At 38.9% G+C, this 48,440-nt stretch carries 36 protein-coding genes, 1 other RNA gene and 1 pseudogene; 6 read left to right on the top strand and 32 right to left on the bottom strand.

The annotated features are described in order from the left end of the window. Window positions 1-73: 73 nt before the first annotated feature. On the top strand, window positions 74-268 hold the full coding sequence (locus BM097_RS12600) for a hypothetical protein (RefSeq protein WP_090550540.1): 195 nt from the start codon (window positions 74-76) through the stop codon (window positions 266-268). A gap of 115 nt (window positions 269-383) precedes the next feature. Here BM097_RS12600 and ftsZ read toward each other — a convergent pair whose 3' ends face one another. From ftsZ to pckA, 16 genes are all read right to left on the bottom strand, one after another. Then, window positions 384-1,598, bottom strand: coding sequence for a cell division protein FtsZ (gene ftsZ / locus BM097_RS12595; RefSeq protein WP_090550536.1), 1,215 nt, complete (start codon window positions 1,596-1,598; stop codon window positions 384-386). A gap of 140 nt (window positions 1,599-1,738) precedes the next feature. After that, on the bottom strand, window positions 1,739-2,500 hold the full coding sequence (locus tag BM097_RS12590; RefSeq protein ID WP_090550532.1) for a cell division protein FtsQ/DivIB: 762 nt from the start codon (window positions 2,498-2,500) through the stop codon (window positions 1,739-1,741). Next, the gene (locus BM097_RS12585; protein WP_177197461.1) at window positions 2,493-3,653 is read right to left on the bottom strand and encodes an FtsW/RodA/SpoVE family cell cycle protein; all 1,161 of its coding nucleotides are present in this window, start codon (window positions 3,651-3,653) and stop codon (window positions 2,493-2,495) included. The genes BM097_RS12590 and BM097_RS12585 overlap by 8 nt, the downstream gene beginning before the upstream one ends. Window positions 3,654-3,671: 18 nt before the next feature. Then, window positions 3,672-4,619: a phospho-N-acetylmuramoyl-pentapeptide-transferase gene (gene mraY / locus BM097_RS12580; protein WP_330389654.1), complete on the bottom strand. Its 948-nt coding sequence runs from the start codon at window positions 4,617-4,619 to the stop codon at window positions 3,672-3,674. A 46-nt stretch (window positions 4,620-4,665) separates the two neighbouring features. Then, window positions 4,666-6,606 (bottom strand): peptidoglycan D,D-transpeptidase FtsI family protein, encoded by a 1,941-nt coding sequence (locus BM097_RS12575; RefSeq protein WP_242944712.1) that lies wholly within the window; start codon window positions 6,604-6,606, stop codon window positions 4,666-4,668. A 138-nt stretch (window positions 6,607-6,744) separates the two neighbouring features. Continuing rightward, the gene (locus BM097_RS12570) at window positions 6,745-7,233 is read right to left on the bottom strand and encodes a hypothetical protein (RefSeq protein WP_090550523.1); all 489 of its coding nucleotides are present in this window, start codon (window positions 7,231-7,233) and stop codon (window positions 6,745-6,747) included. A gap of 84 nt (window positions 7,234-7,317) precedes the next feature. Continuing rightward, window positions 7,318-8,256 (bottom strand): 16S rRNA (cytosine(1402)-N(4))-methyltransferase RsmH, encoded by a 939-nt coding sequence (gene rsmH, locus BM097_RS12565; protein WP_090550518.1) that lies wholly within the window; start codon window positions 8,254-8,256, stop codon window positions 7,318-7,320. Next, window positions 8,256-8,687 (bottom strand): division/cell wall cluster transcriptional repressor MraZ, encoded by a 432-nt coding sequence (gene mraZ / locus BM097_RS12560; RefSeq protein ID WP_090550513.1) that lies wholly within the window; start codon window positions 8,685-8,687, stop codon window positions 8,256-8,258. The genes rsmH and mraZ overlap by 1 nt, the downstream gene beginning before the upstream one ends. 240 nt (window positions 8,688-8,927) lie before the next feature. Next, window positions 8,928-9,806: a prolipoprotein diacylglyceryl transferase gene (gene lgt, locus BM097_RS12555; RefSeq protein WP_090550509.1), complete on the bottom strand. Its 879-nt coding sequence runs from the start codon at window positions 9,804-9,806 to the stop codon at window positions 8,928-8,930. A gap of 24 nt (window positions 9,807-9,830) precedes the next feature. Next, a complete protein-coding gene (locus BM097_RS12550) occupies window positions 9,831-10,178 on the bottom strand; it encodes a PilZ domain-containing protein (RefSeq protein WP_090550505.1) in 348 nt (115 codons plus the stop codon). A gap of 28 nt (window positions 10,179-10,206) precedes the next feature. Next, complete coding sequence (pheT, locus tag BM097_RS12545) at window positions 10,207-12,567, bottom strand: phenylalanine--tRNA ligase subunit beta (RefSeq protein WP_090550502.1); 2,361 nt, start codon at window positions 12,565-12,567, stop codon at window positions 10,207-10,209. A 15-nt stretch (window positions 12,568-12,582) separates the two neighbouring features. Beyond that, window positions 12,583-13,638, bottom strand: coding sequence for a phenylalanine--tRNA ligase subunit alpha (pheS, locus tag BM097_RS12540; protein ID WP_090550497.1), 1,056 nt, complete (start codon window positions 13,636-13,638; stop codon window positions 12,583-12,585). Between the two features lie 22 nt (window positions 13,639-13,660). After that, a complete protein-coding gene (gene queA, locus BM097_RS12535; RefSeq protein ID WP_090550493.1) occupies window positions 13,661-14,692 on the bottom strand; it encodes a tRNA preQ1(34) S-adenosylmethionine ribosyltransferase-isomerase QueA in 1,032 nt (343 codons plus the stop codon). A 94-nt stretch (window positions 14,693-14,786) separates the two neighbouring features. After that, the gene (locus tag BM097_RS12530) at window positions 14,787-15,629 is read right to left on the bottom strand and encodes a YihY/virulence factor BrkB family protein (protein WP_090550490.1); all 843 of its coding nucleotides are present in this window, start codon (window positions 15,627-15,629) and stop codon (window positions 14,787-14,789) included. A 79-nt stretch (window positions 15,630-15,708) separates the two neighbouring features. Further along, window positions 15,709-15,892, bottom strand: a non-coding RNA gene (ssrS, locus tag BM097_RS12525) — 6S RNA. A 129-nt stretch (window positions 15,893-16,021) separates the two neighbouring features. Next, window positions 16,022-17,635: a phosphoenolpyruvate carboxykinase (ATP) gene (gene pckA, locus BM097_RS12520; RefSeq protein ID WP_090550485.1), complete on the bottom strand. Its 1,614-nt coding sequence runs from the start codon at window positions 17,633-17,635 to the stop codon at window positions 16,022-16,024. Between the two features lie 235 nt (window positions 17,636-17,870). On the opposite strand from pckA, the gene BM097_RS12515 reads away from it, so the two are divergent. Next, entirely contained in the window at window positions 17,871-19,244 is a 1,374-nt protein-coding gene (locus BM097_RS12515; RefSeq protein ID WP_090550482.1) for a citrate/2-methylcitrate synthase, read from the top strand. A gap of 101 nt (window positions 19,245-19,345) precedes the next feature. Here the strand turns inward: BM097_RS12515 and ltrA are convergent, their stop codons facing one another. After that, window positions 19,346-20,629, bottom strand: a complete 1,284-nt coding sequence (gene ltrA / locus BM097_RS12510; protein WP_090550478.1) for a group II intron reverse transcriptase/maturase — start codon at window positions 20,627-20,629, stop codon at window positions 19,346-19,348. A gap of 670 nt (window positions 20,630-21,299) precedes the next feature. On the opposite strand from ltrA, the gene BM097_RS12505 reads away from it, so the two are divergent. Beyond that, on the top strand, window positions 21,300-22,499 hold the full coding sequence (locus BM097_RS12505) for an IS110 family RNA-guided transposase (protein WP_090550473.1): 1,200 nt from the start codon (window positions 21,300-21,302) through the stop codon (window positions 22,497-22,499). Between the two features lie 316 nt (window positions 22,500-22,815). Next, a complete protein-coding gene (locus BM097_RS12500; protein ID WP_242944711.1) occupies window positions 22,816-24,153 on the top strand; it encodes an IS4 family transposase in 1,338 nt (445 codons plus the stop codon). A 235-nt stretch (window positions 24,154-24,388) separates the two neighbouring features. Here BM097_RS12500 and BM097_RS12495 read toward each other — a convergent pair whose 3' ends face one another. The 9 genes from BM097_RS12495 to BM097_RS12455 all read right to left on the bottom strand — a co-directional run bounded on the left by BM097_RS12495 (window position 24,389) and on the right by BM097_RS12455 (window position 38,852). Next, complete coding sequence (locus tag BM097_RS12495) at window positions 24,389-27,235, bottom strand: hypothetical protein (RefSeq protein WP_090550468.1); 2,847 nt, start codon at window positions 27,233-27,235, stop codon at window positions 24,389-24,391. Window positions 27,236-27,271: 36 nt separating this feature from the next. Continuing rightward, complete coding sequence (locus BM097_RS12490) at window positions 27,272-31,012, bottom strand: leucine-rich repeat protein (RefSeq protein ID WP_090550465.1); 3,741 nt, start codon at window positions 31,010-31,012, stop codon at window positions 27,272-27,274. A 195-nt stretch (window positions 31,013-31,207) separates the two neighbouring features. Next, entirely contained in the window at window positions 31,208-32,569 is a 1,362-nt protein-coding gene (gene gdhA, locus BM097_RS12485; protein WP_090550460.1) for an NADP-specific glutamate dehydrogenase, read from the bottom strand. Window positions 32,570-32,677: 108 nt separating this feature from the next. After that, the gene (locus BM097_RS12480; RefSeq protein ID WP_090550456.1) at window positions 32,678-33,178 is read right to left on the bottom strand and encodes a Gx transporter family protein; all 501 of its coding nucleotides are present in this window, start codon (window positions 33,176-33,178) and stop codon (window positions 32,678-32,680) included. Window positions 33,179-33,192: 14 nt separating this feature from the next. Beyond that, window positions 33,193-33,570 (bottom strand): NusG domain II-containing protein, encoded by a 378-nt coding sequence (locus BM097_RS12475; protein ID WP_090550452.1) that lies wholly within the window; start codon window positions 33,568-33,570, stop codon window positions 33,193-33,195. A gap of 1 nt (window position 33,571) precedes the next feature. Then, entirely contained in the window at window positions 33,572-34,654 is a 1,083-nt protein-coding gene (locus tag BM097_RS12470) for an FAD:protein FMN transferase (protein WP_090550449.1), read from the bottom strand. An 83-nt stretch (window positions 34,655-34,737) separates the two neighbouring features. Then, window positions 34,738-35,829 (bottom strand): hypothetical protein, encoded by a 1,092-nt coding sequence (locus tag BM097_RS12465; RefSeq protein WP_090550443.1) that lies wholly within the window; start codon window positions 35,827-35,829, stop codon window positions 34,738-34,740. 64 nt (window positions 35,830-35,893) lie between these two features. Further along, a complete protein-coding gene (locus tag BM097_RS12460; RefSeq protein WP_090550436.1) occupies window positions 35,894-36,853 on the bottom strand; it encodes a polyprenyl synthetase family protein in 960 nt (319 codons plus the stop codon). Further along, window positions 36,846-38,852 carry an NAD(P)/FAD-dependent oxidoreductase gene (locus BM097_RS12455; protein WP_090550431.1) on the bottom strand — a complete coding sequence of 669 codons (2,007 nt, stop codon included), beginning with the start codon at window positions 38,850-38,852 and terminating at the stop codon, window positions 36,846-36,848. The genes BM097_RS12460 and BM097_RS12455 overlap by 8 nt, the downstream gene beginning before the upstream one ends. Window positions 38,853-39,074: 222 nt before the next feature. Between BM097_RS12455 and BM097_RS12450 the strand changes: the two genes are divergently transcribed. Next, entirely contained in the window at window positions 39,075-39,977 is a 903-nt protein-coding gene (locus BM097_RS12450; protein ID WP_090550427.1) for a UbiA family prenyltransferase, read from the top strand. A gap of 8 nt (window positions 39,978-39,985) precedes the next feature. Here BM097_RS12450 and purB read toward each other — a convergent pair whose 3' ends face one another. The 6 genes from purB to BM097_RS12420 are packed head-to-tail and all read right to left on the bottom strand — an operon-like array spanning window position 39,986 to window position 47,991. Next, window positions 39,986-41,437, bottom strand: a complete 1,452-nt coding sequence (purB, locus tag BM097_RS12445) for an adenylosuccinate lyase (RefSeq protein WP_090550422.1) — start codon at window positions 41,435-41,437, stop codon at window positions 39,986-39,988. A gap of 10 nt (window positions 41,438-41,447) precedes the next feature. After that, window positions 41,448-42,893 carry an amidophosphoribosyltransferase gene (gene purF / locus BM097_RS12440; protein ID WP_177197460.1) on the bottom strand — a complete coding sequence of 482 codons (1,446 nt, stop codon included), beginning with the start codon at window positions 42,891-42,893 and terminating at the stop codon, window positions 41,448-41,450. Between the two features lie 8 nt (window positions 42,894-42,901). Further along, on the bottom strand, window positions 42,902-43,768 hold the full coding sequence (locus BM097_RS12435) for a phosphoribosylaminoimidazolesuccinocarboxamide synthase (RefSeq protein ID WP_090550418.1): 867 nt from the start codon (window positions 43,766-43,768) through the stop codon (window positions 42,902-42,904). A gap of 52 nt (window positions 43,769-43,820) precedes the next feature. After that, window positions 43,821-45,365: a 2,3-bisphosphoglycerate-independent phosphoglycerate mutase gene (gene gpmI / locus BM097_RS12430; protein WP_090550414.1), complete on the bottom strand. Its 1,545-nt coding sequence runs from the start codon at window positions 45,363-45,365 to the stop codon at window positions 43,821-43,823. Window positions 45,366-45,404: 39 nt separating this feature from the next. Then, a complete protein-coding gene (locus tag BM097_RS12425) occupies window positions 45,405-46,784 on the bottom strand; it encodes a CapA family protein (RefSeq protein WP_090550411.1) in 1,380 nt (459 codons plus the stop codon). Continuing rightward, window positions 46,771-47,991, bottom strand: a complete 1,221-nt coding sequence (locus BM097_RS12420) for a tetratricopeptide repeat protein (RefSeq protein WP_090550406.1) — start codon at window positions 47,989-47,991, stop codon at window positions 46,771-46,773. The genes BM097_RS12425 and BM097_RS12420 overlap by 14 nt, the downstream gene beginning before the upstream one ends. Before the next feature lie 284 nt (window positions 47,992-48,275). Here BM097_RS12420 and BM097_RS16730 point away from each other — a divergent pair. Beyond that, window positions 48,276-48,440, top strand: a pseudogene (locus BM097_RS16730) (IS5/IS1182 family transposase); the annotation flags it as partial.

Raw genomic sequence — 48,440 nt, 5'->3', positions numbered from 1 at the left:
AAAGAGCTTGGGCTAAAGCTGGATAGGTTCCTATATCTTTCTCCAAGTGTTAAAATCATTAAAAAGCTTGGAGGTGATTCTTATTAGTAACAACAATCCTGTAGATGAAATAAGAACTAAATATATCCAAAATCCACCTGAAGGAATGACGGCATCTGACATCAAAGCTATGAGCGATGATCATTTATTAGATATGCACTATTTCCTTGAAGATGATGATTTTGATCCAGAAGATGAAGTAGGTGCAGAAGGTTTTTATATCTTCTAAGTAATACTTCTTGTTTTCATGCCCGCCTCCGCGCGGGCCTTTTTAGTTCAAGATTTCTCCGAAGGAGAAATTTCCTATAAAGTAAAAAAAGCCCCATCTACATGGGGCTAAAAATCTATTTCTTAATTGAATTCATAAAATCTGGCATTTTGATATTAAGCTCAGGAACTGTGCTTTCTGTAGGTACTGTAGGTGTCAATGGACGCTGCACTGTGCTCTGTACCACTGTTCTGTTAACAACAGGTGGTGTATTTGTAATGCCTGACTGGCCTGCTGGAGCTGCCACTCTATTCATGCTGCCAAGAATATCTGCGCTAGACTGTCTTGGCTGTGTATTATATACCATACCTGATGTGTTACGGAAGCTGCCTGCTGGAGCTGGATCACCAAGACCTGTAGCAATAACTGTAACAGAAACTTCATCATCCATAGACTCATCAACAGTGATACCAAGAATAATGTTAGCATCTGCACCTGTCATATCCTGTACGTATGATGTAGCCTCGTTAGCATCGTTAAGTCCAACATCACCACAGATATTAACGATGACATCTGTAGCACCCTGGATGCTAGTCTCAAGAAGTGGAGAAGCAACAGCTGCCTTAACAGCCTCAAGAGCCTTCTCATCTCCCTTAGCAGAACCGATACCTACGTGTGCTAAGCCCTTATCCTTCATGACTGTAGTAACATCTGCGAAGTCAAGGTTGATAAGTGAGTTCTTAGTAATAAGATCAGTAATACCCTGAACAGCCTGATGTAAAACACCATCAGCCATTCTAAAGCTCTCACCAATACCCATGCTCTTGTTGCAGATTTCAACAAGCTTCTGGTTAGGGATAACAATCAATGTATCTACATTTTCTTTTAATCTCTCAATACCATTAAGAGCGTTGTTCATACGTGGCTTTCCTTCGAACTGGAAAGGCTTAGTAACAATACCAACTGTAAGGATGCCCTGTTCCTTTGCAATCTTTGCAACAACAGGAGCTGCACCAGTACCTGTACCGCCACCCATTCCGCATGTAATGAATACCATATCAGCACCTTTGATTGCTGATGAGATATCCTCTGCGCTCTCTTCTGCGGACTTTTGACCTACTTCTGGATTGGCGCCAGCACCTTTTCCACCAGTAGTTTTTTCACCTATAGCTAAAAGAGTAGGCGCCTTGCATAAATCAAGTGCCTGCTTATCAGTGTTGATTCCGATGAACTCAACTCCCCCTATTCCCTCTTCAACCATACGCTTTACTGCATTGTTGCCAGCTCCGCCGACACCAACAACAATGATTCTAACAGGAGCCCCTGTCTCGTCAGTCGTAATGTTAATCAAAACTTTATCCTCCTTTTATTAAACCTCTAAGGGAGGTTGCAAAATATCTAATACCAAATGCATACTCGTAAATGTACACTAATAATATTATATTTTTTCACTATATTTCGCAACCGTTTTTTAATAAAAATTCCATTTATTTATTCAACAACATCTTCTTTTTCGAATACAATATCTGTATTTTGGTTCGAATAATTTTCTAGATGTAGTGTACCATATAAACCTTCAATCTGTGGAAGTATCCTAAGCATCCTATCAATCTTCTCCTCTAAGAGGTAGCTGCTTCCCAATGAAATACTGTATGTATCATAGCTTATTGTAATATGATTTTTTGCATCATAAGAAATAACTTTTGGCATCAAACTATTCTTATGAAGTATTTTAATCAGTGATGTCAGATAACCCATTTCATCATCGCCAATAGGAAGTGCCTTGCCAATCTGAGGTTCCTCAAGAGATACACCATCTATTTGCATATACCCTCTATCAACAAAGGTCTCGCTTATTTCTACTATGTTGCCATCATAATCAAAATATATGTATTTACCATCTTCTGTTAATATGTAGCCTAAAATAGCCTTTTCATTACAGGTGATGGTAAGTGAATTAGCTCCTGTTATAGACACATCAAAGGATTCAATGAATTCAGCATCCCCTTTAGGAAAAAGCTTGTTTTTCACGAATGCATAAACGGTATTATGGGAATACTCATCATCGATAATGTAATTGATTATTTCATCCTTTGTGTATAAATCAGTACCTTCAACTTCAATCTTTTTTAACGGGCAGAAAAAGTATGCTGCCCCAAGGCCAATAGCAATTAATATAGCTATTGCCAATATTAATTCGATTAATCCAAGGATAAGACTTCCGATACTTCGTCTTCTACGTCTTCTAGACATAATCGTCCTCCTTGAACTCCATATTTTTAGAAACACTAAGAGCAAAACCTATTTCCGTAAGCAAAATAGCCACTGAAGTTCCACCATAGCTTATGAGAGGCAATGTTACACCTGTATTTGGCATTGAGTTGGTAACTACTGCAACATTCAAAATAACCTGAATAGCAATATGTGCCATAATTCCTATACAAATGAAAGAACCAAACATATCCTTAGCATGATTAGCAATATACAAAAGTCTATAGAGCATCAGAATATACAAAAGTATAACGCAGACCACTCCAAATACACCAAGCTCCTCACATATAATAGAAAAAATCATATCATTCTGTGCTTCTGGAACAATGTATTTTTGCATACTTTCTCCTAAGCCTTTTCCAAACAAGCCCCCGCTACCTATGGCATAAAGGCCTTGAAGAGTCTGATAGCCGGTACTACTAATGTAATCCTCCGGATGTAGCCAAGCCTGGATACGCCCAGCACGGTAACCTACCAATGGAATGGAAGCTATAATTACAAAAACTGCAAAGCCAAAAGCCGCAAAGAAATACCAGCTTTTAGGGGAAGCTACAAACGCCATAACAAAGGCTATTCCCAAAATGATAATAGCTGTCGAAAGATTGTTGTAGGCAACTACCGCAACCAAAGGACATGCATATAATCCTAGTGCCTTAATATTTCCCTTAAGAGAGCGAAAGGCTTTTGGATAGCGATCTATAAGATTGGCAAGTAACAGTATTACCGATATCTTTCCAATTTCAGATGGCTGTACATTTATACCACCAAAGCTGAGCCAACGAGACTGTCCGTTAATAGTTGAACCTACGAAAATAACTGCTATACATAAAAATATAGAAATTACATAAAAAGGAAAGGTCAAATGTGCCCATCTTCTATAATCGATTTTGGTAGTGAAAAACATTCCCATAAAACCGAGGCAAGCAGCAAAGAGCTGTTTCTTTAAATAAAATGAAGATTGGCCTGTTTTTAATGTAGCTGCATAAGCTGATGTGCTGTAAAGCATAACTAACCCGAAGGCTAAAATAAACACAACGATAAGTAATAAGGTATAGTCAAAGTTCAAAAGCTTTTTAATTTTTTTTCGCCGTCGCTCCTCTTTTCTAGAGGCCGCCAGATCCTGCTCTCTTGCCATAAACTCTTCCCCAACTCCTTATACTAAATAATATGCAAATACGCACAAGAAAATAGTAACTGTTGTAAATACTGCCACAACCTTTACTTCTGACCAGCCACCTAATTCGTAATGGTGATGAATAGGCGCCATTCTAAAAATACGTTTTCCGTGAGTAAGCTTAAAATAGCCTACCTGAAGAATAACTGATAAAACTTCTACTAAATAAATAAGTGCAACTAAAATAATGAATACAGGCATTTTTAACATGTAAGCACTTGCTGCAACAAATCCGCCTAAAGCAAGTGAGCCTGTATCACCCATGAAAATTTTAGCTGGATGTACATTAAACATTAAAAATCCAAGAAGCGCACCAACCATGGCAGCAGCTGCTGGAGTGATATCTGAATATAAGGTGATTGAAACTATTCCGAAAAATGCAGCGATAACAAGTGTTACTGATGTTGCAAGTCCGTCTAAGCCGTCTGTAAAGTTGGCACCGTTAACTGTTCCCAAAACTGCAAGATATAAAACTACAACTGCAAGCCAGCCTATATCTATAAAAGCGCCAGTATATGGGATTCTGATTTCCAAGTTTACATCAGAAAATTTAACCATGTATACTGCAAAGCCAGTTGTTACAAGGAGCTGGCCAAGCATCTTCTGCCATGCCTTTAAGCCATCAGAGCTGTGCTTGATTGCCTTTAAAAAATCATCAACGAAACCAATAATACCAAAGCCTAATGTAAGGTAAAGGATTGGGTAAATATGTGGACTAAATCTAGCATAATAAAAACCTACAATAGAAAAAGCAATAAGAATCATAATTCCACCCATTGAAGGTGTGCCGTTCTTTAGCTTGTGTTCTTTAATGTATTCTCTTTCAGTGTTACCCATCTTAAGACGTCTTAAGAGAGGAATACAAATAGGTCCTAGTATTAACACTATAATAAAGCTTACTAACATTGGTAAAAAAACTTCAAACATAATATAACTCCAATCCAAAAATAACTAAAATTGATTAAACAAATAATTATTGACCTGGTACATCCTCAGTGTCTTCTGAAACCTCTGGTGTTTCAGATGGATCTGCTGTGGACTCTGCTCCTTCTGGGGTATCCTCTGTAACACCTTCGTCAGGTGTAGCCTGCGCCTGCTCTGTTAAGGATTGAGCAGCCTGTGCCTGCTCCTCCTCTGTAAGAGAGGATTCAACGCCAAGATATGGCAATATCTGTTCGAAAATATTGTGACATATCTCTTGGGCAAAGCTACTGTGAGCTTGGTTATTTCCAATTGCTCCTACTCCAGGCTCATCTACAATAACATACACCACTACCTGCGGATTATCAACTGGTGCAAAGCCAATAAATGAAACTAAATATTTGTGATTTCCACGAGGAAGCTTTTCGGCAGTACCTGTCTTTCCTCCAATTCGATAGCCATCTACACCGGCAGTTTTACCTGTACCATCAGAAACAACATATTCCAAATAGCTTTTTATTAAGTCTCCAGTTTCCTTAGAGATTGTTCTTTTTTGAACAACAGGCTCTATTTCTGAAACTGTATTTCCATTTGAATCTGTAATCTTTGTAACAAGATGTGGTTCGTATAAATATCCACCATTAATCAAAGAACAAAAACCTGTGCCCAGCTGAATCATAGTAGTATTAAAGTTCTGACCGAAGGAATTTGTAGCTAAGTTGATAGCAGAATTCAAATCTTCCTTACTATATATAAGGCTAGCTGTACTAGCCTCTCCTGTTAAATCGATGCCTGTCTTTTGTCCAAAGCCGAAAATAGACTGATAATCAGAAAAAGTTTCAGGTCCAATCACACGAACCATCTGCATAAGAGCATCATTGCAGGAATTGGAAAGTGCGTCTGCAATGGTCTGAGTACCATGTCCACCCTTATTATGAGCAACACACTTTACTAGCTTAGGGTAGCCAGGAATCATTTCACCACCATCGCAAAAATAGGTTTCATCACCAGTTAAATCTCCGGTTTCAAGCCCCATTGCAACTGTAAATGGCTTAAAGGTAGAACCTGGCTCATAAGTATAGGTAATGCAAAAGTTCTGCCATATTTTGTTAAGCTCATCCATCTTCTGATCCTGATCCATGGCATCAATATCTTCCTGTGAGAAGTATGGTGTCAAATCTCTAGGATTGTTCAAATCGAAATTTGGGTATTGAGCCATGGCATATATTTCACCATTATTTGGGTTCATAACAAGCACCGCTGTATGTTTTGAACCGAAGGTCTCTGGCTCATCCGGATGCTCTGCATTCCAGTTGGCTGCTGTGGTTGCATTCCAATCTGCAACAGCCTTTTCTACGATAGTCTGAATATTAACATCCAGTGATAAAACAATATTATTTCCATTTGTGGCATCAATTGTAGTCTGCTCTAAATTATTATCGGAATTCAGATATCCATAGGTACGACCATTAATACCATTTAGTATTGATGAATATTTATTCTCAAGACCGATAACACCAACATTACCACTACTAGCATAACCTATTGTGGCTGCAGCAAGTGAGCCATAAGGATACTGTCTAATATATTCCTTTTCAAACCAGATGCCAAAAATCTTTCCTTTATTACCCTCTGATGCTTTTTTCTCCTGGAAATCAGCCATCTCCTCATAGGATACTCTCTTTGCTAAAACATAGTACTGACTATTAGCGTTTTTTGAAAGCTGTGTTTTGATTTTATCTGCATCTATCTCATCGAAGCATTCGGTAACAAGATTAATTGTAGCCTGAGTGCTTCCTGGAAATTTTTTATCATTTCCATTTAAAACCTTGCAATCCAAGATAACGTTGTAAACATCAACACTAGTTGCAAGAACTGTACCTCTGGAATCGACTATATTTCCCCTTTGGAATGGGATAATTGTGCTGTCGTAATCCTGCTGGGACAATACAATCTTTTCGTACTTATCACCACTAGTGTGCTGAATGTACATTACTCGACCTATTAGAACAACAAAAAGAATACAAACAATTCCGAAAACTACCCAGAGCTTGCGTTGCATTCTTTTTAATATTTTATTATTCGGTTTTAATCTTCGTCTTTTATTACTAGCCATTGCTGAATCTCTATTCTATGGAATATCCTGATACTGACTCATGTAGTCGGAACCATCTACACTATAATACACTATTTGATTGTTGGTTGCATACACCATTCCTAGTTCATTTATGGCTTTATCTTTAATTTCCGAAAGATTTGTTGTAGTTGCGATTCTGCTTTCTGCAGCCTTGTTATCAGCATTTACAGTTGATAACTCGTTTTGTAAATCTGCAATATGATTCATTCTTGTGGTAACGCTTGTTTGCAAACCAACATATCCAACAAGCATCAGACAAGTAAGCACAACCGCCGCTATCATATAACCTGTTAATAATCTATTTTTTCTAAGAGCCGCCGCTCTTCTTCTATCTGTAATCTTCTGAAGTCTTTTGGCTTCTTCACGCTTTTCTCGTTCTCGTTGTTCTCTAGTAGGCAGACTTCTAGCAGGGCTTAAGACTAATTCTGTCTCTTTCCTAACCGCATTCCCCTGATTGTAATAATAAGTTCTAACTTCTTGCATTTTCTAACTCCTAAACTCTCGCTTGTAAAACTAGCAATAAACTCCCTTTTCAATACATAAAAAGCTGCCTGCTTTTTAATCTCCTTAATCAATTTTTTCAAATACTCTAAGCTTTGCGCTTTTTGATCTTGAATTTTCTTCTAGTTCCTTTTCACTTGGAAGGATTGGTTTTCTGGTAACAACCTTTCCCTTTGATTTCTTGCCACACACACAAACTGGAAAATTCTTTGGGCATGTGCATGGATCTTCATTTCTCTTGAAAGCGACCTTCGTGATTCTATCCTCCAAGGAATGGAAGGTAATAATACATAATCTTCCACCTGGATTTAGAAGGTCAATCATATCATCTATATGGTCTTCTAAGACTGTTAACTCCCTGTTTAATTCTATTCGAAGAGCCTGATAGGTTCTCTTTGAAGGATGTCCCTGGCCCACCTGAGCCTTCTTTGGAATACTTGCTGCTATGATTTCATTAAGCTGTCCTGCTGTAAGGATAGGAGCAACCTCCCTTGCCTTTACAATATTTTTAACTATCTGCTTGGAAAACTTTTCCTCGCCATAGGTAAACAAGACTCTTGTTAAATCTTCTGGAGAATAAGTATTTACAATATCCGCCGCTGTCATTTCCTTGTCCTTGTCCATACGCATGTCCAAAGGTGCATCCTCTACCCTATAGGTGAAGCCTCTGTCTGCTTCATCTAACTGGAAGCTAGACACGCCAAGGTCAAGCATGATTCCGTCAACCTTATCAACTCCGATTTCATCAAGGCGTTCCTTCATAAATTCATAATTGCTATGAATTGTGGTAACCCTATCCTTGAAAGGAGCGAGTCGCTCACCAGCTGCCTTTAATGCGTCCGTGTCCTGATCGAAGCCATAGAGGTGTCCAGTGGTAAGTCGACTAGCGATTTCGTATGAATGTCCGCCACCGCCAAGGGTACCATCAACATAAATCCCGTCTGGTTTAATATTTAAATTGTCGATTGTCTCATTCAAGAGAACTGAATAATGATTAAATTCCATTAGATTCCCAATCCTAACTCAGCCATGTGTTCTGCGATTTCATCCATATCATCGTAGGTGCCTTCATCCTGCCATCTTTCCTTAGACCAGATTTCAACTCTGTTTAAAACACCTACTGAAACTACTTCCTTATCGATGCCAGCATATTCCTTTAATGTAGAAGGGATAAGTACTCTTCCCTGCTTATCCACATCACACTCTGCTGCTCCTGCAAAGAAGAAACGCGAGAATTTTCTAGCATCCTTTGTGGTAAGTGGAATCTCTCTAAACTTTGCTTCGATTGTCTCCCATTCGCTCATAGGATAGACAAACAAGCATCCATCAAGTCCTTTAGTGGCAATGAAATGCTCTCCTAGCTGCTCACGAAACTTAGCTGGCATAATAAGACGATTTTTAGCGTCTAGATTGTGACAGTATTCGCCCATGAACATATCAGCATTTCCTCCTTTCCACCACTTTGTGACACTTTTATTCCACTTTCCTCCACTTTTAACTACATTTTATACCATTAAAGCTTTTGACGCAACCCAAGAACCGTGAAAAATCAATGTTTTCTGGCATATTCTAGATGTGGTAGAAAGTGGTGGGCCAGACCACAAAAAACACAATATCTGATAAAAAAGTGCATAAAAAAAGACATTGGATATCCAATGTCTTTAAAAAAATACAATTTATTTTTCTTTTTTTACTATTTCAGCACCTTGCTTTTTAAAATTATATACAAATAATCCCGTTCCTAGAACCACCAAGACCGCTGCCAACAATTGAGAAACCGGCAGGCCTGTTGCCCACAATTTCAATTGATCTGTACGTAAGCCTTCTATCCAGAAGCGGCCAGCTCCGTAGATTATCAAATACATAAAGAAAACATAGCCGTCAAAAGGCTTTTTCTTTCTGGTGCATATAAGCAATACCAACAAACCTAAATTCCAAAGGGATTCATATAGGAATGTAGGATGAACTGAAATGTAATCCACTCCGTTAACAGTTACGAGGTTTGTAAGCATTTCAGTGGTAACATCATCCATGGAACGTATTGCATCAAGTGGAAGCAGCATCGCAAATAAGCCATCTGTGTACTGCCCAAAGGCCTCTCTATTAAAGAAATTGCCCCATCTTCCACATATTTGGCCGATTATTACGCCAAACATTGCCACATCCATAACCTTAAGGAAATCAAGCTTTTTTATGCGAGATAAAATATATACGCAGGCAATTCCAAAAAGTACACCTCCGTATATAGCCAAGCCTCCTTGCCTTATATTGAAAACGCTGATTGGATTACCCTTGTAATAATCCCAGGCAAAAACAACATAATAGATTCTAGCTCCTAAAACTCCAACTATAATTGTGATAATACAGATGTCTAGGAACTCATCTTCATTAAAGCCTACACGCTTTGCTTCCTTAAGAATAAAACTGACTCCAATAAGCATTCCGATTGCAATAATTACCCCGTAAAATGCAATGAAAAAGGATCCAATATAGAATCCTTTTCCAACATTATCAAGAGTAATATGCAAATTCGGAAAAATTATACTAGTATTCACGTAAATATTCTCCCAATAAATATACTATTGTGCATCATTAAAGAGCTGGTAGATTTCGATTTTCAAAGCATCTGTATCTGTCATTCCAACAAAGATGCATCCATACTCAAAGATACCATTATCCAATTCATTTACACGAACAACCTTAAATACTGTATCGATTGTTTCCTTGGTCCAGATTTGGATTTTAGCATCAAAACATGCACCAACTTCAAATTTGATTTCTGGTACTCTGAAAGCTAAACCTGTTTTTGAAATATTAACTACATCAACCTCCATGTATTTAACAGTGGTGATGTTTTCTTCATCGATTCTCTCGATTTCGACCTTTACGTCAATATCCAATCTTTTGTTTTTTCTCTTCTCTTCCATGCTCATGCCTCCCAACAATTAATAATGATTACCCCTTAAGATTGATGCCCTTATTCTTAAGCTTCTCTACTATATCGTCAACAACCTTCTGAACTTCCTCGTGAGTAAGTGTACGCTCATCATCACCAAAGAGAAGTCTGACTGTAATTGACTTGCTAGAACCATCAGAATATACATCGGCAACTCCTACCTTTTTCAGTATATCTCCAGCTGTTACTTTTATTGTATCATTTATTTCTGAAAATTTCTCGGCAATAAATGATAAATCTACTTCAATTGAAGGATACTTTGAAGGTTCCTCATAAGAAATAGGCTGTTGTTTAATATCTGCAAGTGCCTCGATATCGATTTCTGCAAATACGATAGCTGCCTTCTTATCAATCTTCTTTGAAACTAGTGGATGTGCAACGCCCATCTCACCAATAACAGTATCATCAAGTACTAAGCTGTATAAATTCTTAGGATGCTCATAAGAATGAGTAGCCTCAAGTGTCTTGTAAGAAAGAGCCTTGTGTCTAACATCCTCAATAGTCTCAGCAATCATATCACGAAGCTCAAAATAAAGCTTTTCGAGAGACTTTGTCTTTGAGAATAATGTAATGCAAAGCTTTTTGTGCTCGTCGCAAAGACCATCTTCCTTGAGGCCTTCCACTACACGACCAACCTCAAAGATACCAAAATCAGTAGCATAGCCTGTGTTGTAGTTAACCTGACAAAGCTGTGTAGGAATGATTGAACGACGAAGTGTTTCAATGTTAGGGTTTGTAGAGTTAGCAAGCTTAATGTTGTCCTCTACTTCCATTCCAAGCTTCTTGTATTCATCAGCATACTGCCATACATAAGAATGAACCTCATGAAGTCTAAATCTCTTAACAAGGATATCCTTAATTCTATCTTCAACGTTTTTGTCCTCTGCCATACGAACTGGGTAAAGAGGTGCATTTGTTGTAGAAAGTTCGAAGTTATCATATCCGTAGATACGTGTGATTTCTTCGATGATATCTGCCTTAAGGCTGATATCCTTAGTTGCACGATAAGATGGTACATCTACATGGAAGTTATCCCCATCCTGAGTTACCTTAAAGCCTAAAGCTGTAAGGGTATCCACAATGTGCTCATTTGTAATTTCAATTCCAGTGTACTTATCCACAAAATCCTTGTCAAAATCAAGTGCAACATGTGGATAATGGAATGGATAATCATCAGTAAGCGCGGATACAACCTTGACACCTGGATCAATTTCAGAAAGGAGCTTCATGAAACGAGCGATGGCAACGGTAGTCATTTCTGGATCAAGACTCTTTTCGTAGCGAGCAGATGCATCTGTTCTGTGAGCAAGACGAACTGCGCTCTTTCTGATTGAAGCTGCATTAAATGTAGCTGACTCAAGTGTAAGTGTTGTTGTATCTTCAACGATTTCTGAATCAAGACCACCCATGATACCAGCGATAGCAACTGGTGTGTCACCATTGCAAATCATAAGTGTGTTTTCATCGATGTTACGCTCTACTCCATCAAGTGTTGTAAATGTAAAAGGCTTGTCAAATCTCTTAACACGAATCTTTTCAGCCTTACGTGAATCGAATGCGTGCATTGGCTGGCCCATTTCAAGCATGATGTAGTTTGTTAAATCTGCAAGAAGATTGATTCCTCTCATGCCGCAGTAGAATAAACGAATACGCATATTCATTGGTGCAACATTCTTTTCGATGTTCTCTACCTTAAGAGATGAATATCTCTGGCAAAGCTCATCCTCAATCTTAAGATCAACCTTTTCAAGATTGTCGTACTTGCTTAAATCAAGTGTAGGAAGCTCCTTAAGAGGACGCTTTGCGATTGTAGCGAACTCTCTAGCGATTCCGTAGTGTCCCCAAAGGTCAGGACGGTTTGTAAGTGACTTATTATCAACTTCGAAGATGATATCATCGATTTCGTATAAATCCTTAATATCAGTACCATTTGCCACATCCTCTGTGATGTCCATGATACCGTCGTTGTTATCAGAAATTCCGATTTCCTTTTCAGAACAGCACATTCCGTAAGAATCGTAGCCTGCAAGTGGTCTTGGAGCGATTGTGATATCGCCAAGCTGTGCTCCTACCTTTGCGAAAGCTGTCTTCATGCCAACGCGAACGTTTGGCGCACCACAGACAACATCTGTAAGCTTACCGTCACCAGCATCTACCTTTAAAAGATGAAGCTTCTTTGATTCTGGATGCTCTTCTACTGATTTGATTTCAGCAACTACAACTCCAGATAAATCCTCACCTTTGTGGAAAATATCATTTTCAACCTCTGCTGTTGCAAGAGAGAACTTTGCAATAAGCTCCATCTTGTCAAGACCACTAAGGTCAACAAAATCAGAGATCCAATTCATTGAAATAAACATGATTTTAGTCCTCCCTTATTGCTCATCATCAGTGAACTGAGCTAAGCTTGAAAGATTACCGCTGTTCAGGTCACGAATGTCTTTAATTCCGTATTTCATCATTGCAAGTCTTGTAAGACCAAGTCCGAAAGCGAAGCCTGTGTATTTATCAGGATCGATACCGCCCTCTTCAAGAACCTTTGGATGAACCATACCACATGGGCAAAGCTCAAGCCATCCTGAATGCTTGCAAGATGGGCATCCCTTACCACCGCAGTTAAGGCAGTTGATATCAAGCTCAAAGCCTGGCTCCACAAATGGGAAGAAACCTGGACGAAGTCGTACCTTAATATCACGTCTAAATACTTCTGAAAGCATAGTCTTCATGAAGTAGATAAGGTTTGAAATAGAGATATCCTTGCCAACCATAACACCTTCCATCTGGAAGAATGTGTTTTCATGACATGCATCTGTAGCTTCGTTTCTGAAGCAACGTCCTGGGAAGATAGCCTTAATAGGTGTACCATTCTCAAGTAACTGCTTACGATATTTCTTGTAAATAGCATTCTGAGCAGCTGTAGTCTGAGACTTAAGAAGCTGTCCATTTTCAAGATAATATGTATCCTGCATATCACGAGCTGGGTGATATTTAGGGATATTAACTGCTTCAAAGCATTCGTAATCAGTAACAACTTCACTGTAATCCTCTACTGTAAAGCCCATTGACTTAAAGATAGTCTCGCACTGACGCTGAACAAGTGTAATAGGATGATAGCTACCCTGATCAAAATGCTCTGGGAGAGACATATCAAACTCAGGAACCTTATCGATTTCCTTCTGAAGCTCTAAAGCTGCAATCTCTTCTTTCTTTGCAGCAATTTTCTCAGCAACAGAGTTCTTAAGTACATTAATCTTTTGGCCAAATTCTTTCTTTTCTTCAACAGAAAGCTTGCCCATTTCCTTCATTGCAGCTGTAACGCTACCTTTTTTGCCTAAGTATGAAACACGGATATTTTCAAGCTCTTCTGAATTTTTAATATTAGAAAGCTCTGTTTCAAACTTGGCGCTCAATTCAGATATAATATCTATCATGGCTTCCTCCCTAAACATAAATCTATAATTCTGTAATCAGCATTGCATCTCCAAAGGAGAAGAATCTGTATTTTTCTCTAACTGCCTCTTCATAGGCTGCAAGCACATGCTCTCTACCTGCAAGTGCAGATACAAGCATGATAAGAGTTGACTGTGGAAGATGGAAATTAGTAATAAGTCCATCAATTACCTTAAACTCATATCCTGGGTAGATGAAAATCTGAGTCCATCCACTCTTTGGAACTAGTGGCTTTCCTGGCTCTGCTGCAGATTCAAGGGTACGTGTACTTGTGGTTCCAACCGAAATAACTCTGCCGCCATTAGCCTTTGTTTCATTTATAATATCGCAAGCCTCTTGATTGAGGATGTAATATTCTGCATGCATGTGGTGGTCTAAAACCTCTTCCTCCTTAACAGGTCTAAAGGTGCCTAGACCTACATGAAGAGTAACCTCTGCGATTCTAACACCCATAGCCTTAACTTCTTCAAGAAGCTCTGGTGTAAAGTGTAAGCCGGCAGTTGGTGCTGCGGCCGAACCATCATATTTAGCATAAACAGTCTGGTATCTATCTCTGTCCTGAAGCTTATGAGTGATATATGGTGGAAGTGGCATTTCGCCCAGCTTATCAAGAATTTCTTCGAAAATTCCTTCGTAGCTAAACTCGATAATTCTGTTTCCTTCATCAACAATATCAACGATTTTACCCATTAAAAGACCATCGCCAAAGGATATTTCCATACCAGGACGAGCCTTTTTGCCAGGCTTAACCAGACATTCCCACTGGTTGTCGCTGATTCTTCTTAAGAGAAGAATTTCAACCTTACCGCCAGTTCCAACTCTGGCACCATACAATCTGGCTGGAATAACCTTAGTGTTGTTGATAACCAGGCAATCGCCTGGCTTAAGATATTCCTTGATGTCATAGAAATGTTTATGAATTGTCTCACCTGTGTTTTTATCCAAAACCATAAGTCTTGAATTACTTCTTTTTTCAAGAGGGTCCTGAGCGATGAGTTCTTCAGGAAGCTCGTAATCAAAATCCTTAACTAACATAAAACTTCTTTCTAATTATAAACAATATTCCGCAATAATCGGCTCTCCATAGTGTAGCACACTAATTATTATCAGTCCACTTTATATGATGTTTCTATTTGAATCTTTGTATAAATTTCTGCCATGCCATGCCGAAGGCTTGCTCAAAAAATACATTAGCCTCTGCTGCCATAAGCATGAAATACATACAGAAGTAAAGCCAAAACATGAACATCATCATGGTGGCAAAGGCTCCGTACATTGAATAGGTGTTAAAAATCTTTACCCATATTGCAAGAATCAAACTAAAAATATACCAGCTGGCAGCACATAAGAAGCCGCCAGGTAATTGACTGAAAAAGGTAAGATTTTTATTTGGAAGTACGGTAAACAAAAACGTAAATACGATAACAAGGAATATGAATACAAATATTCCTCTAAACAAAGGCCTGATACCAACGACATAAGCCAATAAACCATAATAATTGTCGGCATAGTACTGTAGCTTTTGAGTAAATACAAGCATCAGCATAATAACGATGATAACTAAAAGTAATACCAGTGTATAAAAGATTGCTTTGAATCTTCTTAAGAACCAGTTTCTAGTCTCTTCGATTTTGTTAACCTGATTAAGGCCTACCATAAGATTCTGGAAGGCTTTCCCAGATGCCCAGATAGCCATGATAATCGAGATAGAAATCATTCCAACTGATGCCTGGGTAATAAGCCCCATAAACCTAACTATATATGGGGAGAAAGTATCTGGAAGAACATCATAAATAAGTTCGTTCATGTACTCATTTATAGAAGGCACATAGCCTGCTGCCCAAACAAGAAGCATCATTACCGGAATAGCTGACATAATCATAAAATATGCAGTCTGTGCAGCATAAGCCCCGATGTTATCTCTTCCGCATTTATCTAAATAAGTTTTTCCATAGCCTAAGAATGTCCACATAATTTTATCTCCTCAATCCCCAATTTTAGCAAAGAAAAAGCGACTATGCAACGCATAGCCGCCACTACTTTCATTCAAAACCTAACCCGGAGGTGCCGGGCCTATCAATTGACTCCTAGCTCTAGCTAGGTGGATCGCCGCAACTAATTTTTTGCCTTCCCCTGCGCAATGGAGGCCTGACAGCCAATTAGAAATGTAAGCATTCCATTTAAAGTAAATGTAGGTTCAAAAAGGATAAGTTAAATCGTACATCCCAGGTTAGGTTAACATTCGGTATGTTTACTACCTGCAATTATAGTACAACAAATTTGTGTCAAAATAAAGAACGAATTTTTCACAGATTTTCCTTATTTGTGTTATAAACAAACAAAAACCTGACTCATCATTCTCTTTTATAACTGTGGACCTGCAGAAACAAGTGCCTTACCAGCTTCGTTTGTAGTGTACTTAACAAAGTTCTTGTTGAATCTAGCAGCAAGATCCTTTGCCTTCTCTTCCCACTCAGAAGCGTTAGCATATGTATCTCTAGGATCAAGAATCTTAGGATCTACGCCTGGAAGCTCTGTAGGAACTTCGAAGTTGAACATAGGAATTGTCTTTGTAGGAGCCTTCTTGATATCGCCAGAAAGGATAGCATCGATGATACCTCTTGTATCCTTAATTGTGATTCTCTTTCCAGTTCCGTTCCATCCTGTGTTAACAAGGTAAGCCTTTGCTCCAGACTTCTCCATCTTCTTAACAAGCTCCTCAGCGTACTTTGTAGGATGAAGCTCAAGGAATGCCTGACCGAAGCAAGCAGAGAATGTAGGTGTAGGCTCTGTGATACCTCTTTCTGTACCAGCAAGCTTAGCTGTGAAACCAGAAAGGAAGTAGTACTTTGTCTGCTCTGGTGTAAGGATTGATACTGGAGGAAGTACTCCGAATGCATCAGCTGAAAGGAAGATTACGTTTTCAGCATCAGGACCAGCAGAAACCTTATTTACTTCAGCTGCAATGTTGTTGATGTGTTCGATTGGGTAAGATACACGAGTGTTCTCTGTAACGCTCTTGTCATCAAAATCAATCTTGCCATCATCAGCTACTGTTACGTTCTCAAGAAGAGCATCTCTCTTGATTGCATTGTAGATATCTGGCTCAGATTCCTTATCAAGACCGATAACCTTTGCGTAGCAACCACCTTCGAAGTTGAATACGCCGTTATCATCCCAGCCGTGCTCATCATCACCGATAAGACGACGCTTTGGATCTGTAGAAAGTGTAGTCTTACCTGTTCCAGAAAGACCAAAGAAGATTGCTGTGTGCTTTCCATCCATATCGCAGTTAGCTGAGCAGTGCATTGAAGCCATACCCTTAAGTGGAAGGAAGTAGTTCATCATAGAGAACATACCCTTCTTCATCTCTCCGCCGTACCATGTATTGATGATAACCTGCTCGCGAGATGTGATATTGAAAGCTACGCAAGTCTCAGAGTTAAGACCGAGCTCCTTGTAGTTTTCTACCTTAGCCTTTGATGCATTGTAAACTACGAAATCTGGCTCGAAGTTTGCAAGCTCTTCAGCTGTAGGCTTAATAAACATATTTTCAACAAAGTGAGCCTGCCAAGCAACCTCAACGATGAAACGAACTGCCATACGGCTGTCCTTGTTGGCACCGCAGAATGCATCTACTACAAAAAGATCTTTGTTTGAAAGCTCTTTCTTAGCGATTTCCTTAACTGCTGCCCATGTTTCTTCACTCATTCTGTGGTTATCGTTTGGATACTCCTCAGAAGTCCACCATACTGTGTTCTCAGAATTCTTATCAACTACGATAAACTTATCCTTAGGTGAACGACCTGTGTAGATACCTGTCATAACATTAACAGCACCAAGCTCTGTCTCTTTACCTTTCTCATAACCCTCTAATGAAGGATTCATCTCTGCCTTGTAGAGATCCTCATAAGAAGGATTGTGTACAATACTAGTTGTTCCTGTGATGCCATACTTAGTTAAATCAACATTAGCCATCTTGTCATACCTCACTTTTCTATTTTTATTTATTAGTTCACTCTAATCCACATTTGGTAGTATAAACTAATTTTCGCTAAGTATCATTTTAATTTTTCGACATTTTAAAGTCAATCATTTAAATAAAAAATTGTTTTCACATTTATACAATAATAATCTATAAAACTTGTGCAATTACACTGTTTATGGTAACATACATTAAATCACTTTAGTGTGTTAAAGGAGGAAATTTGTTATGGCAATCGAAAACTTCAGCGAAATCACTCCAGAGCTGGAAAAGCTTGCGGAGCTTTCCAAGAAATCCTCATACATAGATCCGGAATTATACACCACCTATGATGTAAAACGTGGCTTACGTGACCTTAACGGTAAAGGTGTTCTTGTTGGTATCACTGAAATTTCAGAGGTTAATTCAAAGAAATTTGTTGACGGCAAGGAAGTGCCTTGCGACGGTCAGCTTTTTTATAGAGGCTACAATGTTCAGGATTTAGTTAGAAACATTCCTTTAGAACAGCATTTTGGATTTGAAGAATGTACTTACCTATTATTATTTGGCAGTCTCCCTACCGAAGAACAGCTTGAAGAATTCAAAGCTCTTTTGGCAAGCTATCGCTCTCTTCCACCAAACTTCGTTAGAGATATGATTATGAAGAGTCCATCTAAGGATATGATGAACTCTCTTGCAAGATCAGTTCTTGCACTATATTCAAATGATGACAGAGCAGATGATACATCAGAGCCAAACGTACTTAGACAGTGCCTTCAGCTCATTGCCAGCTTTCCTCTGCTTTCTGTATATAGTTATGCTGCTTACGATTATTACTATAATGATGCTTCACTCATCATTCATCAGCCTAGACCTGATTATTCTACAGCAGAAAACATTTTGCATTGCTTAAGACCAGACAGTAAATTTACTCCTCTTGAGGCAAAGCTTTTAGACGTAGCTTTAATCCTTCATATGGAGCACGGTGGTGGTAACAACTCTACCTTCACCACTCACCTAGTTTCATCTTCAGGTACAGATACCTACGCTGCTATTGCCGCAGCTTTAGGCTCACTTAAGGGACCTAAGCACGGTGGTGCCAATATCAAGGTTGTTCGTATGTTTGAAGATATGAAGGCCCACCTTAATGACTGGACTGACGAAGAAGAGGTTGGCACATATCTTAGAGCCTTACTTCATGGTGAAGCCTTCGATAAAGCAGGGCTTATCTACGGTATGGGACATGCTATTTATTCAATATCAGATCCTCGTGCCATTACCTTCCACTCCTTTGTAGAAAAGCTTGCGGTTGAAAAGGGAATGGAAAAGGAATACAACCTCTATGAATTGGTAGCAAAGCTTGCTCCAAAGATTATCGCTGAGGAGCGCAAGATTTATAAGGGTGTTTCACCAAACGTGGATTTCTATTCTGGCTTTGTTTATCAGATGCTTGGCATTCCAGGAGAACTGTTTACTCCAATATTTGCCATCGCCCGTATTGCAGGATGGAGTGCGCACCGCATGGAAGAGGTTTGCCACAAGGGCAAGATTATGAGACCTGCTTACATGACTGTCTGCCCACATAAAAAATATATTCCAATTGAAGATCGTGTTGTAGATTAAAATAAAGCTTAAAATCGAGTAGGAGGAAATTCTCTCTGCTGAGAATTTCCGACCTCTCACACCACCGTGCGTACCGTTCGGTACACGGCGGTTCAATCAACTTAACAAGTAACACACCTTTCGGTGTAATAGTCTAACATTGAGACTAATCCAAATGAGGCCAGTCTCTTGTTGTTTATTGCTACATTCACCGCTCCCTTGTTGCAAACATAGGCTATTCTATGACCTGTGTATGCAACTCGTCTTGCAGTATCTCTGTCAATTCCAAGTTTTACAAGGTTCTTTTCACGATTCTGTGGAGTTTTCCAGTGTTTCCAAATGCACATGCGGAGTCTGTATCGGATGTGTTTATCCATCTTCCTACATAAAGTTTTCATACTACCTATCTTGAAGTAGTTAATCCATCCTCTGATGAGCTGATTAAGTTTCTCCACTTTATAGCTGTTGCTGACGCCCCAACTACGACGTGTAAGTTCTTTCATTCTCTTCTTAAACTTCGCTACTGATTTCGCATGTGGTTTTGCCTTGAACTGATGGGCTCTTGAATCAAAGTAGAATCCAAATCCAAGGTATTTTAGTCCACTTGGTCTATCTACTTTACTCTTGGTCATGTTGACCTTGAGACCTAGTTTCTCCTCGATAAATCGAGAGATATTTCTCATGACTCTATTAGCAGACATTTCACTACCAACCATGATAATACAGTCATCTGCATATCTTACAAAGTTAAGCCCACGCTTTTCCATCTCCTTATCAAGTTCATTCAACATGATATTCGCCAGTAATGGCGAGAGATTTCCTCCTTGTGGTGTTCCCACAATAGAGTCCTCGTACTCATCATCAATCATGATTCCACTGACCAAGTATTTCCTAACGATAGAAATAACATCTCCATCTTTAATAGTTCTACCTATGATGGTCATAAGTTTATCGTGATTTACTGTGTCAAAGAACTTTTCCAAGTCAATATCTACAATCCAATCATTGCCGTCATTCATCATGTCGAGCGCTGTTAGGATTGCTTGCTGTGCGCATCTATTAGGTCTGAATCCATAACTGTGGTCATGGAATTGTTCCTCATAGATTGGTGTTAAAACCTGTGCTATGGATTGTTGTATGAATCTGTCTGTTACTGTTGGTACTCCTAGGTTTCTGATACCACCATCAGGCTTTGGTATCTCCACTCTTCGTACTGGCTGAGGTTTATACTTTCTTGTCCTCAACTGTTCCTTGATGATGTCGCCGTTCTTTTCAAGATGTTCCTTGAGTTCTGTGTACTTCATTCCGTCCACTCCCTCTGCACCTTTATTTCGTACGACTTGCAGATATGCTCTGTTGAGATTATCGCTGGATAGTATCTGCTCCATTAGACTACTTGTGTCCATGCGTTCTTTCCTTTCCGCCCCGCTTAATTTGACCACCCTTATCCCGATTGGTTACGGCAGATGTTGTCATTTCTGCAACACGAGACATACTCAAACTTATTGATTGTTCGCCCCTTCACTCCATCTCCATTACAGAGATTTCTTCACTACTATGGGCTCGGCTGACTTCTCACAGTTCGTTGTTACTAGGCTAATGGAACCTCTGTGAGACCTCCACGCTTAAGGTGCACGCTCTTTCCTCTCATCTATCCGCCACATTTACTCGATTCCTACAAACGGCAACTTTACGGCTTCATCTTATTCGGCAGACTTACCAAGCAGAACCTAGCCTTATATGTGATTTCTGTCCGTCGGACCGAGAGTTTGCCTACAGCTTCCTTCAGATTCCACCTCACGATGGACACCCTACTACAATGTAATTGTTGGATATATAAAAATATTTATCATTCAGTTTCCAACCTCATTATTAAGCTAAAATGAGAGGGTAAATGGTTTATCGGGGACACCCTTGGGCTATAACGCCCGTAACGCAAGACTGATAACCATCCTCTCGTTGCAGCGTTCGTTTTTAGCAGGTTGGGCTTCACGCTCGTGTCACTAAGTAGATTGAATCGTAATGAGTTCTGAATGGTTACCATTTACAATTACAACTCACAAAGGAGAATGTATTATGAATTCAGTAGGAATTGACGTTTCTAAAGGAAAAAGTACTGTTGCCATCATGCGTCCTTTCGGCGAAATCGTTGCTTCACCTTTTGAAATCAATCACACAGAAGAAGATTTTGAAAAGCTTGTTTCGCAAATCAAATCTCTTAAAGGCGAGTCTAGAATTGTTATGGAATATACAGGTCGTTACTATGAACCACTTGCTAACTATCTGTATAACTCTGGCCTTTACATTTCAGTTGTTAACGCCATACTTATCCATGATTACGACAACTCCAGTATTCGTAGAGTTAAGACTGACAAAAAGGATGCTATAAAAATCGCAAACTACGGATTGAATCGGTGGCTTGATTTACCTGAATATATACCAGAAGAAGAATTACGTCAGGCTCTTAAAATCTACAACCGTCAGTTCACGCAGTACACCAAACTTAAAGTAGCTTTGACAAATAATCTCATAGCTTTATCAGATCAAACATTTCCTGGTATTGATGGATTGTTTGGCAAAACACCACGCAAAGATGGTCACCAAAAATGGATTGACTTTATCAAAGATTATTGGCACAAAGACTGTATAACCACAAAAACAATTAATTCACTTGAACGTTCGTACCAGAAGTGGTGCTCTAAAAATGGTTATCACTATCAGTCAAACAAAGTTAATGATATTTATCAATTAGCCAATCAAACAGTTGCAAGCATGCCAGCAAACTCTAATACAAAACTCATAATTACAGAAACTGCCAAAGAACTTATTTCTTTGATTGACGCTTTAGAAAAAATCCGTCAAGAGATGAACCGTATTGCGTCTCAATTACCTGAATATCCTGCAGTCATGTCTCTTCCTGGAGTAGGAACAACATTAGGACCACAACTTATTGCTGAGATTGGTGATATCAGAAGATTTCATAGCCGTAAGGCATTAATAGCATATGCCGGTATCGATTCTTCTCCATATCAATCAGGAACCATTGATATAAAGAGTCGTGGTATATCAAAGCGAGGCTCTTCGGCTTTACGTAAGACACTTTTTACAGTTATGGATTGTATCCTTCGACATCAACAAATCGATGATCCAGTCTATCAGTTTTTGGATAAAAAACGAACTGAAGGGAAGCATTACTATGTCTATATGATTGCAGGCTGTAATAAATTTTTAAGAATCTATTATGCAAGAATAAGTGCTTACTTAAACTCTATTTAAAAACAAATACAAAAAATATCAGATTCTCTTTGACTGGCTATTTCAGGCAGTCTATTTCTTATGCTCTAAAATCAAATATACTAAATTTCATATTTATCACTTGACAACTCTTAGCAGGTCTTGCTGTTCAGCTATACACTTCCTCGTTGCCTAGGCGTGTTTGGGACTTTCACCCGTTAGAGCGCAATGGCATTAAGTTAAGAAAAAAATTTAAAATAGCTTGACAAATATTTCATAGTATGCGGATTTTTTGCTAATTACTTAGCAAAAAATCCCTTGTGATTAAGTACATTCACTTTTTCACAGGAGGAACTGCATGAAATATTTAAAACCCAACACACTACGTAGAAATTTATTTGATTCTATTGACCAAATTTTACTTAACAAAGCATCTTATGTAAAAAATCCAACTGACCACTCTAGAACGCGTAAGCTTTCTTTTAAAACTATTATTAACTCAATTCTCCAAATGTCTGGAAGTAGTATAAACAACGAACTCTTATCCTTTTTCAACTGTTCAGATACTACTCCAACTGCAGCTGCATTTGTACAGCAACGTTCTAAAATACTTCCAACTGCTTTTGAGGATATCTTCAAATCCTTTACCAACAGTTCAAATCCTAATGCAACATACAAGAGCTACCGCGTTTTAGCTATTGATGGTTCTGATTTACACGTACCAACTAATCCTAAAGACAAAGATTCTTATTTTCCTAGAATAAATGATCAAAGGCCTTATAACCTTTTACATTTAAATGCCCTATACGATGTATGTGGCAAAATATATGTTGATACCATCATTCAGAAAAGTCGTAATGCAAATGAAAACCAGGCTCTCATTGACATGGTTGATCGTAATGCAAGCACTATGGATACTCTTATTATTGCTGATAGAGGATACGAATCCTATAATGCACTTGCTCACATACAAGAAAAAGGATGGAAATTCCTTTTTCGAGTCAAAGATGCTACTAGTAGCGGCGGTATAGCTAATGGTCTTGATTTGCCACAAGACAATGAATACGACATTTTTATCAATTTACATTTGTCTGCTGGAAGAACTAAAGATCACTGGGAACTTTACAAAAATAAAAACACCTATAAACGTATATCTCATCCCGAAAACTTTGATTTTTTCATCAATTCTGCAGGTGAACGTGATGTTCTTATGTTTTATCATCTTCCTTTTAGAATTCTAAAAATTAAGCTCGGCGAAGATACCTATGAAACACTCCTTACAAATTTACCTGCCGAAACATTTTCGCTTTCTGAAATTAAAAAGCTATACTCTATGCGCTGGGGAATAGAAACTTCTTTTAGAGACCTTAAATATCCACTTGGTCTATTAAATTTTCATGCCCGCAAGACAGATTTAATCTATCAAGAAATATATGCACACCTTTTGCTTTATAATTTTGTATCTTTAATAATGAGTAGTCATAAACTAGAATGCTTAACACGAAAACATGATTATAAATCTAGTTTTTCAATAGCAATTCATGCATCTAGACTATTTATCAAGGGAAAGATTAGCTGCAAAACAATCAAAAATATTTTGTCTAAATATTTGACACCTATTCGTCCAAACAGAAAAGCAATCCGACGCAAGAAGAAAGATCGTTCTGTTATGAGTTTTAATTATAGATTGTCTTAATTCAACTAATACATATCTGCAACAGGCAGGGAGTATATTCCTGCCTATTTTGCATGCCCAAAAATAATTTTTCCGTATAATCATCTTCCTTACCATCATTAAAAACTTTGATTTTTGTAAGAAATACTCTAAAGTTAATGACATTGCGTTAGAGCGCGCCCATGGCGCGCAAACCGAATTAATGCCTGCCACCAAAAGGTGGCAGGCATTCTTATTATGTTCTACTATTAATTTATCAGTCTACATAATATATGTCGTCAGTAAGTCCGATTTTTTGTCTTTGTTCTTCTACAAGCTCTTTTGATTTTGCAATACTTAATACTTCGTTAAAATACCCGTATTCTTTATAAAAGGAATATCCATCATTATCCTTTTGGAGTTCTCTAAAATTTGCCATTCCCTTTACAAAAGCATCAAAATTAGCTTTGTAATCAGAGTTTGTGTCATAAATTAAAGCAGGGTCTTCGCCAATACTTATTTGATTTTTATCTGGTTCTTCCCATGTTTCAATATTAGGACATATATATGAGTATGCAGAATCTGCCTCATTATCGTCATCATAAGGAGGAATATGAATTCCAACTATTCCCCAGGTATTATCATCATCAAAAATAGGCTTGTATTCTCCTGTACTTGTATACATTCCATTTGTTACTGTTATTGTACTATATTTATACCAATCACGATATACTCCATCACTATCTATAAAGCCACAACTGTAGCCGCCGTAATTTACTCCAGAATAGGTATCATATATCATTCCGTTGTAATAAATATCTGCCCCAGTATCAGCGCCGTCACCTGAATATAAAGAGATAACATATCTATAGCATATTTCAAGCTTCCCATCATTATTTCTTAAAATAACTCTAGCCCAATCATTCGATGAATCATAGTTTAATGACTTTCTTGAAAAAGTGATAATCATTTCAGGATTGTCATCTTTACCTGCATCAATATATTCTATCCTATTATTAGTAATAGAATAATCATAATAGTCTTTCTCAAAATCCCAATCTTCACATTTCTTAGAATGATCTTTTAAAGTATCATTGTACAAGTCATCAAATGAATACTCTTTATTCACATCCTCAAAAGCATCAGGATAATTGTTATCTTTTACTACAGACGCTGTAACTTTTCCATCAAGAAAATCCTGGTAAAGCTTAGCTGTCTTCTTATCAATGTCAATTTCATCAATAGACTTAGGAAGCGTATAATCCACATGGCGTCTAATCTTTGATCTGCTGCCATCTTCTGCAACATGGGTGCAGACAGATGCATCGTGGTTTGGATCCTCCTTAATCATAGGAGAATCATCAAACTCCAAGTGATAATATAGGCTGAAAGTATTTGCTTCTGTTAGTAAAGGAATCTTGGTGTCCTCGATTATATTAAGTTTTATAAGCGAATCTGCTATATAGGAAGCTAACGATTCCGACTCATCATCTGTAATATAAAAATCAATCATTGGTCCTACAACTTTGGCTTCCCAGCATGCATTTTCAAACCCAGGCACAATTTCAAGCTGCTCAGCAGATAGCTTTGCATAGAAATCTATTTTAGGATCAATTACTGAAACCTCAAGTATAGTCAATGAAGCCTTGAGTGTAACTCCCGATGTTAATGTAATTGTTGCAGCTTCCTCATTTGTGCTTCCATTTTCAAAATAACTTACAATTTTTGCTTTTTCCTCAGTCTTGGAATAACCATTTTCATCGAAAACTATTATAGTTCCAGTAGGATTTTCAGTGGTTATTACAACATCAATATTTTCCATTTCCATGTCAGCATGAAGACCTAAAGCCAAATCTATTTTTGCAATACCAAGAGGAATTGGAATAGCTGGCAAATCAAAGGAATAATTAATCTTGGCATCACCCATTTTTAAGACAGGCTTATACAGACATTCATAATAAAAGCCACCCTCTTTGTTTGCATAGGCATAAAGCTGAAAATCTTCTAAGGAGATTTCAATATCGACCGTTGATGAGTCTTCCTCCCCTGTATCTTCATCACCTGCATCTTCATCATCTGTCTCTTCATCACCTGCGTCATCAGCTAGTTCAGAAATATTTTCATAAGATTCTTTAGCTGAATTAAAGGCATCACAAAGATAAGAATAATCCTTATCTCCTATTTTAAAGCCAGTAACCTCAAGCCCAACTTCAGCATCATCTGATGAAGCATTACTGATTGACACTGTTCCTGTTACTGTAACAGTTGTCTTTACACCCTTGTCTTTATTTGTGGATACAAAGCTATAATTAGGAACACCAGAGGTATCTAAAACCTGAGTCCCATCCTCTGTATTAAGTGCAGCCACCTGGGACCAATCAACATAGCCTGCAACCGTATAATCAGTTAATAAATCATCCAGACTCTGTGGCTTTGTAGTCAATACATCGTAGATATCACCGTCGCGCTTTTCAATAGCACTGATAGTACCTCCACGAAGAACACCTACAGTATCCTTGTAGATTAGCTTTTCTCCAACAGAAGGTGCTTCGCCCTTTATTTCAATAAGAGCCTCTTCGGTTCCATCCTCATGGCTGGTGTAATAGGTCGCTGTCCAATCAGAACCATCTACAACACCTTCAGCAGCCTCATACTTAGATACAGAAACATGATAGTCCTCTATTGTAGCAAGGGCTGTAAAATTTTTAATAAGCGCCTCTGCTTGAGTACTGCTTAAATATGCATCCTCAAACTCCTTTGATAGAACCCCTTTCTTTTCTACAAGTTCAAATCTGGTTTCTGGAGTATCTTCGGTTCCATCCAATAGATATTCACGGTAAGCAGGGCCAAGGCGGTCCACGCCTTTAGCCACTGCAGCCTTACCAGTGATTTTATTATCGGAATACTCTATAGAGTCCTCATAGTTAAAGGCTTCATTGAGAAGTGCCATATATTCCTTTTCTGAAATAGCATCATCCTCTGAAACTTTTTCAAAAGCTACAGGCTCTATACCATCAAGAGATTCATTCCCTGAATTGCCTTTCGCCAATATAAATCCTATAATTCCACCAATAATTAATACGCAAGCAATTATTCCCCCGATAATAAATGGCTTATTTTTCATCTATCAATTCCTCTGCCAAAATGGCATCATCCAAAATTAAAAGAACTTCTTAGGATTAATCTTGTAGCTTACCTTCTTAGTACCTACATAATTATTCTTTCCTATAAGCTCAAAGGTAGCTGTTCCCTTCTTGTTATTCTTTGCAAAATGAGTAATCTGGTAGTTTGAAGAATTCACTGTTGAATTCTTTAAAGTAACTGTGATGTCACTCTTAGTAGGAACTACACCACTGTTTTTGTTATTGTAATCCTGGGCCTTTACTGTAACCTTCACTGAATTGATGTTGTATCCAATTCTAAAGGTTGTTGTGTAGCTTTGGCACTTTTCATAAGTACCAGTTCCAGTAATTGTTGCACGTATAACTGTTCCAACAGGTACAGTGTATTTTGCATCCTTCTTAAGCTCCGCACCTGAAGCAAGCACTGTCTTTGTAGTCTTATTTTTGTATTTACCAGAAACTACAGTCTCATTTACCACATTGTAAACAACTGTAAATTCCTTATTCTCTTTAAGATTTACATTAAGTCTTGGGTTATAAACATTAAGCTTTGGTACCCAATTGTTAGCTTTGTTTGCATAAACAACATCAGGGCAGGTTACATCAAAGGCTGTTTCAAAAGCTGCTGCCTCTGCCTCATTTGAAATGTTGTAATAGCTTCCCTCAAGAATCTTATACACAACCTCCTTTGTGCCCTCGTACATGCTGTTGTCTTTGGCTGTGAATGTTATCTTAATCTCTGTACCAGCAGGATATTTAATGTTGGCTGGCTCCTTAAAGCTAGTGTCAGAGGAAGTCTTAACCTGATAGTACATTGAGTAATCGCTGCTACCTAAAACTGTTCCATAATTGTCTGCAAGTGTATATGTAGCCTTCTTGTAGTTTACCTGCTTTTCATTGTAAATAGGTGCTACAACTGTATTTGCAAAGGCTGCCACACCAGCAAGGCCTGATGCCTTGAAGTATTTATTGTAGCCAGAACTATTGATTCCATAAACTGTAGCATCTGAAAGTTTTGTCTTTTCAACAGGAACGGTAAAGGTAACCTTACCCTTGTAATTTGTCTTTCCTGTAAATGTGGCAACACAGTTCATCTTGCCAGTATTCTTGTCCTTTACAAACTTTACGCTTCGACCTGTAAGGTATGCATAGTCAACGCATTCATTTGTTGATTTGATATGTAAATATAAATCCGATGGCTTCTTGCCCTTATTAGCCTTTACCGCAAAGCTTGTGCTTGAAGCATTGCTATCAGAAATTGCAAGATCACCTGCTTTCTGAAGCTCTGTCAAATCGATTGGCTTAATCTCAAACTTCTTTGAAGCTGTACCGTAATACTTTTCACCTGTAAATATAACTGTTACTGTTGCATTCTTACCTGCATTGATGTTGTTTGCATAAGTTACTGTGTATTCTTTTGCATCAATATCAATAATCTCTTTTGCTGATTTCTTGTACTGAACAGTAATTGCTGGCTTTGCCTCAGTATCCTTCTTGTATGTGAAGGTGGCCTGATCAAGATTGATTACTACCTTGTTTGAAGCTAGCTTTTCAGCATTTTCAGACTTATCCTTGATAGTAAAATATTTCTTAAGCTTTCCTGTATAATTGCCTTTAAAATTGATAACTAAAGCTGGAGCAACAAGCTTGCCTGAAGCGTTTCTCTGTTCAAAGGTTGCAGCCTTTGTATTGTTCTCGTAAGAAATAGTATAATCTACCTTTTCTGTAAGAGCCTTTTTGTTGTAATAAACCTTAATATCTTTAGATTCGAAGGTAACCTTTGAGCCAGTGAATTGAAGAGTTTCAGTACCGTCCTCGACCTTCTTTCCCTTATAGGTTACAACAAACTTGTCTTCATCCTCATCGGCCTTGACTACTTCATCAATCTCCTCATCCGCCACAACAAATGTAGCGCTAGTCTGCTCACTTGTAGCTCCATCCTTTGTGGCTTTTGCTGTAATAACATACTCTCCAGCTTTGTTCAATAAAATATCTGATTCATATTTCTGATTTGAAGCAGTAGCTGCACCAGAAATCGAATATGTAATTTCTGCATCCTCTGTTGTAGTAGAGATAGTCACTTTGCTATTTAATTCAGCAGGAATCTTGCCTGTAGCATCTGCCACAGATTCCTGTCCCCAAAGCGAAATTGAAGGAGCGTCAACCGTAGTAACTACAGTTGAATAAAGAGCCTCTACAACTGAGCTTGTAGCAACCTGATCTACCTTTGAGGTACTTGTAATCTCCACACCTTCCTTTGTAAACCAGCCAAGGAATATCTTTCCTGCCGGTGGAGTAACTGTTGGTAGCTCTCCAAAGGTATCGCCCTTTACATAGCGAACTTCAGTCTTTGAAGCTGTACCACCCTTTGCATCGAAAGTGATGTTATAAATAGGACCTTCCCACTTTGCGTAGAGGGTGATGTTGTCCTTGAAATTTGTAACATCAAGTGTACCCTTGCCATCCTTAATATTTTCTATAGCGATAGCTGGCTTTGTAAATTTTGCATCTAAGTACCAGCCCTTGAAATCGTAAAACTCTCTTGATGGGCTTGTAATTGTGAGTGGCTCCTGAGTAGCCACAAAGCCTACTGGATTTGTAACACCCTCAGCAAGACTGCCACCGTTTAGGTTATAGGATATTTTGTTTCTTGTAACTATGGCATTTACACCTAACTTTTTCTTCGCCACATAAGCCTGAAGGGACTTTTCTGTTGTGGTGCCCTTGTTACAAAAAACATATTCCAAGCTAGAACATGAATAAAAAATATCTTGAGCTGTAGTAAATGAAACATTATCACCTAAAAAATCAATTTGTCTAATTCCTTTTGATCCTCGAAAAGCGTGTTTTGGCATACTGATAACAGATTTAGGCACAACTATAGTAGATGCACTTCCACCAAATCTACTACTTCTGAATATTGATGGAAATGTTCTTGTTCCCTCTGGAATAACAAGCTCTGTGATAACAGGCTGTTCATAAGTACTTGCCACTTCAAAAAACGCACCATCATATGTTGTTGTACTGGTAATAGCAACATTCTTAGTTAAAAGTGTAACTGAACTGATGTTAGTGGAGCCAAAAGCGCAAGATCCAATTGTTCTAACATTCTCAGGAATTACTATTGTCTTTAATTTTGAGCAACGGCAAAATGCATTTTTCCCTATACTTGTCAATGATGATGGAAGCTCTAAAGATTCCAGGTTTTTACAATTATAAAATGCACCATCACCGATTGTCTGAAGGTTATCAGGAAATACGATTTTCTTAATTTCATCCTTCTTAATCGATTTTAAATCGGAACTCTCAATAATAGTAATACCTTTTATTGTAAGCACTCCATTTTCATCAAGCTTCACTCGCTCAGAATCCTCTAGAAGCTCCTCTTCATCTGCTTCTTCCACTAAAAGCTCTTCTTCAGATACCTCTCCATCAGCTATCTCTTCTTCAGCTGCCTCTTTTTCAGCTGCTTGAGGGTCTGTTTGCTGTTCTGTTGCTTCATCTGCAGAAGTTTGGCTATTCTCATTTGCATCAGGAAGCTGGTTTCCTTCTGTAGTCTGTGTCTGATTTTCAGCTGGCACTGTACTATCTATGCCAGGTTCTTCATTTATAATATTCTCCCCATTTTCGGTCTGAATATTAGTGTCTGTTGTGTTCTCTGTCACTTCTGTTTCAGCTGATTGCTGAAGTTCTGTAGCATAAACATCAGTCACAACAGTTGTGAAGGTAATTACTAATGCAAGGCAAAAGCTATATACCTTACGCAAAGTCTTTTTCATTTTGGTACATCCTCCTAAAATACTCTATTTTGAAAACGTTATAGTTTGAGTATTATTTTCAAATATTATCAATTATATACCTCTGCATTTTTTTCTGTCAATCCTATTTTTATGCATAAAAAAACCTGGGGCAAATTAGTCCCAGGTTAATGATTAATCAGTTATTAATAACCAAATTTTAATTAAAGTGATATTTTAGTAAGCAATACCCTGTGCCATCATAGCATCAGCAACCTTCTCGAAGCCTGCGATGTTAGCGCCTGCAACATAGTTGCCTTCCATACCGTACTTCTTAGAAGCATCATCACAAGCGTGGAAGATTCCTTCCATGATTCCCTTAAGCTTAGAATCAACTTCTTCAAATGTCCAGTGAAGTCTCTCAGAGTTCTGTGACATCTCAAGTGCAGATGTAGCAACACCACCTGCGTTAGCAGCCTTAGCTGGTCCAAAGAGAACGCCAGCTGCCTGGAATGCAGCAACAGCTTCTGGAGTAGAAGGCATGTTAGCACCCTCTGCTACTGCTGTAACGCCGTTAGCGATAAGCATCTTAGCATCTTCTTCGTTAAGCTCGTTTTGTGTAGCACATGGAAGAGCGATGTCTACCTTGTACTGCCATACACCGTGCTCACCGTTCTTCTTCTCGTGGTACTCAGCTGATGGACGAGCTGCAGCATACTCAGAAAGACGAGCTCTCTTAACTTCCTTAACTTCCTTAAGAAGCTCAAGGTCGATTCCTTCTGGATCATAAATCCAACCTGTAGAATCTGAACATGTAACTGGCTTAGCGCCAAGCTGATATGCCTTTTCAATAGCGTAGATTGCAACGTTACCAGCACCTGAAACTGCTACTGTCTTGCCTGAGAATGAATCATTCTTAGCAGACTTAAGCATTTCCTGTGTGAAGTAGCATACGCCGTAACCTGTAGCCTGTGTACGAGCAAGTGAACCACCGTAAGATAATCCCTTACCTGTAAGAACACCTGTAAACTCGTTGCGAAGTCTCTTGTACTGACCGTACATGTAGCCGATTTCGCGAGCACCAACACCGATATCACCAGCAGGTACATCAGTATCAGCACCAATATGCTTTGCAAGCTCTGTCATGAATGACTGACAGAATCTCATGATTTCCATATCTGATTTGCCCTTAGGATCGAAATCAGAACCACCCTTACCACCGCCGATAGGAAGTGTTGTAAGTGAGTTCTTGAAAATCTGCTCGAAGCCTAAGAACTTAATTACTGATAAATTTACTGAAGGGTGAAGTCTAAGACCTCCCTTGTATGGTCCGATGGCTGAATTAAACTGAACTCTGTATCCACGGTTAACCTGAACCTTGCCCTGGTCATCTACCCATGATACTCTGAACTGGATAATACGCTCTGGCTCAACGATACGCTCAATAACGCCGAGCTCCTCAAGCTTAGGATTAGCAGCAACAACTGGCTCCAAAGACTCTAAAACCTCGCTAACTGCCTGAAGAAATTCCTTCTGCTCTGCGTTTCTAGACTCTAATCCGTCGTAAACGCGCTGTAAATAACTACTTTTAAAATTCATTACAATTAATCTCCTTTCAGATTATGTAGTTCAGATAAAAAATCTAGTACAGATTTTACATCATTCACCACTTTAATGCAATAAAGTTTTCTAAAAAAAACTTTCACATTATTTTATATCAAACAGTCTTCCAACCCTAGCGGTTATCATACCGGATATAATACCAATTACTATACCTGAAATTGTTCCAATTACAATAAGAAATGGTAAATAATATATAAGACTTGCAGTATCTAGTACAAACATAGCTACTAGTATCTGCCCAACATTGTGGAATACACCGCCTAAAACACTGACTCCAGTTATAGAAAAGAGCTTTGTTCTCTTGGCAATTATCATTACCAAAAAGGAAAGCATTGCACCAGCCATGGAATATATCATCATTGCAAGATTGCCGAAGGTAAGTCCTACAAGAATGACACGAACTAAAGAAAGCAAAAATGCGTTTTTATTACCAATTGTATAAAGTGCAACCATAACTACTAAATTGGCAAGACCAATTTTAGCACCTGGAATACCTATACTAAGGGGTAGCAAAAACTCCACATAGGAAAGCACAAATGCAAGAGCTATTAACAAGCCTAAAAAGGCAATTCGTCTAGTCTTCATAAATCCTCCACCCACTAATTTGTGGCTCCATCTACATCATTTTCCTCGCCACCAACAATTTCTACAATAAGCCTATTTGGCAGACATACAATCATCTCCTTGGAATAATGTACAGGAAAATGATTAACACATATCTGATCCCTACAGCTTGCCTCGGAAATTTGGGCATATCCATCATGTATTTCAAGGATATTATAGCTTCCGTCCTCTAGCTCGATGGTGGTAACCATATCCTCATCAAGTGGATATCTTCCATATTCATTTCCATCGATAGTCACAACAGCATAGGCTACATCTGCCTTATTCATTTTTCTAGAGACTGTTATTCCCACAACACTTATTGCAGTCAACGCCAGTATTACAATTATTAAGATTAAATCGTTTTTCTTCATTTTATTTTACTATGCTTTCCTCAAAGTGTTCTGAATAGACCTTTGAGCCATCGTGATATACCCACATGGCCTCAACGCCCTCTAATCCATTAACAAAATCCATGCCTTCTTCCAAGCTCATATTATAAATTGCAGTAGATAAAGCATCTGCCTTTCCTGAATCATCTGTAAGTATTGATACCGCTGCAAATGTCTCTGCCGGATATAAAGTATCAGGATTGATAATATGACAGTAAACCTTGTCATCCACCACATAATACCTCTGATAATCACCAGAAGATACTACACACTGGCCATCTGAAATATCAACCTTTTCTATATATGGTTCTGTGCTGGTTAAATCAGGATTCTGAATAGCTATTCTAAAAGGGGTTCCGTCAATACGTGTGCCAAGTCCTGAAATATTGCCGCCAAGACTCAAAAGAATATTATCCATTCCCTTTTCCCTGCAATATTCCATCACCCTTTGAACGGCGTAGCCTTTACCTGTACTACCTACATCAAGAGACATTTCAGGATCTGTCAAATAGACAGTTTTTGCTTTTTCATCAATAATCATATTCTCTATATTGGTATGCTGATTTGCCTCTTTTAGCTCGTCCATGGTAGGCAGGCTTGCCCTGTCGGGATTTTCACTGCCGTACTCCCTGTATTCATGCCAGATAGAAAGCACGGAGCCCATGGCTATATTAACCTTGCCGTCAGTAAGTTCATACATATCCTTGCTAAACTTCAGCAAATTGATAATCTCTTCATCCACCTGAACAGGTGCGATGCCTGCATTATCATTGATGGTTTTAATATTATTGATTCCATCATAGTCGTTATAAATATCATATAAATTATTATAAAAAACTAAACGGTCTTTTATCAGCTCCGCCTGGTTTGAAAATTCTTCTTCATTATTTGCATACCCAAGGATTTCTGTTCGGGTATCGAAAATATCCATAAATGTGGCAGTATATTTGATTTGTTCCCCGCTGTCATCAGCCTTGTCACTAAACAGCCTCCCAGAATGTACCGCCCAAATAAATATAATCAAAAAAATAATCAGAATTACTGATGCAATCTTTAATCGCTTCATACTAATACCTATCTAAAATCGTTCAATATTAAAAAGGGGCATGCAAGGATGCACACCCCCTCAGCTATTTAATTTTAAATTAATTACTTCGCACTTTCAACAGCCTTTGCAATAACTGCATTAAAATCTGTGATGTGAATTGAAACTGAAGCTGCAAGGTCAGCATCTGCTGCGCGACCTTCCTCAATTGCTGTGCCCTCTACTTCTTCAAGAGTCTTACCAACAGTGTAATCAGCATAAGCCTGTGCCTGTTCATTCCACTCCTTACCGATTGCAGAAGCAGCTCTCATGCCATAAGCATCACCAAGCTCGTTCTTACTCTTTACTTCAGTAGTTGTGTCTGATGTAATTGCGCCCTTTGCATCAAATGTAATCTTTCCCTGAACTGCATCGATTAATGAGCTAGTAATTACGCCATCACCATTTACAGTAAGCACTGAAATAGTTGTATAAGCTTCTGCTGTACCATCAGCATCTGCTGTTGCATCTACTGAATTAGAAATCTTTGTAGAAAGACCAAGTCCAAGCTTGTCACCTTCTACAGCGCCACCTGCAACTGCATTATTCATAGCCTCAAGTACTGCAGCCTGGAAGCCTGTCACATGGATTGAAACTGATGCAACTAAATCCTCATCTGTTGCAAGTCCCTGCTCGATAGACATATTGCTGATTTCTTCTGCTGTCTTACCAACAGTCCATGCAGCAAAAGCATCTGCCTGCTCAAACCATTCTTTACCAATAGCAGAAAACTTCTTCATACCGTAATCATCGCCGAGTTCTCTCTTTGAAGGATATGTTGCGTCAAGGTCAGCTGTAATCTTTCCATCAGCACTTACACCAATCTTTGTCTGTGCAATATCAATTACACACTCTACAACAGCGCCATTAGAATCTACTGTAACGGCTGCGATTGTAGCATCACACTGTGCAGTACCATCAGCATCTGCTGTTGCGTCTACAGAATCAGCAGTTGAAACGCTTGTACCAATACCAGTGAGAAGCTCACCTTCTGCTGCAACTGGAGCATTAGATACATCAACCTTTTCTACTGATGTTTCTGCCTCTGCTGTAGCCTGTTCTGTTGTTGTGTCAGCTGTGCTGTTAGAACCACAACCAACGAAAGCTGTTGTTGCAATCGATGCAACACACATTAAAGCAACTAAATTCTTCTTCATCTTGTTTTACCCTTTCTTTCTTGATGAATAGTTCTATATATCCATAGCATGGTAGCTATAAATATCATCCCTTTATGCCTGTATAGGCTTTGTCTAATAATCCAGATAACATACCATATTGTATATCGGACATTTCTATCTGATTTATAATAGCTTTTGCTCTTTTATAAAACTTTTCTGCAATTTTATGAGTATAGCCTACCCCATCATTTTCTTTTACGGCAGCAAAGACTTCTTCTTTTGATAGAGTACCTTCTTTAGCCTTGTCAATTAATTCAGGTCTCTTTTCAAAAACATGAATCAAAGGTAATGTAACAACACCATTTTCAAAATCTGACTGAACTGGTTTTAAAGCTGATTCAGCAGTGTTCTCATAGTCAATGCAATCATCTGTCAGTTGGAAAATGATTCCTGTGTATCTTCCCAATCTGCGGTACAGCTTCTGTGTCTTTTTATCTGCCCCACCAGCCATTGCGCCTGCATGGTAGGAAGCTTCAAACAAAGCTGCTGTCTTTCCATCAATAATTGATAGATATCTAAAAACCTTAAGTCCAAAATTCCTGTTGTTGATATTCTGCCTAAGCTCACCTAAAGCAATAGCCTGAACATATCTTGAAAAATCAAAATCTCTATATCTGTCTTCCTGAGAAACCTCAGAGATTTCTCGAATGGCAGAGGCTAAAAGGTAATCACCACATATTACAGCGATTCGCTTTCCGGCCTTCTTTTGAAGAGTAATCTGCCCTCTTCTGGTGTCAGCATCATCCATAATATCATCATGTACAAGAGTAGCAAGATGAAGCACCTCCACTGCTGCCGCAAATTTGATTGCATCCTTTGGTACATTACCATCAGCATCCATAGCTGTAGCAAGAACGGCCTTTGCCCTCATCATTTTTCCTGTGGTCTCTGTAAGATAATTTACATAACCAGAAATAAGACTAGGTCCGGAAGTAATTATTTTTGATGCCTCTTTTTTCACCTCATCAAAGGCAGTATCAAAATCTAATTTGACATTAGTCATTGTATAAATACCACTTTCTCGCCCACTTGACGTTTTGCCACTTCTTCTTTAGGAATGGCATTAAGTAGTAATCGATTCCAAGTGTATATCCGCCTCCAAAAAGTAAAGCAAGTCCGGCAAAAATCATCCAGAACGTATTCAAATATAAACCTGTAGTTGTAACAAACATTGCCTGAAGCACAAGAGATACTCCTGCTGATAGGAATGTAAAGCATCCGCCCATAAGCCCAAGACCAATGAGAATCTGAAGCACCACAATCAAAATCTGCATGAACATCTGCATGCCATCGCTAGCAAGCACCACATTAGTAACGAACCAATCTACAAATGGTACCTGTATCTTAAAGGCAATATCAGATACTGTAGACTGAGCTAAATCTACTCCTGAAACAAGTATTGTTTCAAAAAGCTTAAAGTTCCAATCAAATATAACTGTTCCAGTCTGTACTGCAGCATCGGCAACTGCTGTAGATGCTGATGCTACTGCGTCGGCAGCCCCAGCTGCTTCTGTTGAGGCTGATGCCACTGCATCTGCGGTTGCTGGATCGATTCTGCCAAGCAATGTATCAAACCATGTGTTAGCACCACCAAAGAAGCCTGCAAGCTTTGGTGTAGTAAGCCAGCCCTCCACAATCTTCATGACACCTTCATATACCCATACGGCACCAAGCCATAATCTAAGAGGCACTAACATAAAGCTAGGAGTCCTGTTAGAGAAGTGTCCGCCAAGGAAGCTTCGTCTATTTCTTATTGTGAAGAACTCATGCTTAAGGTATGAGAATACCTTTGTCCATCCCATTACTTGAATGAAATAGATGATATTGATAAAGTGCTTTGCAAACATAGCGAAGAATGAGGCAAAATTTATCTGATGCTTTGCCATTCCACCTCTTGCAACACCGTATCTACCACCTACGCAAACCATTACACCATGGAATTTTGGGTTATATGCTTCCAGCTCACCTGATTTAGTAATAGTAGCGACGATATTCTTAGCAACTGTGGCCGCTGAATGTTCTGCATTCTCAACCATCTGTGGTACTGGACGTTCCTCACCCTTTGCTGTGAAAAGCATATTGTCACCAATTACGTATACATTCTCATGATCAACTGAGCGAAGATTTTCATCTACCTGTATTCTGCCTCTTCCACCACTTGTTGTTTCTTTTGCTATTTCAGATGTTATATCTGAGCTTTCAATACCAGCTGTCCAAATAACTGTGCCAGCAACATGCTCAGTAATTTCATCATTCTTCTTAAGCTTGATGAAATTTTTTCCAACGCCAACAACGCTTGCATTCATCACAACATCAACGCCCATCTTTTTAAGGCGCTTATCAACCTTGTTTGAAAGCTTTTCTGGAAGAATAGGTACTGGACGCGATAGTCCATCAACGTCTACTATAGTTACCTCATCTCTATTAATATTAAAGCGCTTGCAAAGAATTGGAGTATACTCGGCCAGCTCTCCAACCATCTCGACGCCTGTAAATCCTGCGCCTACTATATAAAAGCTAAGAAGCTCTCTTCTTTTATTAATATCAGTTTCATCAGCTGCCATTCTAAAGCAATCATGAATTCTGTCACGAAGCTTTACAGCATCATCATATGACCATAATGAATAACTATTTTCCTGTGCACCCTCTACACCAAAATATGTAGGCTTAGAACCAGCAGCTACAACAAGATAGTCATAAGAATATTCACCATTCTTACCCTTAACAGTATTGTTTTCAAAATCTACTTTTGTGACTGTATCAAGTACAACATTAACCTTGCGTCCAGCGAAAATCTGGTCAAGGTTCATCTTTACACTTTCTTCTCCTACTCGGCAAGCTGCAACCTCGTGAAGCTCTGTAAGCATCGTATGATATGGATGCTTATCAATAAGTGTGATCTGAGTTTCACCCGCAAGCTTTTTCTTTCGAAGCTTTTTTTCCAACTTCTTTGTCGCAAGTACACCCGCGTAACCTGCTCCAATTACGACTATGTTCGTCATATAATTCCCTTTCTTTAATTCATGTGTATTACATTGTGCCCGATTGTATTTTGTGCAATTTTTAACAATGGTGAGTCTCACTAGAATAACACAAATGATTGCACATTACAATATTTTATGTTATTTATTATGTACCAACTTAATTTTATACGATTGAACGGTCGGAAAATGCTAGAGATTGATAATACTTAAAAATAGTAAAATTTAAATAAGGAGATTGTAGTGATAAAGAAATTTTTAAAATTTGTGGAAATTCAAACTAAGATAACAAGCATATTTGCTTTTATTAATACACTGGCTTTTATTATTTACACAAAGCAGCCTATAAACATACCGCTAATGGTTGTTTTCTTTTTTGCCATGTTCATTTTTGATTTGACCACTACTGGAATCAACAATTACATCGACAGCAGGGATTACCCGCAAATGCTACCTATCCCTAGAAAGACTGCATTTATAAGTATAATTACCATGCTTTCCATAAGTACCATTTTAGGCCTATATTTAGCCTATAAAACTGGTATAGTTGTGCTTTTGCTTGGTGCATTTTGTTTTATGCTTGGAATATTCTACACCTTTGGTCCAATACCAATTTCCAGAATTCCATTAGGTGAATTATTTTCAGGTGTGGCCTACGGTATGTTCATTCCTTTTTTGATGCTATATATCAACAATCCTAGCCACTATCTTACACTATCACTTTCTTTAGAGACTATATCCCTATCTCTTGAAGTGATGCCGCTTATTAGCTTCCTGCTATTTTCACTTGTTATGACCTTTACTACTTCTAACATAATGCTTGCTAATAATACTTGCGACCTGGAAAAAGACGAAGCCGTTAATCGCCTTACTCTCGTTCATTATATTGGACGAAGAAAAGCTGTTACGCTTTTTGCAGAACTTTATATTGCTTGCTATATAGCTGTAGGTGTTATGACAGTGGCTAACATCTTAAATCCTTTTGCACTTATTTTTATGATTTCCATAATACCTGTAGCTAAGAACATTTCAAGATTTAAAAAAGAGCAGATAAAAGAAAAAACCTTCATCTGCTCAATAAAAAACTATGTAATTATTAATAGTGCTTATTTTGTAGCAATACTATTTGCTACCCTTTTTAGATAAGACAGTATTTAGACATTTATTTCTGCTTTTACGCCTAAGATATCTTTATTCTCTTCTAGGATTGGGTTAATCACGTCACGTAGGTAAACCTCTACCTGACGTGGGCTACGTCCTACATAGCGGCTAGGCTCCATAGTAGCTTCAAGCTCCTCAAGTCCCATTGGAAACTGGTCATCTGCAGCTATAAGCTCAAGAAGATTGTTCTCCTTACCTTCTACCTTAACGTTCTTACCTGCCTCCATAGAAAGTGTACGAATCTTTTCGTGAAGCTCCTGTCTGTTTCCACCAAGCTTTACAGCATCCATCATGATGTTTTCTGTAGCCATAAATGGAAGTTCAGACATAAGGCGCTTTGTAATAACCTTATCGTAAACAACAAGACCATCAACAACATTTAAGCAAAGGTCAAGGACACCATCTGTTGCTAAGAAGCCTTCTGCGATAGAAAGACGCTTGTTAGCTGAATCGTCAAGAGTGCGCTCGAACCACTGAGTAGCTGATGTGATAGCTGGGTTGAGAGCATCAATCATAACATAACGAGAAAGTGATGCAATACGCTCAGATCTCATAGGATTGCGCTTGTAAGCCATAGCTGATGAACCAATCTGGCTCTTCTCGAATGGCTCCTCAACTTCCTTAAGATGCTGAAGTAATCTGATATCGTTTGACATTTTATGAGCTGATGCTGCAATACCTGCAAGGATGTTACAAACTCTTGTATCAACCTTTCTTGAATATGTCTGACCAGAAACTGGATAGCAAGCTTTAAAGCCCATCTTTTCTGCAATCATTGGGTCAATCTTGTCGATTGTGTCATGGTCACCGTTGAAAAGCTCAAGGAAGCTTGCCTGTGTACCTGTAGTACCCTTAGAACCTAAAAGCTTAAGAGTAGAAAGAACATAGTCAAGGTCCTCAAGGTCCATAACGAATTCGTTAAGCCAAAGTGTTGCACGCTTACCTACTGTAGTAGGCTGTGCTGGCTGGAAATGTGTAAATGCAAGTGTTGGCTGATTCTTATATTTGTCTGCAAAGTTCGCAAGCTCTGCAATAACATTAACAAGCTTCTTTCTGATTAGAAGAAGTGCGTCACGCATGATAATAATATCTGTATTATCACCAACGTAGCAGCTGGTTGCACCAAGGTGAATAATACCTGCAGCCTTTGGACACTGCTTACCATACGCATATACATGGCTCATTACATCATGTCTAACTTCCTTCTCACGGGCTACAGCCACATCATAGTTGATGTCTTCAATGTGCTGCTTCATTTCGTCAATCATATCCTGAGTGATTACTGGCTTTCCATCCTGTGAAAGACCAAGCTCCATCTCGGTCTCAGCAAGGGCAATCCATAATCTACGCCATGTCGAAAACTTCTTATCCTGACTGAAGATGTACTGCATCTCCTTGCTTGCATATCTCTCTGAAAGTGGGCTAGTGTATCTATCTGTACTCATATTATTCTCCTTACTTTTCGTATTCGCCTCGGATGTCGCCTTCTGGTGGGGCCATAGGGTAAGTGCCATCGAAGCATCCATGGCAGATTTCAAGGCCATCTACCATCTGAGGTAAACGCTTGAAATCAAGGTATGCTAACGAATCAGCTCCGATAATATCTTTGATTTCCTCAACGGAGTGATTGTATGCGATTAGTTGCTCACGACATGGCACATCTGTACCGAAATAGCATGGCCATAAGAATGGTGGCGATGATATACGTACGTGAACCTCTGTGGCTCCTGCATCACGGAGCATTTTAACAATGCGATCAGATGTTGTGCCTCGGACGATGGAATCATCAATCATTATGATTCGCTTTCCTTTGACTACCTCGCGTAATGCATTTAGCTTTACCTGAACAGATGACTGTCTGCTAGCTTGCTTTGGCTTGATGAAGGTACGACCAACATAGCTGTTTTTTACAAATGCTGTTCCGTATGGAATGCCTGATTCCAAGGAATATCCCTGAGCGGCAGCGTTACCCGATTCTGGAACACCAACTACTAAATCAGCATCTACTGGAGAATCCTGAGCTAAGAATCGCCCTGCTCTAATACGTGACTCGTATACTGACTGTCCATCAATGATACTGTCTGGTCTGGCAAAATAAATATATTCAAAAATACAACGTCCATGCTTGCTCTTGTCTACGCATCTGCTTTTGTCAGATTTGATACCAAACTCAGGTGAGATTGTAATCATCTCTCCTGGTTCTACATCTCTGATGTATTCAGCACCAATAGTGTCTAAGGCGCAGGTTTCTGAGGCAACCACGTAGGCATTGTCTCTTTTTCCGATGCAAAGAGGTCTAAAGCCCTGTGGATCACGAACTGCAATAAGCTTTCTTGGACTCATAACAACAAGCGAATATGCACCCTTTATCTTATCGCAGGCTCTAACAACTGCTTCCTCAACTGTGGCGCTGTTTAATCGCTCTCTTGCAATCAGATATGCAATAGTTTCTGAATCTATGGTAGTTTGGAAAATGGCGCCAGTGCGTGACAGCTCATCACGAAGCTCCTCGGCATTGATAAGATTTCCGTTGTGAGCCATTCCAAGAATTCCCTTTAAGTAGGAAATAACAAGTGGCTGAGCATTTTCCCTTGTAGATGAGCCAGCTGTGGAATATCTGGTGTGTCCTACACCGATATCACCATGCATACCTTCTAAGATATCCTGGTCAAAAACCTCATTTACAAGCCCCATCCCCTTATTTAAGGCATAATTTCTTTTTGGTCCGTTAGTGTCAGATACTGCTATACCACAACTTTCCTGTCCTCTGTGCTGTAAGGCAAAAAGGCCATAATAAATTGAGGAGGCAACATCTCCACCGTCAAAATCATACATGGCAAAGACGCCGCACTCCTCATGCAAATCGTCCCATGGCATGTCCTTGTGTCTTAAATCTGTCATAAAATCTCCTAAACTTCTAACTCTTTACCAGTAAGTAGCTTATATGCTTCCAAGTACTTTGCGATTGTCTTATCGATAACATCCTGTGGAAGGAGGTAATCAGAATCTGGATTAGCCTTAAGCCAATCACGTACAAACTGCTTATCAAATGATGGCTGACCATGTCCTGCCTCATAACCCTCTAGTGGCCAGAAGCGTGAGCTATCTGGAGTAAGCATTTCGTCTGCAAGTACGATATTGCCATCCTCATCAAGACCAAACTCGAACTTTGTATCTGCAATGATGATGCCCTTTGTAAGAGCATAGTCAGCACATTTTTTATAAAGAGCAATAGTATTGTCACGAAGAGCCTTAGCGTACTCTTCGCCGTGACCTGGAAATTCCTTTTCAAGAACTTCTATGGAACGCTCAAAAGAGATGTTTTCATCATGATCACCAATTTCTGCTTTAGTAGAAGGAGTGTAAATAGGTTCAGGTAATTTATCTGATTCCTTAAGCCCTGCTGGAAGCTTGATACCACAAACTGTACCGTTTTCCTTGTAGCTGGCCCAGCCAGAACCTGTGATGTAACCTCTAACGATGCACTCGATTGGAAGCATTGTGAGCTTCTTGCACATCATTGACTTGCCTGTGTATTCTTCGTTTTGGAAGAACTCTGGCATATCTTTTACATCTGTTGAAAGCATGTGATTTGGAACGATGTCTTTTGTCAGTTCAAACCAGAACTTAGACATCTGGGTAAGCACTGCACCCTTGTTTACTATCTTGTTTTTCAGGATAACATCGAATGCAGATATACGATCTGTTGCCACCATGATAATGCTATCTCCATTATCGTATACTTCTCTTACTTTTCCTTCTTTAATTGGTTTCATAATCAAATCCTCTCTTTTTATTTATTTAGTTTTATATAAATAGCAATGCTACTTATTTCTTAATCAATAATGACTTACCAGTCATCTCCTTTGGCTGCTCAAGACCCATGATCTCGATAAGTGTAGGAGCGATATCACAAAGAGCTCCGCCCTCTCTAAGGGTATAGTCACTATCGTAGTTAACTAAGATAAATGGAACAGGATTTGTTGTGTGAGCTGTGTGTGGCTCTCCTGTCTCATAATCAATCATCTTCTCAGCATTACCGTGGTCAGCACAGATGAACAATGCTCCGTCCATCTCCTTAACTGCCTCTACGGCCTCTCCTACAAGTGAGTCAACACGCTCTACAGCTGCAACAGCTGCTTCTATGACGCCAGTATGACCAACCATGTCTGGGTTTGCGAAGTTAATAACGATAACATCGTACTTATCAGACTTGATAGCCTCTACAAGATTCTTGCCAACCTCTGGAGCTGACATCTCAGGCTTAAGGTCATATGTAGCTACATCCTTTGGTGAGTTAACAAGGATTCTTTCTTCATCCTTATTAGGCTCCTCAACACCACCGTTGAAGAAGAATGTAACGTGTGCGTATTTTTCAGTTTCTGCAAGTCTTAACTGCTTCTTACCATTGTTAGCTAAGAACTCGCCGAATGTATTTGTAATGCTCTCTTTTTCGAAAGCGATGTGCTTGTTAGGGATTGTCTCATCATAATCCTTGAAGCAAGCGTAATATAAATCAAGGAATTCTCTATCGAATCCTGTGAACTTGTCATCACAGAAAGCTCTAGTAATTTCACGAGCACGGTCTGGACGGAAGTTAAAGAATACAACTGAGTCGCCATTCTTTACAAGTGAAAGTGGCTTGCCTTCTGAATCAGTGATAACTGTTGGAAGAACGAACTCATCAGTAACTCCATCATCATAAGAAGCCTGCATAGCATCCTGTACAGAAGTTGCAAGAACGCCTTCGCCCTTAACTAAGGAATTGTAAGCTTTCTCAACACGGTCCCAGTTGTTATCACGGTCCATAGCGTAGTAACGACCAGAAATAGATGCGATTGCACCAACTCCGATTTCATCCATCTTAGACTGAAGTGTTGCTAAGAAATCCTTACCAGATGCTGGTGGAGTATCACGTCCATCAAGGAAAGCATGAACGAATACATTTGAAAGGCCGTTCTTCTTGCACATTTCAAGCATTCCGTAAAGGTGCTCGATGTGGCTGTGTACACCACCGTCTGAAAGAAGACCCCAAAGGTGAATGTCTCCGCCAGTCTTTTTAGCATTTTCGATAGCTTCAAGTAAAACCTTGTTCTCGAAGAACTCGCCATCGTTGATAGCCTTTGTGATACGTGTTAAATCCTGGTAGATAATGCGGCCAGCGCCGATATTCATATGTCCAACTTCTGAGTTACCCATCTGACCATCAGGAAGTCCAACGAACATGCCTGAAGCTTGTCCTGCCACATAAGGGCATTCAGCCATAAGCTTGTCCATAACAGGTGTTTTTGCCATTGCGATAGCATTTCCCTTTGGATTGTCGTTAAGACCATATCCATCAAGAACCATAAGTACTACAGGTTTCTTACTCATAGAAATTCCTCCTTATATCTAGCTAAGCTAGAAAACTATTTATTTTTTACTAATACGACCCATTTCATCAATATGGGCTGTCTTTGACATGCCATTAAGGCTATCTATGATATTGCTATATGCTATATCTTCTGAACTAAGCTTGCTGGTTACACCAGCGTCAAATTTGCAAGGAATGAAATATGATTCGATATTTCCTTCCTCTGTAATGTGAATCTGTGCCAGACCTGTGTTATAGGCTGCCGGCATATTGCCTGTGGTTGAAAACCAATAATTGCCCAAGCTGTAGAAAACAGGCACATCATCCATATATTCAACGGTTTGTAAGCAGTGGGTGTGACCACCAATGATTGCGTCTGCTCCTGCTTCCACAAAAGCTCTTGCAAGTGCCACCTGATCGCCACCATAATTGGCGTTGCCTTCGGTGCCCCAATGCGGAAAAACTATTACATAATCTGCATTAGCCTTAGCCTCCTTGATTACCTGACAGAAGACCTCTGGATGAAGGCATTTTAACACTCCTGGGGAAACTCCCGTTGCTTCTTTTGTATAGTTAAGTGTTCGCTCTATTTGAGTGGCAGCTACTATAGCAATCTTTCTGCCACCTACTATAAAGTAAACAGGCTTTTTTGCATCCTCTAAATTTACTCCAGCACCTACATAAGGCATTTGTGCCTGGGAAAGTGTATTGAGTGTATCTAAAAGCCCAATCTCGTCATAATCATAAACGTGATTGTTGGCTACACTGACTACATCAGCTCCTAAATCCTTCATTAGTGAAACCCTGCTAGGATTTCCTCTAAAGGTGTAGGCCTTACCAGCAAGTGGTGTTCCTCTTGTGGTATAAGTAAATTCATTGTTTATCATCAAAATATCGGCGGATTGCATTTCATCAAGTAAATCCTGTGAAAAGCAATCATATAAACCATTCATTTGATGATCCATGAAATCAGTAGTGGCAATACCATCTGCAAAAGAAACATCCCCTGTAAAATCAATAACTATATCGCCCTCTGATTCTTTATCTGTAACATAGGTCTTTTCATATTCATAGGATTGAAGACCTGTCATATTACAATATTCATACCAGAGCACATGAATGCTCTTGCCTGTAAGCTGATACCAAATATCTGCCGTGTCATAATTTGCATAACTGGCAATTTCTTCAATAACATCCTCTCCGTAATCTGCCGTAACCATACCCAGGAATGATTCATCTATAGGATGACCTCCTATAAATTCAATGGTACTGCTATTTAAAATAGTGTCCCATGCATCAGATAAATCAACTATTTCTATCTTCTGCGGTTCGTCCTTGGTAAGTTTAACAGTATCTAACTCAGTAGTGCTTTTACCACAACTGGTAAATAAAGAGATGATAACGCAAACTCCTAAAAAGTGTATGCTACATTTCTTCATTAATCTGTGCCTCTACTCGGACAACAGCCTCCATCGCTCCTTCATAACCAGAATCAGCAGCCATTTCGTAGTACGCTAAAGCTGTTTCCAAATTCCTCTCTACCCCGTATCCGTTTTCATAAAGAAAACCTAGATTAACCTGAGCTATTGCATATCCCTGCAAAGCTGCAAGCTTTTGATAATATACTGCAGATGCAAAATCAACATCTACACCATACCCATTATAGTACATGTAACCAATTTGATTAAGCGCAGGGGCGTAATCTAAATCGGCTGCCATTAAATAGTACTCCATGGCTTTTTCATAATCTCTGTCAAGACCTACACCATTTTCATAAATCTGGCCCAGGTAATAGCTACCTTTAGCGTAGCCATTGTCCGAAGCGGCTGTGAAATATTCAATAGCCTGTTCAGTGTTGGCCTCAACTCCATTACCCTTTATATAAAGAAGACCTAATGCTACATTAGCCTTATTTTTAGCATATTGATCAGCTAAATCTGTGCTATTTGTTTTAGCAGCACGTGAATAGTAATCATAGGCCTTTTTATAATCAACATTTGTTCCTATTCCGTTTTCATAAGAATAGCCTAAATAATAAGCGCCATCTACATCACCGGCAATCTGTGCCTTGTAAAATAAATCGTAGATTTCTATTTCAGCTTCTGGGATAACCTGCTCTTCCTCATCAGAAGCTGTATCCTTTTTTGATTCGGTAAGGCTTTCTTCTTCGTTTGATTCCTCTTCTTTTAAAAGAGCCAGCTGAACTCTGGCCTTGCCAACATAGGCGTTGACTGAACCACCCTGGATAGCTGTATCAAATAATTCTGTAGCCTTTTCTAAATTTTTATCTACACCAGAACCTGTAAGATAAAAATATCCAAGAGCACAGGTTCCATCAATATTACCTGAATCGGAAGCCATCTGATACCAGGAGATTGCTTCTGGGAAGCTCTGCTTAACATCATCTGCGCCATATTCTAGCATGCGTCCTAGCATAACCATGGCATCGGTATCGCCTTCATAGGCTAAAACTTCAAGCTCGTTATATTTAAGAACTGTGTAATCCTCTACTTCAACATCCTCTAGGGCTACCTGTTCTGTAGTGTCAACAACATCCTCTGCTACTTCCTCGTCCTTTTTTCCGCAAGCGGACATAGCAAGTGCACAAGTACATAATATTAAAAATAACTGAATATTACGCTTCATAAAATCCTCCGTAGACACATAAGTCCATCAGCGCAAATTATATCATAAAAACGCCCTTATTTAAACAAAAAAAATGCATCAGAAAACTGATGCATTTCAGAGTGTAGACAAAGTGTCGCGGCTTTCCGCCGCGACCTTTTCTTTTTTTATAAGGAGGAACTGGAGTCTGTGGACTCCAGTTCTTTCATTTTTAAACTATCTAAATTCTTAGAAAGCCTTGATTTCACAAGCTTTCTAGTTACTTTTTTGGTATAATAATACTATCAAAACAAGGGGTTAGAATAATGATTACAGAACAAAATGAGAAGGCTAGAAAGCAGATTGAATTTGTATGCACTGATGACTTGGTTCCTCAAGATCATCTTCTCAGAATTATAGATAAAGCCATTGATTGGTCTTTTATTTATGATTTAGTCAGAGATAAATACTCTCCTGATCAGGGCCGCCCA

The sequence above is a fragment of the Pseudobutyrivibrio sp. OR37 genome, from assembly GCF_900113655.1.
GTDB lineage: Bacteria > Bacillota > Clostridia > Lachnospirales > Lachnospiraceae > Pseudobutyrivibrio.
Note: the sequence above shows the minus strand (reverse complement) of the source record. Positions and strands in the feature narration are given on the sequence as shown.

Coding starts and splice junctions, on each gene's coding strand:
- gdhA (WP_090550460.1), bottom strand. CDS start 32,569: ATGAATTTTAAAAGTAGTTATTTACAGCGCGTTTACGACGGATTAGAG.
- queA (WP_090550493.1), bottom strand. CDS start 14,692: ATGTTAGTTAAGGATTTTGATTACGAGCTTCCTGAAGAACTCATCGCT.
- pheS (WP_090550497.1), bottom strand. CDS start 13,638: ATGATAGATATTATATCTGAATTGAGCGCCAAGTTTGAAACAGAGCTT.
- BM097_RS12420 (WP_090550406.1), bottom strand. CDS start 47,991: ATGAAGCGTAATATTCAGTTATTTTTAATATTATGTACTTGTGCACTT.
- BM097_RS12570 (WP_090550523.1), bottom strand. CDS start 7,233: ATGCAAGAAGTTAGAACTTATTATTACAATCAGGGGAATGCGGTTAGG.
- BM097_RS12590 (WP_090550532.1), bottom strand. CDS start 2,500: ATGTCTAGAAGACGTAGAAGACGAAGTATCGGAAGTCTTATCCTTGGA.
- BM097_RS12495 (WP_090550468.1), bottom strand. CDS start 27,235: ATGAAAAATAAGCCATTTATTATCGGGGGAATAATTGCTTGCGTATTA.
- rsmH (WP_090550518.1), bottom strand. CDS start 8,256: ATGGAATTTAATCATTATTCAGTTCTCTTGAATGAGACAATCGACAAT.
- BM097_RS12455 (WP_090550431.1), bottom strand. CDS start 38,852: ATGACGAACATAGTCGTAATTGGAGCAGGTTACGCGGGTGTACTTGCG.
- purF (WP_177197460.1), bottom strand. CDS start 42,893: ATGACAGATTTAAGACACAAGGACATGCCATGGGACGATTTGCATGAG.
- ltrA (WP_090550478.1), bottom strand. CDS start 20,629: ATGGACACAAGTAGTCTAATGGAGCAGATACTATCCAGCGATAATCTC.
- BM097_RS12475 (WP_090550452.1), bottom strand. CDS start 33,570: ATGAAGAAAAACGATTTAATCTTAATAATTGTAATACTGGCGTTGACT.
- BM097_RS12490 (WP_090550465.1), bottom strand. CDS start 31,012: ATGAAAAAGACTTTGCGTAAGGTATATAGCTTTTGCCTTGCATTAGTA.
- BM097_RS12470 (WP_090550449.1), bottom strand. CDS start 34,654: ATGAAGCGATTAAAGATTGCATCAGTAATTCTGATTATTTTTTTGATT.
- pckA (WP_090550485.1), bottom strand. CDS start 17,635: ATGGCTAATGTTGATTTAACTAAGTATGGCATCACAGGAACAACTAGT.
- BM097_RS12505 (WP_090550473.1), top strand. CDS start 21,300: ATGAATTCAGTAGGAATTGACGTTTCTAAAGGAAAAAGTACTGTTGCC.
- mraY (WP_330389654.1), bottom strand. CDS start 4,619: ATGTTTGAAGTTTTTTTACCAATGTTAGTAAGCTTTATTATAGTGTTA.
- BM097_RS12435 (WP_090550418.1), bottom strand. CDS start 43,768: ATGAAACCAATTAAAGAAGGAAAAGTAAGAGAAGTATACGATAATGGA.
- BM097_RS12465 (WP_090550443.1), bottom strand. CDS start 35,829: ATGAAGAAGAATTTAGTTGCTTTAATGTGTGTTGCATCGATTGCAACA.
- mraZ (WP_090550513.1), bottom strand. CDS start 8,687: ATGTTCATGGGCGAATACTGTCACAATCTAGACGCTAAAAATCGTCTT.
- BM097_RS12500 (WP_242944711.1), top strand. CDS start 22,816: ATGAAATATTTAAAACCCAACACACTACGTAGAAATTTATTTGATTCT.
- BM097_RS12460 (WP_090550436.1), bottom strand. CDS start 36,853: ATGACTAATGTCAAATTAGATTTTGATACTGCCTTTGATGAGGTGAAA.
- purB (WP_090550422.1), bottom strand. CDS start 41,437: ATGAGTACAGATAGATACACTAGCCCACTTTCAGAGAGATATGCAAGC.
- BM097_RS12550 (WP_090550505.1), bottom strand. CDS start 10,178: ATGGAAGAGAAGAGAAAAAACAAAAGATTGGATATTGACGTAAAGGTC.
- BM097_RS12575 (WP_242944712.1), bottom strand. CDS start 6,606: ATGTACATTCAGCACACTAGTGGTGATAAGTACGAAAAGATTGTATTG.
- BM097_RS12515 (WP_090550482.1), top strand. CDS start 17,871: ATGGCAATCGAAAACTTCAGCGAAATCACTCCAGAGCTGGAAAAGCTT.
- BM097_RS12480 (WP_090550456.1), bottom strand. CDS start 33,178: ATGAAGACTAGACGAATTGCCTTTTTAGGCTTGTTAATAGCTCTTGCA.
- BM097_RS12530 (WP_090550490.1), bottom strand. CDS start 15,629: ATGTGGACATTCTTAGGCTATGGAAAAACTTATTTAGATAAATGCGGA.
- BM097_RS12585 (WP_177197461.1), bottom strand. CDS start 3,653: ATGGCAAGAGAGCAGGATCTGGCGGCCTCTAGAAAAGAGGAGCGACGG.
- gpmI (WP_090550414.1), bottom strand. CDS start 45,365: ATGAGTAAGAAACCTGTAGTACTTATGGTTCTTGATGGATATGGTCTT.
- pheT (WP_090550502.1), bottom strand. CDS start 12,567: ATGTTTATTTCAATGAATTGGATCTCTGATTTTGTTGACCTTAGTGGT.
- BM097_RS12425 (WP_090550411.1), bottom strand. CDS start 46,784: ATGAAGAAATGTAGCATACACTTTTTAGGAGTTTGCGTTATCATCTCT.